The following is a 57671-nucleotide window of genomic DNA, read 5'->3' as shown; positions in this document are numbered from 1 at the left end:
AGACGCCGCAGGTCGCGGGTGGTCTTGGGCTTGTGGTCGACGGCCGTGAAGACGCTGCCGGCGGACACGGCGAACGTGATCGGCACGAGGTGCGGACGGCCTCCCGCCTCGGACGAGACGGTGGCGAGGCGGGCGACGGGCGCGGCGGCCAGGCGGGCGAGCGCGTCCTGGTGGCTGAGGCTCGGCACCCGTCCATCAGATCACAGCGCGTCCGGCGGTCAGTCGTCGAACCTGGGCGGACGGCCCTGCTTGCGCGCCGCCGTGGCCTCCTCGAAGTTGCGGGTGGTGAGCCGGACGAACAGCTGCCCGAGGCCCTCGTGGTCCATGTGCGCCTCCAGGCTTCCGGCGTCCAGGCCCGCCCACAGCATCCGCTTGGTGAGTTCGACGCCGGGACGGCTGAACCCGATAATCCGCTCGGCGAGCTCGTAGCAGGCGTCCAGCAGCTTGTCCGGTTCGACGGCCCGGGAGACCAGGCCGACGCGCTCGGCCTCGGCGGCGTCGACGTCCCGTCCGGACAGCATGATCTCGAACGCGCGGGACGACCCGATCGCGCGCGGCAGCAGGTAGGACAGGCCGAGCTCGCTCGCGGTGAGGCCGTTGTTGATGCCGGCGGCGCGGAAGTAGGCGTCCCCGGACGCGGCGAGCCTGATGTCGGCGGCGAGCGCCAGGCACAGCCCGCCGCCGATCGCCGGGCCGTTCACGGCCGCGATCACGGGCTGGTGCATGCGGCGCAGCGTCCGGATCACGTCGTCGAGCAGCTCCATCGAGCGGAGCGCGATCGTGGAGACGGTGAGGCCGTCGATGCCGGGGATGTGTCCGGGCGACTCCTGGTCGGCGCCCGAGCAGAACCCGCGCCCGGCGCCGGTGACGACGACCGCGCGCACGTCGTTGTCGCGGGACAGCGCGGCGAGCGTGTCGCGGAAGGGGACCATGACGTCGAACGCCATCGCGTTCATCCGCTCGGGCCGGTTCAGCGTGACGAGCGCGACGTGCGGACGGGGCCGCTCGACCAGGACGAAGTCGGACATGGGCATCCCCTCACTCCAGGGTCACCTAGCAAGCGCTAGGTTACACAGCCCGGAGCTCGGGCGGGAGTTCAGGCGGGAGTTCAGGCGGGAGGGGCATCGTCGGGCCCCACGAACCGCGCCACCGCCGGACCCCGGGGACGGACGTAGCCGGGCCCCGCGAACCGCTCCATCGCCTCGCCGAGCTGCGCGTCCGTCAGCACCCGCGGCTCGCCTATCGCCCGCGCCCTCAGGTACACCTCGCACAGCCACTCCAGGAGCAGCGCGTTCTGGATCGCCCCGTCCAGGTCGTCGCCGAGCGCGACCGCGCCGTGGTTCGCCATGAGCGCCGCGCGCCGTCCGCCCTCCAGCGCGGCGACGACGTTGCGGGCCAGCTCGGGCGTGCCGTACGTCGCGTACTCCGCGACCCGGATGATCCCGCCCAGCTTCAGCGTGTAGTAGTGGATCGGCGGCAGCTCGTCCAGGACGGCCGAGACGGCCACGCAGGCGGACGAGTGCGTGTGCACGATCGCGCCCGCGTCGGTCTCGCGGTAGATCGCCAGGTGCATCGGCGTCTCGGACGACGGTTCCCGCAGGCCCAGCACCACGCGCCCGTCCACCTCGAGGACGGGACAGTCGTTCTCGACCAGCCGGTCGAGCCTGGCGCCGCCCGGGGTGACGACCACCCCGTCCCGGACGCGCAGGCTGATGTTCCCCGCCGAACCGGCGACGAGGCCCTCCTCGACCACGCGGCGCCCCGCCCAGCACACGCTCGTCCGACCCGCCGATGTCAGCACGCGAACATCCCTCACACGCGAACACCCCTCATATCCGAGACATCCCGAATCGTAGGCTATGGCCCGGACACGCGGCGGGGACGGCCGCCACCACGGCCGTCCCCCGGGGCGCGGCTCCGCCCTCGCCCCCCTTCCAGCCGGTCAGGCACCGCTCCAGGCAGGGGCCCGTTCGGTGTGCAGGGCCTTCCCCGCGCGCAGAACCTCCGCGGTGCGGACGGCGAGGCCGCCGGTCAGGCCCGTCCCGAGGGACAGCGCGCGCAGCATGAGCACCTGCGCGGCCATGAGCGCGACGACCGGGTCGTCAGAGTCGGCGTACGGCGCGCACTCGAAGCAGCTCAGGTCACCGGGCTGCAGGACGCGCCCACCCTCCACCTCGGCGATGAGTTCCCCGATGCGCGCGCGGAGCGGCTCATCGGCCTCGTCCGCCGCCCACCGCAGGTAGGCCAGCTCGGCCGGGCCCATCGCAACGATGACCGTCTCCGCCATGCGCCGGACGACCGGATCGCCGTCCAAAAGCCGGTGCGCCTGGCAGACAGGGATGCAGGTGCAGACCTTGTTGCAGGTGCAGATCCGTCCGCCGCCCACACCGCCGCCTCCGTTGTCGGGCGGATTGGCAGGAGGCGTGTACTGCGGGGGCGAATACGGCGAATCCGGTGGCGAGTAGGGCGTGTCGGACGGCGAGTCACTCGGGCCGCCCGAATCACCGGGACTGTCGGTGTCGCCGGACGGCCCGTTCGAACGGTCACCGCACGCGCTGAGCAGCAGGGCCGCCGCGACCGACGACGCGATCCCCGCGCCGAGGAAACCACGCCGTCCCGCCTTCGCCTCCCAGGGCGGCCTGACGATCGGAAGCACCTCGACCGGGCCGGCCGAACCGTCGTCCAGCACCTGCCGCAGCTCGTAGTGCGGCGCCGCCTTCGGGGCGTCCTTCCGGACGCCCTCCTCCCCGTCCTTCCTGGGACGGCGCGGCTCGGGCCAGGGCAGCATGACGTCACTCATTCGCGCCTCCGTGAACGGCACAGGGAACGTCCTCGCGGCCGTCGCGCCAGACGAGGCCGCCCGATGCGGCGATGCGGGCGAGGAGCTGGTCCTTCACCAGTTCCCGGGTGATGTGGCAGCGCTGCGACCCGGCGAACTCGCCGCGTCCGTTCGCCGCCAAGGACTTGTGGTAGCAGTCGCCCGCACAGTTCCATTTCGCGAAGCAGCCGTCACAGAACGACCGGTGCTCGACGCCCAGGTCGCGCAGCCGGTCCAGCGCGTCCAGGTCGAAGGAGTATCCGCTCGTCCCGGACGGCGCGGACGACCCGTAGAAGAAGACGTCCGCGAACTCGTTGTCCTCGGAGAACGCCTCGAAGCACGCCGACACGTTGCCCGCGGGCGTGACGCAGAAGTTGTCCTGGGTGACGCCGCAGAAGTGGTTCGTGAGGGTGCCGACGCGCGCCGCGCTGTAGGACAGCTCGTGACCGTGGCGGGCGGCGCGGGCCTGCGCCTCCCGGTACGCCTCGATGAAGTCCCCGGTCTCGGCGTCGGGCTCGCCCTCGTGCCGTCCGAGCTGGTAGGCGGGCTCGACCTGGACGCGCGCGGGCGTGAAGTTCGCCAGGACGAACTCGACCGAGTCCGGCAGCAGCGGGATCTGCTCGGCGGTGACGGTCAGCCGCACCGCGTACGGGTAGCCCGCGTCGGAGAAGCGCCGCATGGTGTGCATGACGCGCCCGCTCGACCCGGTGCCCCGCACGGTCGGACGGTGCCGGTCGTGGACCTCGGGCAGACCGTCGAACGACAGGCTCATGCCGCCGTCCAGGTTGGCGATCATCCAGTCGATCTGCCGGTCGGTGAACACGCCGTTCCCCGCCGAGGACGAGATGACCCGCAGGTCCCCGGCGCGTTCGCGCGCGTACGCGAGGGACTCGGTCATCAGGTTCCAGTGGACGCTGGGCTCGCCGCCGCCGTGGAAGTGCACTCCGGCGAACGGCGCGTTCTCGCGTTCGGCGTTGGCGATGACGAAGTCGATGGCGCGTTTCGCCACGTCCAGGCTCATGTACGTGGCGGGAGCGTCACCGGCGGACGCATAGCAGTAGGTGCAGCGCAGATTGCACGCCGTCGTCAGGAACAGCGTGACCTCGGTCGGCGAGGGCGTGCCCCGGCGCCGCGTGACGGGGAGCGGCGGCGGCCCGCCCAGCAACCCGGTCTCGCGCGCGAAGGCGACCACACTCTCGTCTCCGCGCTCACCGTCCTCACCGTCCTCACGGGCCAGGACGTCGGACAGGGCCGCCACCAGCCCTTTCGTCGAGGCGAAGGCCACGCCGTGCAGGGGCGCGTACACGAGGTACGCCTCGTCCTCCAGAGGGATCGCGAAGACATCGGAGGCACCGTTCAAGGGGACCACATCCGCAAGGGGGTTCGTCGTCGGGCTCGCTCGGTCACCCGGAAGGGAATCACAAACAAACACCGATGTCTGCGGACTGTTACCCATTCGGCATGGCACGACGGGCACCGCCCGTGCGGCCCGTCCGGAACAAGGGACACGGCCCCGAGCGCGACCGCGCCGCCGCGGACGGGGACCGTGTCCGAGAAAGTAGACGCACGCCCACCGCGTCCGGTTTCGACTTCTTTGGACGTTTCTTCGCCGCCACGGTGCGACCGGTCGCCGAAACTGTGGCGGCCAGGACACCCGGCACGACGTTCTCCGACGTCAGGAGGTCGCGGGCACGCGTTTCCGTCGCCCGGAACCGCCGCCCGCAGGCGGAGAAGTCGGACGGCGGTCCAGGTTCCGTCGCGGAAATGTCAGGGCGCCGTCAAGCGCGCCCTATGCCTGCGAGGTTCGTCCCATTAAGGTGACTCAACGTGTCGAGCGATCGGAAGCGGGAAGTCAGCGCGGGGTCACGGGACCGACGGCCACCGACCGGGTCGGCGGAAGCCACCGCCGCCAACGGAGCCTCCGGGGCCGAGACCGAGGCCGACGAGACGGCGTCCGCGCCGTCCCCGGACGACGACACGACGACAGAACACACAGAGAACAACACGGACGCGGACGTTCCGGACGACGACACCGGCGCGACCGGGACCGGGGAGGCGGCAGCCGCCGCCCGCGAGGTCCGCGACGCGCTGCGCGACCTACTCGGACGCCTCGACCGCGAGGCCGACCGCGCCGCCCACCGCGAGTCGGTCATCGACCGGCTGCACGAGGAGAACCAGCGGCTGCGGCGCGGCGAGCTCGAGTCGATGCTTGAACCGGTCCGCGCGGCGCTGTACAAGGTCCACGACACACTGCGGCAGGCCGCCGCGTCCCCGCCGGAGCCCGAGCAGGCCGCCAAGCTGCTCGGCGACTGCGCGAACGAGGTCGCCGACGCCCTCGCCAGGACCGGATCCGTCCGGTTCGAGGTCGAGCCGGGCCAGCTCTACGACGCGTCCCGCCACCGCCCCGTGGAGCGGGTGGAGGTGGACGATCCGGACCGCGACGGGACCGTCCTCGCCGTCCTGACGGACGGGTTCGAGAAGGGCGACCGGGTCGTCCGGAAGGCCGAGGTCCGTGTCGGGAAGTCGGTCAAGAGCGATGCGCGGCGGCGGACGGAGCGAGACGATGGTCATCGACGGTCGGCGCGCTGACCGCCCGGACCGGACCGCCCGCACCCCGGTAGCGATAGGTGAAGAGGATATGGCTGTCTACGGGATCGACCTGGGAACCACCTACTCCTGCATTGCCTCCATCGACGACGTGGGACGCCCCGCGGTCCTGCGGAACCTGGAGGGCACCGACACCACACCCTCGGTGGTGTACTTCGAGAGCGAGGACAACGTGGTGGTCGGGCAGACCGCGAAGGACACCGCGGTCCTGGAGCCCGAGAACGTCGTCAGCCTGGTCAAGCGGGACATGGGCCGCGAGGTGGCCCGCGACATCCAGGGGATCGAGTACACCCCCGAGGAGCTGTCGGCGTTCATCCTGCTGAAGCTGGTCACCGACGCGCGCACCCAGTCCGGCGAGGACGCGCGGGACGTGGTCGTGACCGTCCCCGCCTACTTCGGCGCGGCCGAGCGCGACGCGACCCGCAAGGCGGGCCGGATCGCCGGGCTCAACGTCATCGACATCGTGTCCGAGCCGATCGCCGCAGCGATCACCTACGGCGTCCTCAACCCCGAGCAGGACCGCACGATCCTGGTGTACGACCTCGGCGGCGGCACCTTCGACACCACGGTCATCACACTGCGCGGCGGGCACATCGAGGTCATCTGCACCGACGGCGACCACGAGCTGGGCGGCGCCGACTGGGACGCCCGCCTGGTGGAGTACCTGGCCGAGCGGTTCCGCGCCGAGCACCCGGACGCGGGCGACCCGCTGGACGACCGGCAGTCCGAGCAGCAGCTCCGCCGGGACGCCGAGGACGCCAAGAAGTCGCTGACCAACCGCACCGCGCACACCGTCCGGGTGATGCACGACGGGCGCAGCGCGACCATCGAGATCACCCGCGAGCGCCTCGAGGAGCTGACCCGCGACCTGCTGGACCGCACCATCGAGATCACCGGCCGGACGCTGGAGACCGCCCGCGAGAAGGGCGTCGAGGACTTCGACGACCTGGTCCTGGTCGGCGGCTCCACCAAGATGCCGGTCGTCGCGGCGCGGCTGTCCACCGAGCTCGGCCTGAACCCGCGCCTGCAGGACCCCGACCTCGCGGTCGCCAAGGGCGCGGCGCTGTACGCGTTCGAGGAGACCTACCGGCGGCTGCTCGCGGCCGGTGAGGACGAGCAGGCCGAGGAGATGGCCGGACGCGCCGGGCTGTCGGCCGACCAGAAGGCGCAGATCGCCAACCGCCGGATCCTGACCGTCGCGTCGCACGCGTTCGGCATCGTCGTCGTCGACCGCGACAGCGGCGTCGAGCACGTCGCGCACCTGGTGCACGCCAACGACGAGCTGCCCGCCGCGCACACCGAGGACTTCTACACCGTCCACGACGAGCAGACCTCCGCCGACGTCCGGGTGATGGAGCAGGCCGGGTCGGTCGAGTCGGCCGAGCTGGTCGACAACTCCGAGATCGCGACCGGGCAGATCCGGATCCCGGACGGCAAGCAGGCCGGCTGGCCGATCGGGGTGACCTTCGAGCTCGACGCGTCCGGGCTGCTCAACGTCGCCGCCGTGGAGAAGGAGACCGGCGAGCGGCTGGAGCTGAAGGTCGACGTCGGCGGGATGTCCGAGGAGGACGTCGAGCGGTCCCGCACCGCGCTCTCCCGGGTGAAGGTGAGCTGAGCGCGCGATGACGACCGGTGGGCAGCAGTCCGGGCAGGGCTTCGACGCGGCCTACCAGCGTGAGGTGCTGGAGCCGGCGCGGGCGGCGGGCGACCAGCCGCCGGAGGACCTCCGGGTCCGGTACGCGCTGCCCGAGCAGCCCACCCCGGAGGCCGTCGCGGCGCGGGTCAAGCAGGTCCGGCAGTGCTGGCGGCGGGCGCGCGGGCAGCTGAAGTACCGCAAGCTCGTGGACCGGCTCGAGGCCGAGCACCGCGAGCTCGCCCCGGTCTTCACCGCGGCCGAGCGCGGCGACCTGAACCCGCTGCGGCAGCGGCTCGCGGGCGGGCAGGCGCGGTCCCGGCGCCGGATGGAGGTCGCGGCCGCGCGGCTCGCCGACGCCGGCGGCCTCATCCAGATGGTCACGCCCGGCGAGCTGGAGGACATCGCCCGGACGGCCGGGGTGACGGGCGCGGAGCTGTCCGCGCTCGCGTCCGGCCGGATCGAGGTCCGCGAGCCGGACGCCCTGCCCGCCGCGCCGCCGTACGCCGCCTACCCCAAGGTCCGCGAGTCGCTGGACGTCCTGGGCCGCCGCAACCTGGCCGACTTCCTGTTCGGCGGACGGCTCGGCGGCCCGATGCGGGTCCTGGACGGCTTCGCCGCCGCCGGACGGGACGGCGGGCCGCTGATCCCGTCGGCGGAGGCGGTCGCGGCCGTCGCCGCCGAATGGGCGCGGCGCAGCCGGGACACGAGCACCACGCACGCCCAGACCGTCCTGGCGGCGCTGCGCGCCGGGCAGGGCGAGGACACCCGTGCCCATCTGACCGACCTGATCCGCTTCGACGTCGTCGACCGGCTGCGCGAGCGGCTCCGGCAGCGCGCGTCCGAGCGCGCGCTGCTGCGGCACGCGACCGAGGAACTGGGCGTGGACGCGTCGGACGCGCGCCGCCTGGTCTTCGCCGTCCTGCGCGAGCAGGCCCCGGCCGCCGCCGGTCCCCCGCAGCCGGGCCCCGCCGACCGCCTCCGCGAGCTCCTCGACGCGGGCGAGATCTACGCCGCCGCCGAGTTCGCCCGAGCCCTCACCGACCCCGGCCCGTCCGCACCCTCAAGGAACCCGTCCGCCGCAGGCCCTGCGGACGGCTCGAGCGGCGCAGGCGGCGCGCACGCCGCAGGTGGCACTCGCGGGAGCGGGCGGCACGCGGCCGCCGGAAGCGACCTTCCCGAGGACGTCGCGGTCCTCGCGGCCGAGGCCCGGCACCGCGTGACGACGGCGACGCAGCTGCGGGAGGCCGCGGCGAACGAGCCGGACACCGACCGCGCGTGGCGACTCCTCGCGGACGCGTTGAAGCTGGTCCGGGACCTGCCGGGCGCGGCCGACCACCAGAAGCGGCTGCCGCCGAAGCCGGTGGAGTCCCTGATCGCGACGGTGCACGCCGACCCGGAACCCTCGGTGCGGCTGGTGTGGGAGGCGTCGCCGTCCACGGCGGGCGAGGTGCTGTACCACATGGTGCGCCGCCGGGACCGTCCGCCGCACGGTCCCGCCGACGGCGAGCCGGTGCCACTGACCAGGGACGACGACCCGCCGGTCAACGTCCACCTGTACTACGTGGTGATCGCGGTGCGGGGCGAGGCCGCCGCGCCGCCGACCGTCGCGGGACCGATCCTGGTGCGGCCGGAGCCGCGCGAGGTGGAGGTGGCGCCCGGGGACGGCACGGTGACCGGCCGCTGGCGATGCCCGCCGGAGGCCGCGCGGATCGCGGTGTTCCGCGCCGACCGGGGCGGCGAGCGGGCCGTCCCCGCGGGCCGCGAGGGGTTCTCCGAACGGGTCCCGAACGGCACGACGCACCACTACCGGATCTGCGCCGTCTACCTGGACGAACAAGGCCGCGAGGTGACCACGCCGGGCGTCCGGCTGTCGGTCACGCCGTCCGCGCCGCCGGAGCCGGTCTACGACATCACCGTGGACGCGTCGGCGGGCGAGGACGACGAGATCCTCGTCCGGTTCGAGCGTCCGGGGCACGGCAACCCCGAGATCGTCCTGCTGGAGGCGCAGCCCGAGTGGCCGCGCAGCGCGATCCTCCCGATCGAGGACGTGCGGAGGGCGTCCCGGCGGATCCCGAACGCGGTGACCTCCGACGGGATCCTGGTCAAGCCCGGACGCGGCGGCTGGCTGCTCGCGGTCACCGTCGCCGAGGGCACCGCCGCGGTCGGCGCGCAGCACCGCCACGTGAACCTGCCGCCGCCCCGCCGCCTGGTCGCCGAGCGGCGCGGCGACGTCGTGCACGTCGGGTTCGACTGGCCCGACGAGGTCGCCGAGGTCGAGCTGAGCTGGCGGATCGGCGTGGACGCGATCGCCACCGGACGGATCGAGGCGAACCTGGTGTCGGCCGGGCGCATCGAGGCCGGACGGCTCCCGACCGCCGCGCCCGAGCGGGTCGCGGTGACCCGCGCCGCCTACGAGGCGCAGGGCGGTCTGCGCGTGGAGGTGCCGGAGGCCGAGCCGGTCGAGCTGGCCGTCGCCTCCGTGAGCACCGCCGACGACCAGCGGGTCGTCGGCACGCCGGTCATCGCCGAGGTGCAGGCGCGCACGCTCGTCCAGTACGAGCTGGAGCGCACCGGGCCGCCGTGGAAGCGGGCGCTCACCGTGAAGCTGTCGGCGGAGCGTCCGATGCGGGTCGGTTCGCTGGAGCTCGTCCTGCGGCGCGGACGGGTCATGCCGCACCGCCCGACCGACGGCGAGACCCTCGGCTCGTGGACGCAGGTGCCGGTTCCGGGAGAACTCACCGTGCCGCTGCCTCGGCCCGCGGGCGAGTACTGGCTACGCTGCTTCACGGATGACACCGTGGTCGAATTGACCGACCCCCCGGTCCGTCATCTGCACAGCCCCCGGTAAACGCCCCCAGGAGGAGCCGGTGTCCCTAGCGTCCCGGGTGAGCCTGCCCGGCCTCGCCCGGCAGGAGATCACCTGCCCGTACTGCTTCGTGGAGATCAGTCCGCAGCGGATCCCGTTCCGCTGCCGCGGCCAGGTGGGCCGCCGGCAGGGCTGCGCTCCCGTGCTCGACCAGGAGCTCGCCGCCTACACCGGCTCCACGGCGGGCGCGTCCCTGCCGCCGGTGTTCGCCGCGCCGCCGCGCTCGGGCGGACGCGCCGACTGCCCGGACTGCGAGCAGCCGACGCACAACCGCGTCTGCCCCGAGTGCCACAACCCGCTGCCGACGGCGTACTGCGACTCCCCCGGGCGCATCGTCGCGCTCGTCGGCGCGAAGAACGCGGGCAAGTCGACCTACATCGCCGTCCTGCTGCACGAGCTGATGAACCGGGTCGGCACCGAACTCGACACCTCGCTCGTCGCGTGCGACGACCGGACGATCGAACGGTACAAGCGGGACTTCGCGCGTCCGCTGCTGGAGGAGCGGCGGCTGCTGCCGACCACGGCGAGCGCCGCGACCGCGCCGCGCGAGCCGCTGGTGTACCTGCTGACCCGCACCCGTCCGTCGAAGCTGGCGCGCACGCCGCTGGCCGGGATGGGGCGCGCCAAGCACGACGCGCTGGCCCTGGTCCTGTTCGACACCGCCGGTGAGGACCTGCGCAGCCGCGAGGTCCGCGACCTGCACCTGCGGTACCTGGAGGCGGCCGACGCGATCATCTTCCTCGTCGACCCGCTGGAGCTGCCCGGCGCGCACAACGCGCTGGCCGACGAGGCGCAGACCCGCGAGGGCACCCTCGGCGAGGACCCGGACAGCGAGCCGATCAACATCATCGCCCGCGTCACCGAGGCGCTGCGCCTGCGGCACGGCCTGCGTCCGGGCGAGCGCCTCCCGGTCCCGGTCGCGGTCGCGCTGACGAAGATCGACGCGCTCGGCCCGGCGGTGTCGCGGCAGTCCGCCCTGCACCGCTCCCGCTCCGGCTCCGGCGTCCTCGACCTGGACGACCGGTCCGCGGTGAACGAGCAGGTCAGGGCCCTGCTGCACGACTGGAACGCGGGCCAGCTCGACCTGTTCCTGTCGCAGCAGTACGCCGACTACGCCCTGTTCGGCCTGTCCGCCCTCGGCTCCATGCCCGAAGGCGACCGCGTCGGCGCGGGCGGCGTCCGCCCCTACCGCGCGGAAGACCCACTGCTCTGGCTGCTCCATCGCTTCGGCATGCTCGACGGGGATTGACGTCCTCCCCTCCCTAGCGGGAGGGGGTTCCGGCGGCTCGCGCCGCGGAGGGTTTCTGCTTCACAGCCGATCGCGGAAGGGAGGACCCTTGCCGTCTCACATCAGCTCCACAGACCTTGCCGGGGCCGTCCCCAGCCACGACCAGACCGGCCGCAAGAATGTTCTTGGCCGCGTTCAGGTCCCGGTCATGCCGGGCGCGGCAGTTGGGGCACGTCCAGTGCCGTGTGGACAGGCTCAGCTCACCGAGCACGTGCCCGCAGGACGAGCAGGTCTTGGAGGAGGGGTACCAGCGGTCGATCACCACGACCCGGCGGCCGTGGCGTTCGGCTTTGTACTCCAGTTGCCGCCGAAACTCCCCCCAGCCTGCATCGGATATCGAGCGGGCGAGGCGACGGTTCTTCACCATGTTGGTGACCGCGAGGTCTTCGATCACGATCGTGTCGGCTCCGCGAACCAGTCTGGTGCTGGCGCGATGCAGGTGGTCACGCCGGGCGTTGCGCACCTTGCGGTGGGCCCGGGCGACTTTGGCCTGGGCCTTCCGGCGATTGTTGCCACCTTTGCGACATCGGGCCAGGCGCCGCTGGTAGCGGGCCAGGTTGCGGGCTTTTCGTTCCAGCGTGCGCGGGTTGGGGATGCGGTCACCATCACTGGTCACCACAAGGTCCTTCAGACCGAGGTCCACGCCGATCGCATGCCCGGTCTCAGGAAGCGGTTCGGGCGCGTCCGTGTCCACGGCGAACGACACATACCACCGGCCGTCCGGATCGCGGGAGACCACGACCATGGTCGGGTTGAGAGCGCTCACCTCCACTTCGTCGAAGGACCACACGAACCGCAGCGGCGTATCGGTCTTCGCCAGCCTCAGCTCACCGCCGTGCATGCGGAACGCCGAACGCGTGAAGTGCGCGGACTGCCGCGCCGTTCGGCGCTTGAAACGCGGGTACCTGGCACGGCCTGCGAAGAAGTTGACGAACGCGGCATGTTGGTGCCGCAGCGTTTGCTGCAGCGGAACGCTGGAAACCTCGCCGAGGAACGCCAGCTCGCCGCTACGTTTCCAGGTCGTCAGAGCAGCGTCGGTCTCCCTGTAGGGCGTCCGTTTCCCTTCGGCATGGTAGGCACGGTTCCTCTCGGCGAGAGTCTTGTTCCACACAAGGCGCACGCACCCAAAGGTGCGGTTCAGCAGTGCCGCTTGCTCAGCATCCGGGTAGGCGCGGCACTTGTACGCCGTTCTCATGACTGCAACTTTACGAGAGCGAGCACCCTTTGTAAGGGAGATGCCAATTTGCGTGGCGAATGCGCGCCGAGCCTCCCGCCGCGCGGTACTGGTGGGTGGTCCCTGCAGTGCTGGGCCACTCCTGTGGATATCCCCTTTCCTCCCCGACGTGCTCCTGGGCTCGAAGGTTGGAGCAACATGCGGAAGTTCAGGTGAGAACGGCGATGGCTTGGCAGCTGCACTACACCTCGGCGCGGCGCGGGCCGACCGGCCGGTCGGGGTTCCAGTTCGTCGCGGAGACCCCGGGGCTGCCGGACGGGATGCGGGCGCGCATCACGCCGCACGTGTCGTACCGTCCGCCGCCGGAGGCGCCGCTGTCGCCCGCCGACGACGAGCTCGACCGGTTCCCGGTGTCGCTGCTGTACGACCGGGTGGACGGGCGTCCGCTGCTGCTGCGCTGCCGCTACCTGGGGCGTGACTACTCCGGGCGGTACGGCAACTTCTTCGCGCACGCGGTGGTCGCCGACCCGGACGAGCTGGAGGGCGTCCGTCCGGTCGAGCTGTGGCACGCGCCGTTGTGGAGCGACCTTCCCGCGTCCGAGACCGACCTGCCCGAGGTGGACGAACTCGTGCCCGACGAGGGGCTGGACCCGGACTCGCTGGCCGCCTGGCTCGCGTCCGAGGTCGACGCGGACGAGGCCTTCGAGCGGCTCGCGCGGATCGTGGACGCGGTGGTGGCCGTCCTCGGGCGGGGGCACGGGCGGGTGGTGCTGGTCTCGTCCGACATCGAGCTCGTCGCGCGGTGGATCGCGGTCGTGTCGTACTCGCTGCCGGTCGCGGCGGCGTCCGCGCTGTCGTTCGTGACCTACAGCGCCGACCCGGACGGCGCGCCGCAGCGGCTGGTCGGGACGACGCCGGACGTGTGGGCATCCGCGCAGCGCACCTCGCCCGCGGTTCCGCTCGACCGGCCCGTCCAGGGCGGCAGCGGGGCGGGACGGTTCGCACGGACCGTCGCCGCCTGCTGGCGTGACGCCGACTTCGCCGGGCTGGACGCGCTGGCCGAGCTCGCGCTGCTCGGTTCGGGCACGTCGCCCGACGCGCCGGATCCGGCCGTCCTGGACCGGGCGGCCGGGCTGCTCGCGCTGTGCCGGGGCGAGCACGGCGTCCCGGAGGACGAGGAGGCCGGGGCGGCGGATCTGCTCACCCGGCACGGCACCGCGATCCCCGACTGGGTGTGGGGCGACCTGGTGCGCGGCGTCCCGTCGATGGGGTACGACCTGGCGCTCGCCGTGCACCGCTGGGCGGACGCGGCGGGCGCGTCCGAGGTCGCGGGGCAGTGCGCGGCGCGCGCCCTTGCGCAGGCGCCCGATCTGATCTCGGTCGTCAGGCTCGCCGCCGAGGGCACGCCGCGCGGGGACATCGTCGCCGCCGCGGCCGGCCGGGTGCGGACGGGGGCGTCCGACCTGCCCGAGGCGTTCGCCGAGTGTCCCGCCGAGCATCGGGACGCGCTGCTCGAAGGCGTCCTGAACGGCCTGCACGCGGCGGACGAGCCGACTCGCAAGGCCGTCCTCACCGATGCCGCCTGCGACCTGCTCTACAAGGAGTTCGACGCCACCGGAAAGCCCCAGAGGAACACCGCTGCGCGCGCGCCGTTCACTCCCCCGAAAGCCTTCGGCAGAAGCGATGCGTTCGGGGGTGGGGTTCCGGCGGAGGTCGCGGCGGAGGTGCTGGCGTCGGTGGGACGGCGGGTGCCGGAGCGGCGGGTCGCGGTGACGGGACGGCTTCTGGGGCTCGGGCTCAGTGTGGTGGAGCTCGATCCTGTTCTGAGCACGGTCTGGGAGGAGCCGCCGGATCCCGTGATGTGCCTGGAGCTGGTCGCGGCGCATCCCGAGGCCTGTGCGGAGCATCCGGCGCTCGGGGTGCTGCCTTCGCGGACGTTCATGCGGGTCGCGGCAGGGTACGGCGGGCTGGCGGAGGCGTCGACGTTGCGGCTCGCGGAGCGGGTCCGGACGGTGCTTCCGGGAGGCGCGGCGGACGCGGACGCGGCGATCGTTCGGGCGCACGCGGAGGCGGTGACGGCGGAGAAGCCGGTGGACGCGGCGCGCGCGCTGGACGGTGTGCCGCGCGCGGGACGGCTCGCGGTGCGGGCGTTCGAGTCCGCGGCCGAGCGGCTGGAGCGGCGCGGGGCGGTGTTCCGGGCGGAGCTGCTGGCGGCGGCGTCGCCGACGGCGCGGGCGCGGCTCGGCGTGCACTGGACGGGTGGTCCGGGCGCGCGGCGCAGACGGGGCGGTGACGGCGAGCGCCGGGACGAGCTGGTGGAGGTGGCGTTGCGGCTGCGGACGCGTGGCGTGCGCGAACCGGCGCTGGAGGAGTGGGCGCGCGGCGCGGCGTCCGGATTCCTGGCGGCGCGGCATCTGGAGTCGCGGTTCGCGTCCGATCCCGAACTGCGCGCGGCGCTGAAGTCGCTGCTCGACGACGCGAAGCGGGGGTGACCGGATGCCCACCGCCATCATCTTCGGACTGCTGGCCCTGGTCTGGCTCGCCGTCATGTACGCCGGGTTCATCCTGGTGTTCCCCGTGTTGTTCCCGGCGGTGGTGGCCGCCGCGGGGATCTCCGCGTTCGGGTTGTACTACCTGCACGCCGTCCGGGCGCTGACGCCGCGTGAGCGCGGGGGGCCGTCGCCGGTCGCCGAGCCCGCGGTGTCGTACCGGACGTACCTGCTCGGGCAGGCGTGGCGCGACTGGTGGACGATCACCAGGACGGTCGTGCCGCGCGTGTACGGGACGGCGCGTGGAGCGATCACGCGGCTGACCCGGTTGCAGTTCGGCGGGTTGTGGGGCTTCTTCACGTTCCCGTTCTGGCTGGCGTTGTGCGCGGGGATCGCGGTCGCGGCCGTCCCGGCGGCGGTGCTGGGGCTGGCGCTGACCGTCCTGTACGGGGTGGTCGCGGCGGTCGGGCTCGCGGCGTGGTCGGTGTGCGTGCTGGCGCTGGCGGCGGTCGAGCGCGGGTTCATGGTGTACGGCCGGATCCTCCAGACGTGCCCGCATCCGTTCTGTTACGAGCGGATCGGGCTTCCGGTGTACGCGTGTCCCGGGTGCGGTGCCCGGCATCCGCGGCTGACTCCGAGCGCGGCGGGCGCGTTCCGGCACGTGTGCAAGTGCGGGACGCGGCTGCCCACGACCGTCCCGCTGGGCCGGTTCCGGCTGGCGGCGTACTGCCCGCATTGCGAGGGACGGCTGCCCGAGCGCATCGGCCGCGTCCGGATCGAGCCGCTGCCGTTCGTGGGCGGGCCCGCGGCCGGGAAGACCACGTTCATGGTGCTCGGCATCCGGGCGCTGCACACGCGTGCGCGCGCGGCGCACGGGCGGCTGGCGTTCGTCGAACGGCGGCACGCCGAGGCGTACGCGGCGATGGTCCAGGTGTTCAACTCGGGCGGACGGCCCGCCAAGACCGGCCCCGAGCTGCCGCTCGCGACGATGCTGGACATCGAGCTGCCCGGCCGCGTCCGCCGCATCCTGTACCTGTTCGACCCGGCGGGCGAGCACTACACGGGCGCGACCGAGGTGGAGTCGCTGCGCTACCTGGACCACGGCGAGGCGCTGCTGTTCGTGGTCGACCCGTTCGCGCTGCCGTTCGTCCGGCACTCGCTGGGCGAGTCCGAGCTGCACCTGATCGAGGAGTCGGCGGGGACGTCCGAGGAGGACCCGGCCGACACGCTGCAACGCGTCCTGAACGAGCTGCGCACCCGTCCGGACCGGGGCCGCCAGAAGCGGATCGGCGTGATCGTCACCAAGCTGGACCTGCTGGTCAAGACCGAGGTCGGCCGGGAGGTCACGGAGGCCGGGCTGCGCGACTGGCTGGCCGAGGTCGGGCTCGGCAACTCGGTGCGGTCGCTGGAGCAGGTCGCGGCCGAGGTCCGGTTCTTCGGGTCGGGGTTGTCGACCGCGCCGGGCGAGGTCGCGGACCTGCTGCTCTGGGCGTCGGGGCTGGCGTCGGCGACGCCGCCCGCGCCCGCCGGGGCCGCCGCGGCGCCCTCCCCGGACGTGATCGACGAGGTGCCCGGGACGTCGCCGATGCGCGCGCCGTGGCCGGTGCGCGGCCGGGACCCGGCGCTGGTCCCGCTGGGGTACCAGGTGGGCCGCTGGTCGGTCCTCGGCGGGCTGTCGGCGGCGGGCCTGGTGCTGCTCGCCGCGGTCGGCACGGGGGCGGTGCTGATGCTGGACTCGGTGAAGATCCACTTCCTGCTGCCGTTCTGACCGGCCCGCCCGAAGCGACAGGCGGCCCGGCCCGTTCATGCCGAGTCGGGCGTCCGGTGAACTCGATCTCGGGAAGCGGAGTCCCAACGGCCAGAGGGACGCGATCGGGGCGTCCCCCGGCGATGGGGGCGCGCGATGCCCGAGGGCCGTCCGCAGGGGAAGATCCCGGGGAGGACGATGCTGCTGCTCGGCGGCGGCGCGACGGCCGCGGCCGGGCTGGTGCTCGGCCTGACGCTGCTGATGGGCGGCGGGCCGGGCGGGGACGGTCCGGCCGCGACGGTCACCTCGACCCAGGTCGGACGGGCGGACGGCCTGGTCACGGTGCCGCCGGTGGCGGGGCTCGGCGCACGGGCGGCGACGGAGCGGCTGGCCGGGCTGCGCATCCCGGTCGGCGCGGTGATCAGGGTCCCGTCGTTCCGGCGTGCCGGGACGGTGGTGCGCAGCTACCCCGGGGACGGCACGGTGCTGACCGAGGGCGAGCGGGTCACCCTCTACGTGTCCGCCGGCATGGGCGGTTGAGCCGCCGGAGAGATCATCTCTGACCTGGCGATATCACGTGACGTGACGGTTCCCACACCCCGTCCGGCATAACACGGGACGAGACTGCGTTAGGTTGATTGAACTTTCAATAGTTAGTAGCGAGAAAGGCCTTCGCGATGACCGCCCTGTACCCCGACGCCCGCACCGCCGACACGCTCGCGCTCGACGCGAACGCCCAGGACCTGCTGTTCCGCGAGGCCCGCACCGCCAACACCTTCGCCGACGAGCCGGTGTCCGACGAGCAGCTCCAGGCGATCTACGACCTGGTCAAGTTCGGGCCGACGGCGATGAACAGCCAGCCGATGCGCCTGGTGGCCGTGCGCACCCCGGAGGCCCGCGAGCGGCTGGTCGGGCACATGTGGGAGGGCAACCGGCCGAAGACGGCCGCCGCGCCGCTCACGCTGATCGTCGCCGCCGACACCGGCTTCCACGAGCACCTGCCGACCGTCTTCCCGCACGCCGAGGGCGCGCGCGACGCCATGGAGGCCAACCCGGGCCGCGCGGGGATGGCGAAGTTCAACGCCGCCCTCCAGCTCGGCTACCTCATCGTCGGCATCCGCGCGGCGGGCCTCGCCGCGGGCCCGATGAGCGGGTTCGACGCCGAGGGCGTCCGCGCCGAGTTCCTCGAGGGCACCGGCCAGGAGGCGCTCGCCGTCGTCAACGTGGGCAAGCCCGGCCCGGACGCCTGGTTCCCGCGCAACCCCCGCCTCGCCTACGACCAGATCGTCACCGAGGCCTGACCTCCCGGGCACTCCCGCGCACTCCCGCGCGAACACCGTCCGGCGTCCCGTCACCCCCCGCCTCCTGAGTCCCCGGCGCACGCCGCGCCCCAAACGTGCGCGCGGGGAATGTCCGGATCCGGTGATCCGGGCCTCCTTGTCACACGATCCCGAACATTTCCGGTTCGCGGTGCGTTTCATGATGTAGAGCCGCCAAGGTGTAAATGCGACGCAGCGGGTATGCCGTCCGCGTCCGTGCGGCGCGGAGGAGGCGTGATGCACCCTGTCCCGGACCGCGACGTCCCCGAGCCCGGCGGGTCCCGCTCGGCCGCGGGCTGGCTGGTGCTGCTGGCGCTCGCGGGTCTCGCGACCTTCCTGCTGGTGAGGCCGATCCTGGCGGGTCCGGGGAGCGACCCGTCCGGGGCCACCCAGTCGTCCTCGCCGTACGCGGCGCACCGGCCGGCCGGGGGCGTGCGCGGCGGCGGCATCGTCAACGTCGACACCGAGCTCGGCTACCGTGGCACGCTCGCCGCGGGCACCGGCATCATCCTGAACCCCGACGGCCTGGTGCTCACCAACAACCACGTCATCCAGGGCGCGACCTCCATCAAGGCGACCGACACCCGCACCCACAAGACCTACACCGCGCACGTGGTCGGCTACGACAAGTCGAACGACGTCGCGGTGATCCGGCTGTCCGGCGCGAAGAACACCGGGCTCAAGCCCGCCGCGTTCGGCGACTCGGGCAAGGTCGGCGAGGGCGACCCGGTCACGGCGAAGGGCAACGCGGGCGGCAAGGGCGGCGCGCCCAAGGTCGCCAAGGGCAAGGTGACGGCGCTCGACCAGGCGGTCATCGCGCGGGACGACACCGACGGCTCGTCCGAGAAACTGTCCGGGCTGATCGAGACGGACGCGGCGATCAGGCCGGGCGACTCCGGCGGGCCGCTGTTCAGCGCCTCCGGCGAGGTGATCGGCATGGACACCGCCGCGTCCGCCGACTTCAAGATGACCAAGAAGGACAGCGGGCGCGGCTTCGCGATCCCGATCAACCGGGCGCTGGCGATCGCCGAGGACATCCGGCTGGGGAAGGGCGCCCCGAAGGTGCACCTCGGGCAGACCGCGATGCTCGGCGTCAACGTCCGGACGGCCGAGGGCGGGCAGGGCGCGGGCGGGACGGGGCAGGGCGGCGGCGCGCTGGTGGCGTCCACGCTGCCGGACTCCCCCGCCGAGCAGCTGAACCTCCCCACCGGCGCGGTGATCACCGCCCTGGACGGCACGCCGGTCGACTCCCCGAACACGCTCACCGACCTCCTGCTGCTCCACCACCCGGGCGACACGGTCTCGCTCACCTACCAGGCGCCGGGCGGGCAGGCCCTCACCCAGCAGGTCCAACTCGCCTCCGGCCCACCGCAATAGCCCCCTCAGATGGGACGTTCGGGCAGGTCGCGGGCCTGGGAGTGCCGCATCGGGGCGAAAAGGTGCGAGAGTGGGAGGGATTCGGTTCCAGGGCGAGAATGGGTGTGAACGATGGGCCGTGAGGCGCCGCGCGACGACTTCGACGACTCCGAGATGAAGATCGTGAAGCCGAAGCGGTGGGCGGCGGGCGTGCCGGGTGTGACGGCCGCGCTGCGCGACTCCTACGAGCAGATGGGCGTGAAGCGCACCGCGCTGACCCTGCTCAAGGTCAACCAGAAGGACGGGTTCGACTGTCCCGGCTGCGCGTGGCCGGAGCCCGGGCACCGGCACACCGCCGAGTTCTGCGAGAACGGCGCGAAGGCCGTCGCCGAGGAGGCCACGACCCGCCGGATCACCCGCGAGTTCTTCGCCGAGCACACCGTCGACGAGCTGGGCGGACGCACCGACCACTGGCTCGGCCGGCAGGGGCGGCTCACCGAGCCGATGGTGCGGAACCCGGGCTCGGAGCACTACGAGCCGATCTCCTGGGACGAGGCGTTCGGCCTGGTCGCGGGCGAGCTGAACGACCTCGGCTCCCCGGACGAGGCCGTCTTCTACACCTCCGGGCGCACCAGCAACGAGGCCGCGTTCGCCTACCAGCTGTTCGTCCGGGCCTTCGGCACCAACAACCTGCCGGACTGCTCGAACATGTGCCACGAGTCGTCCGGGTCGGCGCTGACCGAGACCATCGGCATCGGCAAGGGCTCGGTGCTGCTGGAGGACCTCTACCGGTCCGATCTGATCTTCGTCGTCGGGCAGAACCCCGGGACGAACCATCCGCGCATGCTGTCGGCTCTGGAGAAGGCGAAGAAGGCGGGCGCGCGGATCGTCGCGGTGAACCCGCTGCCGGAGGCCGGGCTCATCCGGTTCAAGAACCCGCAGGTGCCGTCCGGCGTGGTCGGGAAGGGCACCAGGCTCGCCGACCGGTTCCTGCAGATCCGGGTGAACGGCGACCTGGCCCTGTTCCAGGCGCTCAACCGGCTGCTGCTCGAGTCGGACGTCCCGGACGCCGTCGACCGTGCGTTCGTCGAGGAGCACACCCACGGGTTCGGCGCGTTCGCCGACCACGTCAAGGCCCTGGACTGGGACGACGTGCTCGCCGCGACCGGCCTGACCCGGGGCGAGATCGCCGCGACGCTCGGCGACGTCCTCGCGGCGAAGCGGATCGTGGTCTGCTGGGCGATGGGCCTGACGCAGCACCGCAACTCCGTGCCGACGATCCGGGAGGTCGTGAACTTCCTGCTGCTGCGCGGCAACATCGGCCGTCCGGGCGCGGGCGTGTGCCCGGTGCGCGGCCACTCCAACGTCCAGGGCGACCGGACGATGGGGATCTACGAGAAGCCGAAGCCCGAGTTCCTGGACGCGCTCGCCGCCGAGTTCGGGTTCGAGCCGCCGCGTGAGCACGGCCTGGACACCGTCGACGCGATCCGCGCGATGCGGGACGGCAAGGCGAAGGTGTTCTTCGCGATGGGCGGCAACTTCATCCGCGCCACCCCGGACTCGGACGTGACGGAGGCGGCGATGCGCCGCTGCCGGCTCACCGTCCAGGTGTCGACGAAGCTGAACCGGTCGCACGCGGTCACCGGAGAGCGCGCGCTGATCCTGCCGGCGCTGGGCCGCACCGAGCGGGACGTCCAGGCGGGCGGCGAGCAGTTCGTCTCGGTCGAGGACTCGATGGGCATGGTGCACGCCTCCCGCGGACGGCTCGCGCCCGCGTCCCCGCAGCTCAAGTCCGAGGTCGCGATCGTCACCGGGCTGGCCCGGCAGGTGCTCGGCGACCGGCACGGCATCGGCTGGGAGAAGATGGAACGCGACTACGACGTCATCCGCGACCATGTGGAGCGGGTCGTCCCCGGGTTCGACGACTACAACGCGCGCGTGCGCGAGCCGGACGGGTTCACGCTGCCGCACGCGCCGCGCGACGAGCGCCGCTTCCCGACCGCGACCGGCAAGGCGAACTTCACCGCGAACGCGCTGGAGGTGCTGCGCGTCCCGGAGGGGCGGCTGCTGCTCCAGACCGTCCGCAGCCACGACCAGTACAACACCACGATCTACGGACTGGACGACCGGTACCGGGGCGTCAAGGCCGGACGCCGCGTCGTGTTCGTCCACCCGGACGACCTCGCCGCGCTCGGCTTCGCCGACGGCGCGACCGTCGACCTGGTGTCGGAGTGGACGGACGGCACCGAGCGCCGCGCGCCCGCCTTCCGGACCATCGCCTACCCGACGGCGCGCGGCTGCGCGGCGGCCTACTTCCCCGAGACCAACGTGCTCGTGCCGCTGGACAGCACGGCGGAGGTCAGCAACACCCCGACCTCGAAGTCGGTCGTCGTCCGCCTGGAGTCCCCGCAACAGGAGTCCCCGCGGTCAGAGGGGGCCGAAGCGTAAAGGGCACGCCTGGAGCGCGTGCGCGCAGGGGCTGCAGGTGGTCGAGGACGCCCGAGGTCGGGGCGCGAGGGCGGCGGATGTGCGAGCGTGGAGCATGCCGACGGAGGTGGTGCGGACGGAGCGGGAAGGCCGTCCGTAACCGGCCGTATTGACCCGCGTTACGCCGGTGGCCGCACCGTCGACGGCGTACGATGCACCCATCCTGACGCTTCCATCCGACAGGCTTCAGAGCCACCCACGCATCCCCACGCTCCCTCCCCCAACGAGGTGACCGGTGACGGCACTGGCGGACGACCGGCACGGCGGCAACCTGCCCGCCGAGGTGACCCGGTTCATCGGCCGGCGGCGCGAGCTGGCCGAGGCCAGGCGCGTCCTGACCCGCTCGCGCCTGGTCACGCTGACCGGGGTGGGCGGGGTCGGCAAGACCCGGCTGGCGCTCCGGCTGGCCACCGAGGTCCGCGGCGGGTTCGAGGGCGGCGCGTGGCTGGTCGAGCTGTCCGCGCTGCGCGAGCCGGACCTGCTCGCCCGGCACGTCGCCGACAAGCTCGGGCTGCCCGGCCAGGCGGCGGGCGACCAGACCGACCGGCTCTGCGAGCACCTGTCCGACCGTGAGCTGCTGCTCGTCCTGGACACCTGCGAGCACCTGGTCGAGGGCACGGCCGCCCTGGTCGAGACGCTGCTGCGGGCCGCGCCCCGGCTGCGGGTGCTCGCCACCAGCCGCGAGCCGCTGGACGTGATGGGCGAGCACAACCTGGTGATCCCGCCGCTGGCCGTCGCCGCGGACCCCGGGACCTCGGCGGACGACACGACGGACGGCACGGGGAGCGGGAGCAGCCGGGCGGGCACGTCCGGGCGCGCGGACGACCCGGGCGCGGACGACGCGGTCGTGCTGTTCGCCGACCGCGCCGAGGCGATGGTCCCGGGCTTCACGCTGACCAAGGACAACCGTCCGCTGGTCGCGCGGCTGTGCGCGCAGCTGGACGGCATCCCGCTCGCGATCGAGCTGGCCGCCGTCCGGATGCGGACGATGTCGGTGGAGCAGCTCGCCGAGCGGATGGACGACCGGTTCCGGCTCCTCGGCACCGCGCGCGCGGGCGGCGACCGGCACCGGACGCTGCGCGCCGCGATCGAGTGGAGCCACGAGCTGTGCACCGGCGAGGAGCGGCTGCTGTGGGCGCGGCTGTCGGTGTTCCCCGGCGACTTCGACCTGACCGCCGCCGAACGCGTCTGCGGCGGCGACGGGCTGCCCGACGGGGAGCTGTTCGAGGTGCTCGGACGGCTGGTGGAGAAGTCGGTCGTCCAGGTCGAGCGGGACGGCCGCCGCTACCGGATGCTCGACACCCTGCGCGAGTACGGCGCGGAGCGGCTCGCCGAACTCGGCGAGGGCCCCAGCCTGCGGCAACGCCACCGCGACCACTATCTCGACCTGGCCGAACGCGCGCGCGACGCGGCGCTCGGCGCCGAGCAGCTCGGCTGGCTGACCCGGCTGGGCGAGGAGAACCCGAACCTGCGCGTCGCGCTGGAGTACTCGCTCACCACGGAGGAGGAGGTCGCGACCGGGCTGCACCTGACGGTCGTCCTCCAGCACTACTGGATCTGCCTGGGCATGTTCGGCGAGGCCCGGCGCTGGCACGACCGGGCCCTGAAGGCGCCGACCGGGTCCGCGGGGAACCCGGCGCGCGTCGCGCTCGACCGGGCGTGGATCGCCTACGGCGCCGGGATGGTCGCCGTCCAGCAGGGCGAGACGGACCGGGCGCGCCAGTTGTTCGCCACGGCCACCGTCGACTCGTCCGCGACCGCGGCGGTCCTGCCCGAGGCGGCCGAGGCGGCGTCGGCGCCCGATCTGCTGGCGCACGTCGTCCACGGGGAGGGCCTGATCGCGCTGTTCGAGGGCGAGCTGGACGAGGCGCGCGCCCGCATGGAGCAGTCCCGCGAGGCGTTCGGCCGGCTCGGCTACCGGGACCCGCTGGCGCTGCTGACCGGCCCGCACCTGTCGACCGTCCTGCTGCTGCAGCGCAAGGAGCGGGAGGCGCTCGCGCTCGCGGACGCCGCGGCCCGCGACGGCGAGGCGTCCGGCGAACGCTGGTGCCACTCGTTCGCGCTGTACGCGCGGGGCGCGGCGCTGTGGTGGCTCGGCGAGCACCGGGCCGCGACCGACGACCTGCTCGCCTGCCTGCGGATCAAGGAGCGGCTCGGCGACCAGCTCGGCATCACGCTCGCGCTCGACCTGCTCACGCCCGCGCCGGTCGTGCACGGCGAGTACGAGCAGGCGGCGATGCTGCTCGGCGCGACCGAGGCGATGTGGCGGCGGCTCGGCGCGACCCGGCTGTACGGGCCGGACTACGAGCGGCGGCGCGCCACGTCCGAGCACGCGCTGCGCAAGCGGCTGCCCCCGGAGCGGTTCCAGGCGGCCAAGGAGCGCGGCGCGCGGCTGTCGGTCGCCGAGGCGATCGCGCTGGCCCGCGGCGAGCCCGCGCCCCGGCCGGAGCGGCAGCCGCTCACCGCCCGCGAACGCGAGGTCGCGGTGCTGGTCGCGCGCGGGCTGTCGAACCGCGAGATCGCGGACCGCCTGTCGGTGGCGCGGCGCACGGTCGACACCGCCGTCGAGCACGTCCAGGCCAAGCTCGGCCTGTCCTCCCGCGACCAGATCGCCGCCTGGGTCCGCCGCGTCCGCCGGGGCTGAGAACGGCCTCGTCCCGCCTGCGGCGGGCGGCGGATCCGGGCCTAGGGTGGGCGGCATGACGAATCTGCCCGAGAAGCCAGACCCCGCGCGCCCTCCGGAGATGCGGGCCTCCGACGCCGACCGCGACCGGGTCGCGCAGATCCTCCGGGAGGCCGCGGGCGAGGGCCGGCTCACGCTGGACGAGGTGGACGAGCGGCTGGACGCGGTCTACAAGGCGAAGACCTACGCCGAGCTCGAGCCGCTGACCCGCGACCTCCCGGACGCCGGGTCCGCTCCGGCCGGGACGCCGGCGGCGCGTCCGGCCGGGACCGCGGGCGGGTTCGTCATCGCGCCGGGCGAGACGCCGACGTGGACGAACGGCGTCGCGATCATGGGCGGGTTCGAGCGCAAGGGCGCGTGGACCGTCCCGGAGTCGTTCACCGCGTTCGCGTTCTGGGGCGGCGGCGACCTCGACCTGCGCGAGGCGCGGTTCACCTCGGCGACGGTCCACATCACCGCGGTGGCGATCATGGGCGGGATCGACATCGTCGTGCCGGACGACGTGAACGTCCGGGTGACGGGCATAGGGATCATGGGCGGCTTCGAGCATCTGGCGAGCGGCCCCGGCATCCCCGGCGCGCCGGAGATCGTCATCTCCGGCCTGGCCTTCTGGGGCGGCGTGGACGTCAAGCGCCGCCCCAGGAGACGCGCGGTCCGCGACTAGCGCTCCGCCCGGCCGCCGTGGGTCGACTTGGCGTCACCGCACTGAATCCAACGTAGCACGGGTGTGCTATAAAGCAACCATGCCCAAGCTGGTGGACCCCGGGGAGCGCCGCCGCGAGGTGGCCGAGGCCATCTTCCGGGTGGCCCGGCGCGACGGACTGGAGCACGCGTCCCTGCGCGCGGTCGCGGCCGAGGCGGGCCTGGCGATCGGCTCGGTCCGGCACTACTTCGACGGCCAGGCCGATCTGATGATCTTCGCGATGCGGTACTTCGCCGAACGCGCCGGGGCACGGATCCTCGCGGCGGTGGGGCAGCTGAGGACGCCCGACACGGACGCGCCGCCCGCCGAGCACGTCGCGGCGCTGGAGCGGCTGCTCGCCGAGATCCTGCCGCTGGACGACCGCCGCCGCGAGGAGGCCGAGGTCTGGCTGGCGTTCACGACGTCCGCGCGCACCCGCCCCGACCTGCGCCGCCACGCGCTGGAGATGTTCGACGAGCTGGCCTGGATGATCGACACCCTGCTCGCCGCCGCCGACGGGCTCGGCGCGCTGCGTCCCGGCCTCGACCTGCACGCCGAGCGCATTCGGCTGAACGCGCTCCTGGACGGCCTCACCATGCACTCCGTCCTGCAGCCCGACCGCGTCGGCCCACCTGAGCTCGCCGAGGCCCTGCGCCACCACATCGCCGAACTCTCGGCCGTCCCACCCGAGGGACCGCTCCCCCTCTGACCTGCCACGGCATGCCGAAGGGCCGCCGTCCGGCCACGGACGACGGCCCCGGAAGGCGCTCGGACGGTCAGCTCTCGGCGACGGCCCCCGAGGCGATGAGGTCGTCGGCGTCGTCGATGCCCAGGTCGGCGAGGACGGCGCGGGTGTGCCCGCCGGGGAGGGCGGGCTTGCCCTCGGTGTCCGCCGGGGTGCGCGAGAAGCGGGGGGCCGGGGCGGGCTGGAGGTGGCCGTCGCGCTCGACGAAGACGGCCCGCTCGGCGTTGTAGGGGTGGCGGGCGGCCTCGGTCATCGACAGGACGGGCGCGACGCACGCGTCCGACGGCAGGAAGACCTCGGCCCACTCGTCGCGGGTGCGCTCCTTGAACTTGGCGGCGAAGCGTTCGCGGAGCTCGGGCCAGCCGTCGCGGTCGTGCTGGCTGGGGAGTTCCGCGTCGCCGAGGCCGAGCAGGCGCAGGAACTCGGCGTAGAACTGCGGCTCGAGCGCGCCGACCGCCATGTGCTCGCCGTCGGCGGTCTCGTAGACGTCGTACCAGGGCGCGCCGGTGTCGAGCATGTTGACGCCGCGCTCGTCCTTCCAGAGCCCGCCCGCCATGAACCCGTGGATGAAGGTGGACAGGTGGGACGCGCCGTCCACGATCGCGGCGTCCACGACCTGGCCGCGGCCGCTCGCGCGGGACTCCAGCAGCGCGGCGAGGATCCCGACGACCAGGTACATGCTGCCGCCCGCGAAGTCGCCGAGCAGGTTCATCGGGACCTGCGGCGGGCCGCCCGCCCGGCCGATGGCGTGCAGCGTCCCGGTGATCGCGATGTAGCCGATGTCGTGCCCGGCGCTCTGGGCGAGCGGGCCGTCCTGGCCCCAGCCGGTCATGCGGCCGTAGACGAGCCCGGGGTTGCGGGCGAGGCAGTCGTCCGGGCCGAGGCCGAGGCGCTCGGTGACGCCCGGACGGAACCCCTCCAGCAGGACGTCGGAGCGCTCCACCATCCGCAGGACGAGCTCGCGCCCCCGGTCGCTCTTGAGGTCCACGGCGATGGAGCGCTTGCCCCGGTTGGTGAAGTCGGTCCCGCCGGTCGCGCCGCCGCCCTTGCGCGCGGCGGCCGCCCTGTCGACGCGGATGACGTCGGCCCCCAGGTCGGCCAGCAGCATCGCGGCGAACGGGCCGGGCCCGATGCCCGCCAGTTCGACCACCCTGACCCCGGCCAGCGGCCCTCGTCCCATCACGCGCCCCTCTCGTCGATCGATGCCCCCATTGTGCCCGACGGAGTAAGCAAGCACTGACGGCAGGGTCCCCCGGTGATCGACTCGGACGGCCGCCCGGACGGTCAGCCGCCCGGACGGCGGTAGACCTGCACCGGGGCCTTGGTGAAGTCGCGCGCGGTCACCGCGATCCGCCCGGACGGCGGGACGGGCGCGACCGGACCGCGACCGGCGAGGAAGTCGCCGGTCGTCGTGGCCGGCTGGAACGGGCCCTCCGCGGAGAGCGCGGTCACGCGGCGGCTCGCGGCGGCGAGGTAGTACCAGCGCCCCTTCGGCGACCGCCACCATCCGGCGCTCGCCAGGTCGCCGCCCGCGGACGAGCAGTCGGGCGTGTCGAGGCGGCGGCCGGTGACGTGCACGCCCTTGTCGTCGGTCAGGACGGCGTAGGTCGCGCTGCGTCCGCCCGAGTAGGCGTAGCGCGCGCACATCCAGTGGCCGGGGCCCGCGCCGTCCGGGAGGGCGCCGGTCCAGAACTCGCGGGCGGTCGCGGACTCCACGTCGCCCCTTCCGCGCCGGTCGAGCGCGGCCGGTCCGGCGGCGCCGCACCCGAGCCGACGCCACAGCGCGAACCCGGCGGGCAGCGCGTCCGGCCCGCCGCCCACCGGGTGCGGCCAGGCGGGTCCGGGCGGCGCGGGCTGGTAGAGCAGGTCCGCCGAGACCAGGCCGCCGAGGTCGGCCACCGTGTACGGACGGCCGTCCGGGACCTGCGGCTGCGACAGCTCCAGCACCGGCCCGCGCCAGCAGCCGCCGCGCCCGGCGGCCTGCTGCGGGACATCCCCGGTCAGCCCGTCGAGGACGGGCACAGTCGTCCAGGCCGCGGCGCCCCTCGTCCCGCCGGACGCCAGGTCGGCGGCGCGGACGCCGGTCACCCACGGCGGCAGCAGGTACCGGCCCGGCGCGACCTTCAGCGGCGACGCGCCGTCCTGCTGCGACCGGCCGACAGGGAAGACCTCCAGGCGGTCGCCCGTGAACCGGGCGATGGTCGCGCCGTCGCGGAGCAGGACGACCCGGCGCGTCCCGGTCGTCCCGGCGAAGAGCAGCTGCGGACCTCCGGCCCCGGACGCCGCTCGAGGCGTCCGCGCCTCCCAGGCGCGGACGGCCTGGGACACGAAGGCGCGGTCGCGGACGAGGTCGCCGCGCGCAGGCCAGACCGTGAGGTCGAGCCGGGCGCTGCGCCGCCACAAATCCGCCGGGGCAGCGACGACGCGTCCGCCAGGCGGCTCGGCGGACGGGTCCCCCGCGAGCCGGACGCCCGCGATCGGGAACCGGCCGCCGGCCAGCGCGAACGCGGCGACGGTCGCCACAGGCACCGCCGCCAGCGTGACGCCGAGGACGACCCGGACACCGCGCCGCCGGCGCGACCGGCCGGCGCCGGCCAGCGGACGGAACATGCGGCGGCCGTGCAGCCGGACGACGGTCGGGTCGAGCGCCCGGATCTCCGCCTCGCCGAGCGGCGGGACGGCGGCGGCCTCGGCGAGCGCGCCGTCCGGGCCCGGGACGCCGAGGGCGGCGAGCTCCTCGCGCGCCTCGTCCTCGGGCAGCTCCTCCAGGCACAGCAGCGCGTACGCGGCACGGCCGCGCGGCGGCAGGCCGGCGACCAGGGCCAGCGGCTCAGGATCTCCGTCAGCGAACGGCTGGATGCGCAGCCAGGCGGCGGACCGGATCCGCTCGGCGCGCGGCCCGCGCTGCTCGACGCGCGCGGCGGAGCGGAGCGCGGCGCGCAGCACCCGGCGGCGCAGCCCGGCATAGATCACCTCGGCGTCGCCCCGGCGGTCACGGCGGCGCCGGGCGCGGCCGACGATCCAGTGCGCCAGCACCACCCGGTCGTGCTGTTCGAGCCTTTCCGGCAGGATGAGATAGGCGATCCGCGCAAGTCGCCGATAGCGCTTGTTCGCCACGGAATTGGCGCTGATTTCCTCCGTCACGGGAAACTCCTCGACCCGTTCCATTCCTGTTTTCAGAGAGAAGGCGGGCGGCCCGTCCTCTCCGCCCTCAGGCGTCCGGTCACGAGTCCCGGACGGTCAGCTCGACCGGCGCGTCCGGGCGGTGGCCGGCGTCGCCGTGCGGGATGGCGACCAGGAGGCGGCGGCTGACGTCCACGTTCCGCAGCGGGCCGTCCGCCTTCGGCATGAGCCCCCGGCCTGCGGCGGCGAGGTAGTACCAGTTGCCGCTGTCCGCGCGCCACCAGAGCCCGGACACCGGGCGCCGCTCGTCGCAGCCGCCCGCGCCCGCCGACAGCGTGGAGTCGTCGGCGTGGCCCACCAACGCCGCCTGACCGGCGCTGCCGCCGCCCGCGAAGTCGAGCCGCGCGCACACCCAGTCGGCGCTGCCGCCGCCGTGCGGCACGGACCCCGACCAGAAGTCCGCCGCGTCCGCCCGGTCCACCGGCCGGGCCGGTTGCGGGAGGACGCAGCCGAGCCGGTCCCATAGCTTCAGGCCGGTGCCGCCGAGCCGTCCTGGCATGCGGTGCGTCGACGCGCTCTTGTCTCCCCCGGCGGACGAGGCGTCGGTGCGGTAGCTCAGCACCACGGGCCGGGCCCCGCCGAGGTCGCCGATGGTGCGGCTACCGTCCGGGCCGGTGAGGTCGAGCACCGGGCCGCGTCCGCAGTGGGTGCGCGGCGCGAGTGGTTCGGTCACGCCGTTCCTGACCCGGACGGCGTCGCCGCCGGGGACGGCCGCCCCGGTCTCCCAGGGGGCGAGCAGGTAGCGGCCGCCGCCGAGCGCGACCGGGGCGGACGGGTCCGTCCCCGTCGCCGCGACCTCCAGCGGACGTCCCGGACCCGAATAGCGCGCGACGCGGTCACCGTCACGCAGCACCGCGACGGTACGTCCGTCCAGGTGACCGGCGTAGAGCAACTGCGCCGCGCCTCCTCTGACGGTTCCGGTCCCGCGCAGCCCGGCCCACGCCGACAGGGCGCCATGGGTGAGGGCGCGGTCGGCGGCGAGATCGCCCCGCGCGGGCCAGGTGGCGAGCGCGCGGTGGCCGTGCGCCCAGGCGTTCGGGGCGGCGGAGACGAGCCGCAGGCCGCGGGTGCCGTGCTCGCCCAGCGCCGAGCCGTTCTCGTTCACGGCCAGCGCGCCGAGCAGCCCCGCCGTGAGGACCGAGGCCCCGACGACCGGCGCCTTGGAACGGCGCCGCAGGGGACGCCGCGAAGCGGGCTCGAACGGCGCGGCGGGCATGGGCAGCCGGACCTCCTCGGCGGCCTCGATCGCCGTCCACGGGTCCTTCACGCCCAGCCCGACCAGCGCGTCCCGGACCTGGAAGCGGGACATCCCGGAGACCGTGCGCAGCACGCAGGCGACCCGCACGGGCATCTCCAGCCGCGCGAGCGCGCCGGTCAGCGCCGGGTCGGGCAATCGTCCGGGCAGCGCCTTCAGCCAGGGGTTCAGCCCGATGCGCAGCAGCCTGGACGGACGCGCCGCGCGCCGCAGGACCCGCGCGCGTAACGGCGCCCGCACGGCCTCGCCGTCCGCCGCGCCCACCGGAACGCCGAGGCCCATGCGTCCGGACAGCACGCCGTCCACGATGCGGCGGGCCAGCGCGAGCCGGTAGACGCGCCTCTCGGTTCCCGGAAGGACGAGATACGCCAGGCGGACGAGATCGCGGTACAGCGCCTCCGCCCGGGCCTTCGTCGTGACGTCTTCCGGCATCGCGGCGACTCCTTCTGCAGCTACTCCCGGGGATCGATGACGATCCGAGGCCGATGACGACCCAAAGTTAGGGAGCGCGAAGGTCCGCCGACCCGGAATTGAGAGAACGCTTAACGATGTCGCCGGATTTGCCTTTTATTTCCCGCCAAAAAGCATCTGCGACGGCTATGGCCTGCCGGTAGGTGTCCACGGTGACGTTGCGGCCGGTCAGGACGACCACGAGCCGTCCGGCCGGCTCGGCCTTGCCCGCGAGGACGGCCGCGACGCCCGCCGCGCCCGAGCCCTCGGCGACCAGGCCGTGCTCGGTGAACAGCCAGCGCATCGCCGCGCGGATCTCGGCGTCCGACACGTGCGTGAGGACGGGGTCCGCGGCGGCGACCAGGCCCGGGGTGACGCTGCCGGGCTCGAGGTTGCCGACCAGGCCGTCCGCGATGCTGTCGCCGACCTCGACCGGGACGATCCGCCCGGCGGCGACGGCGGCCGACAGCCCGCGCGACGCCGACGACTCGACACCGACCAGCCGCACGTCGTCCCGCGTGGACGCCCACAGCGCGAGGCCCGCGAGCAGCCCGCCGCCACCGACCGGAACGACGACGGTCAGCGGGCCCTCGGTCTGGGCGTCGAGCTCGACGCCGATCGTGCCCTGCCCCGCGATCACGTCCGGGTCGTTGTAGGGCGAGACGAACCGGCCGGGCAGCGACAGCGCGTGCGCCTCGGCGGCGTCGTAGTCCGCGCCATGCCGGACGAGGTCGACCGGGTAGGACGCGATCTTGGCGACCTTCGCCGGGGACGCGTGCTCGGACACCACGACGGTCGCGTCCACGCCCGTCCGGGCGGCGGCGTGCGCGAACCCGAGGCCGTGGTTCCCGGCGCTCGCGGTGACGGCGGGCGCCCCGGCCGGCAGCCCGGCCATCGCCGCCAGCGCGCCCCTGATCTTGAACGAGCCGGTCGGCTGCAACGTCTCGGCCTTGAGCAGGGCGCCGGGCGCGAGCGCGGTGGGCAGCACCGGCGTGGGCTCGAGCACCGCGGCGACACGTCCGGCCGCCGCGCGCAGGTCGGCCACCGTCGGAGTGCGGACGGGCCGCGGAGCCGTATTCGGCGAAGGGGACACCATGGGAGAAATATATTCACCGGCGGCACAAAGATCGTCCCAGGACGGGCCCCCGGGTTGTGCGGTCGTTCCAGGAAGGGTAGAAGGCGAGGCATGAGCACCGCATCGCCCGAAAGCGCCGCGCCGCCGGAACTCCCGCCCTTCGCCGACTGGGCCGACACCAAGGACACCCTGCACCTGTGGACGCAGATCGTGGGGAAGATCCAGCTCGCCTCGATCTCGCCCCGCAACCACTGGTGGCACGTGACGCTGCGGGTGGACGAGCACGGCTACTCGACGCAGCGGCTGCTGCACGACGGCGTCCACTTCCGGATCTCGTTCGACCTCGTCCAGCACCGGCTCGTCGTCCGGACCCGCGACCGTGAGGAGGCCGTCCCGCTGCGGGACGGCCTGTCGGTGTCGGGGTTCTACTACGAGCTCGAGGCGCTGCTGCGCGAGCTGGGCATCCGGGTGGACATCAAGGCGGAGCCGTTCGGCGTCCCGATGACCACGCCGTTCGCGGACGACACCGAGCACGCCTCCTACGACAGGGCGGCGATCGAGCGGTTCCGGGACGCGCTGGTCTGGGTGGACGACGCGTTCTGCGAGTTCCAGAGCTGGTTCGACGGGAAGGCGAGCCCGGTCCAGCTGTTCTGGCACAGCTTCGACCTGGCGACCGCGCGGTTCTCGGGCCGGTCCGCGCCGCCCATGGAGGGCGCGGACCCGGTGAGCGCCGAGGCCTACAGCCACGAGGTGATCAGCTGCGGCTGGTGGGCCGGCGACCGCGCCACCCCGTACTCGGCGTTCTACTCCTACACCCACCCCGAGCCGGACGGCCTGACCGGGCAGCCGCTCTCGCCCGCCGAGGCGTCCTGGGAACAGACCGGGATGACGCACCAGGCGCGGCTGCGCTACGACGCCGTCCGGACGTCGGACGACCCGCGCGGCGTCCTGCTGGACTTCCTGCAGAGCGCCTACGCGGCCGGGGCCCGCAAGGCCGACTGGCCCTACAGCGACTTCCACTCGTCCTGGTGCCCGCCCCGCGGCCGCGTCACCGCGCTCTGACGCGATCGCGCGGCGGACGGCTCAGGCGAAAGGATGGGGACAGCCCGCGCGCAGGCGGCGGAACGGGCGCGGCCCGCGCTCAGGCGGCGGGGCTGGGGCGGCTCGCGCGCAGGCGCGTGGCGCCGTACCCGGCCAGGCACAGGACGACGAGCGCGGTGAGCACCGTGAGCAGCGGGTTCACGAAGCCGGGCACGGTGTCGGCCCCGCAGGACGTGTCGCTCAGCGGCAGCAGTGACTGCCCGCCCTCATGGCCGACCGAAGCGGTTTCCGAAGTGATGCGGCACACACCGTCCTTGGCGTCGAGCATGTCGTCGTCGAAGTGGGCGAGGCCGAACCCGTAGGTCGCGGCGAGGGCCAGCAGCCAGGTCCACGCCATCCGCGCCCAGACGCGCGCGACGTTCCGGGCCCGTCCCGCCCGGACGGACGCGACCGCCATCAGGCAGGCCGCCGAGGCCGCCAGGGGCCACCCGATCATCAGGAGCAGGGCGCCCAGCAGGGCCAAGAGCAGCGTGTACTCGGGCGCGACCGCGACCAGGAGCAGCAGCCCGACCACCAGCAGGACGGCGGCCCCAGCGGCGACGCGTCCGAGCTCACCGGGTCGCCGGGAGGACAGTGCGGGGGCCGCGAACAGGGCGACGAGCAGCCCCGGAACGCCGATCAGGCTGACCATGCCGGTCGCACCCTCGCCGTACAGGGCGGCCGACAGCACCACTCCCCCGGCGAGCGTGAGCCCTGCGGCGATCCAGTACTTCATCCCCAGACCTCACCCTATGGATCAACTTTTGGCAAAGCGGCTGGTTGATCACGACGGAGGAGCGATCCAGATGTAACCGAACGCGGGGCTTACCCCCTACGTCCTACTCTTGGGCAGCGCGGACCGACAAGACCCGAGGTGGACGTGAACGACCAGGTGAGCATCGCCGACATGTTCGACAGGCTGACCGGCACCCAGCAGGCCCCGCCGTGGTGGCTGGTGGCGCTGGCCGCCGTCGTGGCCCTGGCCGCCGTGGCCCACGGCCCGACCTGGCGGCTCGCGCGCAACGTGGTGACCATCGCGCACGAGGGCGGGCACGCCCTGGTCGCGCTGCTGACCGGCCGGAAGCTGGACGGCATCAAACTGCACTCCGACACGTCCGGCGTGACCGTGTCGCGCGGCAAGCCGCACGGGCCGGGCATGGTGTTCACGGCGATGGCCGGGTACATCACGCCGCCGCTGCTCGGGCTGCTGTTCGCGGCGCTGCTGGCGGGCGGCCGGATCACGCTCATGCTGTGGTTCTCGCTGCTGCTGCTCGCCGGGACGCTGGTGATGATCAGGAACGCCTACGGCGCGCTGTCGGTGATCCTCACCGGCGCGGTGGTGTTCGCGGTCTCCTGGTTCGCCGGTGAGACCGTCCAGGCGGTGTTCGGCTACCTGGCCGCCTGGTTCCTGCTGCTCGCGGGCACCCGTCCGGTCGTCGAGCTGCAGCGGATGCGGACCCGCCGGATGGCCCCCAGCTCCGACGCCGACCAGCTCGCGCACCTGACGGGCGTGCCCGGCATGTTCTGGGTGACCGTGTTCGGGCTGGTCGCGCTGCTGTCGCTGGTGGCGGGCGGCGCGCTGCTGCTCCCGGGCGGCGCGTCCGCGCCGCACCTCTGACCGCCGCACCTCCGGGCTCGGACTCCCGAGCCCGTTCGAAGGCCCCCGCCGACGCGTGTCGGACGGGGGCCTTCTTCGCCTTTCGGCGGGGCCTTCGCCCTGCGCGCCTAGCGGCAGAGGGCGGCGTCGATCGCCTTGGTGATGTCGGCGCGGAAGGCGGGCTTGGCCTCCAGCGCCGGGTCGGACTGGTTGTAGGTGATCACGGCCTGCCGCCTGCCGTCCCGGCTGGTGTACGACCAGGTGCGGTAGCCCGGCCAGCCGCCGTCGTGGCCCCACGCGAACCCGCAGGACGTCTTGATGCGGGCGAGGCCGAGGCCGTAGTCCTCCTTGACCCAGTCGTCGGTGACCGGACGCGTCGTCATCAGCGCCTTCTGGACGCGCGCGGGCAGCAGCCTTCCGGTGACCAGGGCCCGCTGGAAGCGCGCCACGTCGTCCACGGTGGAGACGATGCCGCCGGACGTCCAGCCGCTGGACGGGCTGATCACGGTGCTCATGTCGCCGTACTGGCCGAAGTACCCGTGCACGTAGGAGCCGTGGAAGCCGGTGTCGGCGGTGGGCAGGAAGGTGTGGCGCAGCTTCAGGGGCTTGACGATCCGGCGCTGGAGCTCGACGCCGAACGGGTGGCCGGTGGCCTTCTCCACGATCATCCCGGCGAGGACGTAGTTGGTGTTCGCGTAGTTCCACTTCGCGCCCGGCCTGCTCAGCGGTGCCTTCTCCTGCGCGATGTCGACCAGCTCGCGCGGCTTCCAGACGCGAGCGGGGTCCTGCCAGAGCCGCGGGTCCGTCGCGTACTCGTTCAGGCCGGACGTCTGGGCGAGCAGCTGCCGGACGGTGATCTTCCGGCCGTCGTTGCCGTTGCGGATGAGGACGCCGGGCAGCCATCGGGCGACCGTGTCGTCCAGGGAGAGCCGGTGCTCGGCGACCAGTTGCAGGACGACCGCGGAGGTGAAGGTCTTGGTCACGCTGGCGATGCGGAACCGCAGGTCAGGGGTCATCTTCTGGCGCGTGGCGGTGTTCGCGAAACCGGCGGTGACGTGGGTGACCTCGTCACCGCGCCGCGAGAGCGCGATGACGCCCGGCTGGCCGTCCTTGACCAGCTGGTCCACGGCCTTCTGAAGCGCGGTCTGCTTCAACGCACCGGCCTGCGCGGACGCGCCGGACGGGGTGGACGCGGACGCGGCGACGGCGGTCACCGGGGCGACGGCGGCGGTCAAGGCCGCGGTGGCGAGGGAGGCGATGGCGATGCGTTGCATGGTGTTCTTCACGTGATTCAGCTTGCCGACCGGCGCATTCGTCCCCCATGGGCTTGAACACCGAGCACCGGGTGTACCTGAGTACACCTGTCCGCACGCGGCCACGCGCTCGCCATCGCGCGCGTGCGGACGGATCATGGGCCATGGCCGCGAAGCACCTGGACCGAGGGTCCTATCACCGCAAGCGCAAGGCCCGCCTACGCGCCCGCAGGCGCCGCAGCCGTCCGACCGCGGGCAAGGGCGGGGGCCGCTGAAGGGGTGAAGGCGGAGCCGCCGAAGAACCGACGCCGGGGCCGCCGAAGACCGACTTTTGCGCGCTGACCGGGCCTTCTGACGCGCTGTCGGGAACACCGGAGAATGTCGTACCCGGCGGATAGGTTCGACGGTGTGAGCGAGGCTTCGAACGCGGGTGGGCGGGGGCGCGATCCCAGGACCGCCGAGCGCCGTGAGCGGCGGGTGGGAGACGGTCTCGCCGAGCTCGACCAGTGGCTGCGCGACCAGGTCGCGCACGGGCTGGCGCGGGCCGAGCGGGCTCCCTACCGGCTGTGGGACGACGCGTCCCGGCGGCTGGTCGACGCGTCGGCCGGTTCGCTGGCCGCGCACGTGAAGGCGCTCGCCGGGGTGCCGCGCCGCACGGGCTGGCCCGAGCGGCTGCTCGCCGAGTACGCGCTGCTGCGCCTGCTCGTGCGCGCGTACCAGGGGCGCGACGCGCTGCCGCCGCGCCTGCGCGAGATCGTGCGCGCGCGTATCGGGTTCACCATGCCGCACGACGACGTCCTCGCCCACGGTGAGAGCGTCCACGACACGTGGTGTGTGATCGGCGCGCGTGACACGACCCTCGACCAGCTCACGACACGGCGCGTCTGGCTGCGCGGCGCGGAGAGCGGGCGTTCGGCCCTGGTGCTGTCGTTCGCGGCCCGGGGCCGTCCGCTGGACGCGTCGCTCAAGGTCGGGGCGCATGTCGATGCCGTCCTGGCGTTCTATCCGGACGGCCTGCGCGCCCTCGTGGCCGAGCGTTCCCGGCGATCCGGGCCACGGCGGCCAGGATCGCCACGAGCCGGGGCCGCGCAGGCCGGGGCCGCGCAGGCGGGCGCGACGCAGGCGGGCGCGACGCAGGCGGGCGCGACGCAGGCGGGGGCGCGGCGGGCGCCGGGTGGGACGTCCGTGCGCGGTCTGCTGGACGAGTACGCCGAGGCCCTTGCGGGCGATCCGTGGCTCGACCGCTGGCCCGCCGTGCTGGCGCAGGTCCGCCCGGCCCGGGATGAGCGCGGTGACCTGCATGTTCTCGACGCCGACGGAGACGCGCTGCCGGTCCGGACGGGCGATCCGTGGCCACTGCTGGCGGTGTCGGGGGGCGGGCCGGTGACGCTGTCCGGCGAGTGGACGCCGGACGGCCTGCATCCGCTCGCGCTCTGGCATCCCGAAGAGGGGGTCGTGCTGCTGTGAGCACCTGGTCCGAGCATGTGAGCGCGGCGCTGCTGGGCACCGACCGCCGCCAGGCGCCACCCGGCGAAACCCCTGGTCACGACCGGGACGCGGCGCGCCGCCTGCTCGACCAGGCGGCCGTTCTGGCCGTCCGGAGGCGGGCTGGCGCGCTCCCCCGCCGGGACGGTGTGGAGGCGGTCGCCGCCGCGCCCGACGAGGAGCTTCCCGTGGTCCCGAGGGCCGCGGCGCGGCGGCTGACCCGGATCCTCGCCGGTGAGCAGGTCACGGTCCTGCCCGAGTGGCTGGACGCGGCGGCGCGCGGCGGCTGGCGGGTTCCCGCGCGGCTGCTGCCCGAACTGCTGGAGAAGGGCCGCGGTGACCGGATGCTGCGTCCGGCGATCGCGCGCGCGGCCGGGCATCGCGGGGTGTGGCTGGCGCTGCGGAACACCGACTGGGCGTACCTGGTCGGGGCCGGGGACGATCCGGGCGGCGGCGACGAGGTGTGGGAGACCGGCACCCGGCAGCAGCGCGTCGCGTTCCTCACGCGCCTGCGCGGGAGCGACCCGGCAGGGGCGCGCGCAACGCTGGGCTCGGTGTGGGCGAAGGAGGCCGCGCCCGACCGGGCGGCGTTCCTGGGCACGTTCGCGCGCGGCCTGTCGATGGACGACGAGGATTTCCTCGAGGCCGCGCTCGAAGACCGGGGCAAGGACGTCCGGCAGCTCGCGTCCGACCTGCTCGCGCGGCTTCCCGACTCGGCCTATGGACGGCGGATGGCCTCGCGCGCCCGCGCGTGCCTGCACGCCGAGTTCCGCACCGTCCGGGAGCGGCGGCAGCTGTGGGTCGTGGTCGAGCCGCCCGAGACACATGACGAAGACCTGGAGCGCGACGGCGTCCCGTTCCACCCGAGCGGGTCGTTCGCGCCCGCGGGCGCGGGAGGCGGCCCGGTCGGCACGCGCGCGGCGTGGCTGCGCGAGATCCTCGCGCGCACCCCGCTCTCCACCTGGACCGATCTGTTCTCCCTGCCGCCGATGGAGGTCGTCTGCCTGCCGATCACCGACGCGGCGGGCGACTCCGGGCGGGCCGCGCGCGACGTCCACATCGGGTGGGCGCGGGCGGCGCTGCGGCAGCGCGACCCGGCGTGGGCGCGGGCGCTGCTGAAGGGCGGCGTCGTCGTGGACGAGCCGGACGCCCTGGCCGACCTGCTGACCGTCCTGCCGGGCACCGAACGCGAGGGCGCGGCGGCCGGGCTGATCCGCTGGGTCGCGGGCGGGCCCGAGCTGCCGCGTGTGCTGGAACGCGTCGCCGGCCCGTGGACGGGCGAGCTGGCCGACGCCGTGGTGGCGACCCTCTCGACCGCCGCCGACCGGCAGACGCACCGGCACGAGCACACCCTGGCCCAGCTGTGCCGCCTCGCCGACCAGCGCCTCTCCCCCGTGTTCGCGCCCCGCGTCCAGGGCCTGGCCGAACGCCACCTCACCGCCGATCCCGGCGGGGTGGCGGGCACCGTCCTCACCGACCTCACCGAGACCCTCCGCTTCCGTGCCGAGATGCTGAAGGAGCTCCACCCGTGACCGTGCCCGACAACGGGACCTCCCCCGAGACGGCCCCCGACGAGGTGCTCCGGCCGCACGCCGAGCAGCAGTACTCCCGCGAGCTGGCGCTGCTGGCCGAGCACGACGACCGGCCTCGTCCGCCCGGCTGGCGGCTGTCGCCGTGGGCGGTGACCACCTACCTGCTCGGCGGCGGCCTCCCGGACGGCACGGAGGTCTCGCCCAAGTACATCGGCCCGCGCCGCCTGGTGGAGGTCGCGGTCGCGACGCTCGCGACCGACCGGGCGCTGCTGCTCCTCGGCGTCCCCGGCACCGCGAAGACGTGGATGTCGGAGCACCTGGCGGCGGCGATCTCGGGCGACTCGACGCTGCTGGTGCAGGGCACGGCCGGGACGCCCGAGGAGGCCGTCCGGTACGGGTGGAACTACGCGCGGCTGCTCGCCGAGGGGCCGTCCGAGCGGGCGCTGGTGGAGAGCCCGCTCATGCGCGCGATGCGATGCGGCATGGTCGCGCGCGTCGAGGAGCTGACCCGCATGCCCGGCGACGTCCAGGACTCGCTGATCACCCTGCTGTCGGAGAAGACGCTGCCGGTGCCGGAGCTGAACACCGAGGTCCAGGCGCGGCGCGGGTTCACGGTGATCGCGACGGCGAACGACCGCGACCGGGGCGTCAACGAGCTGTCGTCCGCGCTGCGCCGCCGGTTCAACACCGTCGTGCTGCCGCTCCCCGCGTCCGAGGCGGACGAGGTGGAGATCGTCGCGCGCCGGGTGGCGCAGCTGGGCCGCGCGCTGGAGCTGCCCGAGGCCCCGGCCGGGCTGGAGGAGATCCGCCGGGTCGTCACGGTGTTCCGGGAGCTGCGCGCCGGGCTGACCGGCGACGGCCGGACGAAGCTGAAGTCGCCGTCCGGCACGCTCAGCACCGCCGAGGCGATCTCGGTCGTGACCAGCGGCCTGGCGCTCGCCGCGCACTTCGGCGACGGCGTCCTGCGCGCCCCGGACGTCGCGGGCGGCATCGTCGGCGCCGTCGTCCAGGACCCGGCGTCCGACCGGGTCGTCTGGCAGGAGTACCTGGAGACCGTCGTGCGCGAGCGCCCGGACTGGGCCGACTTCTACCGCGCCTGCCGGGAGGTCTCTTGACGGAGGTCGCGACGGGCGCCACCGACGCGTTGGCGGAGGCGGCCACAGGTGCGCGGGTCGAGGTGTTCGGGATCCGGCACCACGGGCCGGGGTCGGCGCGGGCCGTCCGGCGCGCCCTGGACGAGTTCAAGCCGGACGCGGTGCTGATCGAGGGCCCGCCGGAGGCCGACGCGATCGTCGACCTCGCCGCCGAGCCCGACATGGTGCCGCCGGTGGCGCTGCTGGCCTACGCGCCCGGCGAGCCGCCCGTTCCCGGGGACGACGCCGCGTCCTGGTCCGACCGGCGGGCCGCGTTCTGGCCGTTCGCCGAGTTCAGCCCGGAATGGCAGGCCGTCCGGTACGCGCTGGGCGAGGGCGCGGCCGTCCGCTTCTGCGACCTGCCCGCCGCCAACCAGCTCATCCCACCCACCGAACCCGAACCCGACGGCACTGCCACCAAGGACGACGCGTCCGACCGGAACAGGACGGCCGGCGAACCCGGCGGGGACGACGCGGGCATTCGGCTCGACCCGCTGGGGTGGCTCGCGCGCGCGGCCGGGTACGAGGACGCCGAACGCTGGTGGGACGACGTCGTCGAGCATCGGGACGGCGGCCCGTCCCCGTTCCCCGCGATCGCCGAAGCCATGTCCGAGCTGCGAGAACGCGTCGCCGAGCAGCCGTCCCTCGCGGGGCTCCCGCCGGGGCACCTCGTCCGCGAGGAGCAGCGTGAGGCGGCGATGCGCCGGACGCTGCGCCGCGCGCTCAAGGACGGTTTCGAACGCGTCGCCGTGGTGTGCGGGGCCTGGCACGTCCCGGCGATCCTGGCGCGGGTCCCGGTCGCGCGCGACGACCGCACACTGCGCGGCCTGCCCAAGGCCAAGGTGTCGATGACGTGGGTGCCGTGGACGCACGGACGGCTCGCCGAGCGGTCCGGCTACGGCGCGGGCGTGCGGTCGCCGGGCTGGTACGCGCACCTGTTCGCCGCTCCGGACCGTCCGGTGGAGCGATGGCTGACCACCGCCGCCGGGATCCTGCGCCAAGAAGACCTGCACGTCTCGTCCGCGCACGTCATCGAGGCCGTCCGGCTGGCGGAGGCGCTGGCCGCGCTGCGCGGCCGTCCGCTCGCCGGGCTGGACGAGGTGACCGAGGCGACGCGCGCGGTGCTGTGCGAGGGCGCCGACCTGCCGGTCGAGCTGATCCGGCGGCGGATGGTCGTCGGCGAGCGGCTCGGGTCCGTCCCCGACGACACGCCCATGGTGCCGCTCCAGCGCGACCTGGCCGACCGGCAGCGGCGGCTGCGGCTCGCGCCGTCCGCCGACGCCCGTGACCTGGAGCTCGACCTGCGCCGCGACGTCGACCTCGCGCGCAGCCACCTGCTGCACCGGCTGCGGCTGCTGGAGGTCGACTGGGGCGTCCCGGCGGAGAGCCGCGGCAAGGGCACGTTCCGCGAGACCTGGACGCTGTGCTGGCGGCCGGAGTTCGACGTCGAGCTGATCGAGGCGAGCGCGTGGGGAACGACGGTCGCGGGAGCGTCCGCCGCTCGCGCGGGCGCGATGGCGGGCGAGGCGGAGTCGCTCGCCGAGCTGACGTCCGTGGTCGAGCGCTGCCTGCTCGCCGGGCTGGGGACGGCGCTGCCGGGCGTGATGCGGACGCTCGCCGACCGCGCCGCGCTGGACGGCGACGTCGCGCACCTCATGGACGCCCTGCCCGCCCTCGTGCGCGCGCTCCGCTACGGCGACGTGCGCGGCACCGGCACCGGCACCGGCCCGCTCCGCACAGTCGTGGACGGCCTGGTCGTGCGCGTGTGCGTCGGGCTCGTCCCGGCGTCGCGCGGCCTGAACGACGACGCCGCACGCGACCTGCTCGGCCGTCTCGACCGCGCGCACTCGGCACTCGCGCTGCTCGACGACGACGCGCACACCGCCCGCTGGCACACCACGCTCGCCTTGCTCGTCGACCGCGACGGCCTGCACGGGCTCCTCGGAGGACGGCTCACCCGGCTGCTGCTCGACGCGGGCATCCTCACCGACGTGCCCGACCGGATGGCGCGCGCCGTGTCGTCCGGGGCCGAGCCCTCGCGCGCCGCCGCGTGGGTCGAGGGGTTCCTGTCGGAGGGCGGGCTGGTGCTCGTCCACGACGACGCGCTGCTCCGGCTCGTGGACGCGTGGATCGCGGGCCTGCCCGCCGACGCGTTCACAGGCGTCCTGCCGCTGCTGCGGCGCGCGTTCGGTGAGTTCGCGGCGGCCGAGCGGCGCGCGATCGGCGACCGCGTCCGGCACCTGTCGGACGCCTCGCCCGCCCGGCCGGGCGACGACCCGGTCGACCCCGTGCGGGCCGGGCCCGCGACGGCGACCGTCCTGCGCATCCTCGGAACAGACCCGCACACCCCCGGAACGGACCCGCGCGCCCCCGGGACGGACCCACACACCCCCGGAACGGACCCGCGCACCCTCGGAACGGAGGCCGGATCATGACCGACACCCCGGAGGCGGAGCGGCTGCGGCGGTGGCGGCTGGTGCTCGGCGGCGAGGCCGCCGACGGCACCGGCGTGACGCTGACCGGCGACGACGCGCGCATGGACGGCGCGCTCGCCAAGCTCTACGGGTCCGGTGACGGCGGCGGCCGGTCCCGGCCGGGACGGCGCGGCGCCGGGCTCGGCGACTCGGCGCCGTCGGTCGCGCGCTGGCTCGGCGACATCCGGGAGTACTTCCCGTCCCCGGTCGTCCAGGTCATGCAGAAGGACGCGATCGACCGGCTCGACCTCACCCGGCTGCTCCTCGAACCGGAGCTGCTGGACGCCGTCGAACCCGACATCCACCTGGTCGGCACGCTGCTGTCGCTGAACCGGGTGCTGCCCGACCGGGCCCGCGAGTCGGCGCGGAAGGTCGTCCGCGCGCTGGTCCGGGACCTGGAGGAACGGCTCGCCGAGCGCACCCGGTCGGCGGTCGGCGGCGCGCTCGACCGGGCCGCGCGGTCGGCCCGTCCGCGCCGTCCCTCCGAGGTCGACTGGGACCGGACGATCCGCGCGAACCTCCGCCACTACCAGCCGGACCGGGGCACGCTCGTGCCGCAGCGGCTGGTCGGGCACGGACGGCGCGGACGGGCCGTCCGGCGCGACGTGGTGCTCTGCGTCGACCAGTCCGGGTCGATGGCCGCGTCCGTGGTGTACGCGAGCGTGTTCGGGGCCGTCCTGGCGTCGACGCGGTCGCTGCGCACGTCGCTGGTCGCGTTCGACACCTCCGTCGTCGACCTCACCGGCCAGCTGCACGACCCGGTCGAGCTGCTGTTCGGCACGCAGCTCGGCGGCGGCACCGACATCAACCGGGCGCTCGCCTACTGCCAGACCCTCGTGACCCGGCCGAACGAGACCGTCCTGGTGCTGGTCACCGACCTGTACGAGGGCGGCGTCCGGGACGAGATGCTGCGCCGGGCCGCCGCCCTGGCGGGCGCGGGCGTCCAGGTGATCGTGCTGCTGGCGCTGTCGGACGAGGGCACGCCGTCCTACGACCACGACAACGCCGCCGCGCTGGCCGCGCTCGGCATCCCCGCGTTCGCCTGCACCCCGGACGCCTTCCCCGACCTGATGGCCGCCGCCCTGGAACGCCGCGACGTGTCGCCCTTCGGCGAACCCGCCGAATCCGCCGAGCCCGCCGCCCCGCCCGCGACGTGACCTCGATCAGTCGCGTTCGGGCAGGCCCCACAGCAGCAGGACGGCGGCCAGCGAGGACAGTGCCGCCTGCGCGAGCAGGGAGGGCAGCGGCACCGAGACGTGCACGCTCCACGCCGCCCACAGGACGACCCGCGCGAGCCGGACGGCCACGACCGTCCAGATCGCGTCGCGGCCGCCGCGCCAGGCCGGCAGGATCGCGACGAACGTGACGACCGCGAGCACCGCGAAGACCATGGCGACCGCGACCAGCAGCCGTCCGGCGGGCCCGGCGCTGAGGTCGGGCTGCGCGACGAAGGCCGCCAGGCCCATCACGTCCCCGGCCGCCTGGACGCTCGCGAGCGCGAGCCCCGCCACCAGGGCCCATGACCGCCGCCTCGTCCCACCGTCCGGCGGAGCCGGAGGGGCCGGGTCGGACGGCTGGACGGTCTCCACGGGCGTCCCGAGCAGCCCCAGCAGGACGGTCTCGGCGGTGGGACGGGACGCCGGATCCTTGGACAGGCAGGCCGCGGCGGGCTCGGCCAGGTGCGGCGGGAGCGCCGACAGGTCCGGGCTCTCACAGAGGATCTTGTAGATGACGGCCGTCGTGGGCCCGCTGCCGAACGGGTCCTCGCCGGTGGCGGCGAACAGCAGGGTCGCGGCCCAGCAGAACAGGTCGGCGGCGGGCCCGACCGTCCCGCCGGAGAACTGCTCGGGCGCCATGTAGGCGGGCGTCCCGACCAGGCCCCCGAGGACCGGCGGGCCGCCCCGGCGGGAGCTCGCCGGGATCGGCCCGGTGACGGCCTGGGCGGTGCCGTCCAGGGTGCGCGCGACCCCGAAGTCGATCACGCGCGGGCCGTCCGGGCCGACGAGGATGTTGCGCGGGTTCAGGTCGCGGTGGACGATCCCGGCGCGGTGGATCGCGGCGAGCGCGGTGATCGAGCTGACCGCCAGCCGGTCGAGGTCGGTGCCGCGCCGGGGCCCGCGCCGGGCGACCAGCTCGCGCAGGGACGGCCCGGGCACGTACTCGCTGACGAGGTAGGGCCGGTCGCCGTGCTCGCCCGTGCCGAGGAAGCGCGCCGTGCAGAACCCGGCGACGCGCGGCAGCAGCGCCAGCTCTCGGAGGAACCGCGCCCGCGCGGGCGTGCCGTCCGGCGGGCGCTCGTGCAGCAGCTTGATCGCGACCGGGCCGTCCGGGCCCTCGCCGAGGTAGACCACGCCCTGCCCGCCCACGCCGAGACGGCCGAGCAGCCGGTGCCCGCCGAGCCGCTCCGGATCCGCCGGAAGCAGGGGATCCAGGGGGAAGGCTGGGTTCGGAACGGCCATCGCGCGCACTCTCCGGTTACAAAATCACGACCAATTGAATGCGATCCGCCGGCCGCTCCGTCTCATCGAAGAGTATATGTGCGTTCGACGCTCAGTGAGGGAACGGTGATGACGGAGATCCATTTCCGACGGCACGGGCGGGCGTTCTCCGCGGCCGCGGCGGCGTCCGCGCTGGCCCTTTCCGGCGTGGCGGGATGCAGCGACCCGGGAACGACCATCGCGCGCATGACGGTCGGCGATCCGGGGCCCGACCCGTTCGCCCCGAGGGCCGGGACCGACCGGCGGCTCGCCTTGGCGGGGTCGGGCGCGCCCGACCCCGGCGGGGCGCGTCCGGGCGACGCCCCCGGCCTGTACGGCGGGACGCGCAGAACGTCCCACTGCGACGCGGAACGCCTGGTCGCGTACCTGAGCGGGCATCCCGACCGGGCCGCCGCATGGGCCTCGGTGCAGCACATCAAGCCGACCGCCATCGCCGGGTTCGTGGCCCGGCTGACCCCGGTGCACCTGCGCTCGGACACCCTGGTCACCAACCACGGGTTCCGGGCCGGGAAGGCCACCGGCTCGCCCGCCGTCCTGGAGGCCGGAATGGGCGTGCTGATCAATGAGTACGGCGTTCCCGTCATAAAGTGCAATTGTGGCAATCCGCTGACTCCTCCCGATCGGAAACTCTCACTCCACGCTTCGCGCTATACCGGTCCGTCCTGGCCGGATTTCCATGCCGGAAAGGTGACCAGAATCCAACCGGGCCGCACACCCGCGGAGGGATTCGTCCTTTCCGACCCGAACGGCCGGGGCTCGTTCATCCGCCCGCGCGGAACCCAGGGCAACGTGGACGGCCCGCGTGTCCCCGAGCCCCCGGTCGCCACGTTCACGCCGCAGCCCCGCTCCAGCCCGAAGTCCTCGTTCTCGACGGAGGAGCACTTCTCCGCGCCGCCCGCGCCCGCCCCGGTGGCACCGCCGACGACGCGCCACTCACCCGACTACCCGGTACCCGGCCCGCCGACGAACACCGTCCCGTTCTCCGGCACGCCTCCGGTTCAGGAGCGGCCCGTCCCGCCCAGGACCGGCGAGACCCCGTCCGGCCCGCCGCCCGGCGGCGACCCAACCGGCCCTGGGGGCCACCACCCAGCGGACGGCGAGACCACGCCGCCGAACACACCGCACGGCCCGGCGGGCACCGGGACCGGCGCAACCGGTCCCACGACGCCCACCGGTCCCACGACGCCCACAGGGCCGGCCAACCACCCCACGGCGGACGCCCGGCGCCCCACGTCCCCCTCGGGGACCACCGCTCCCGGCGGACGAGCATGACCCTGACCTGCGATGAGATATCTTTGCTCATATGAGCAGTGCTTCATATGACGATCCGGCCGCCTGTGCCGTCCGGGTCGTCCGGGTGCGGCGCGCGGGCCGGACGGCCCACTACCGGCTGGACGGCTCGCACGTCCGCATGCTGCTCGACCTCGCCCTGACCCACGTCGGCCACACGGAGGGACGCGCATGAGCGGCGAGGACGCCACCACCGGCGAGCCCGTCGGAGCCCCAGCGAGCCCCGCCCATGATCACGGCCATGGCCACGGCCAGGCCGAGCAGGCGGGCGGGCACGGCCACGGCCACGGGCACGGGCACGGGCACGGGCACGGGGTGTCGCCCGGGGCGGACCGCCGGTACCTCATGGGCGCCCTGGCGCTGATCCTGGCGTTCATGGCCGGCGAGGTCGTGGTCGGCCTGATCGCCGAGTCGCTGGCGCTGCTGTCGGACGCGGCGCACATGCTCACCGACGCGTTCGCGATCGTGCTGGCGCTGGTCGCGATGCGGATCGCGGCGCGCCCGCCGCGCGGCGGCTACACCTACGGGCTGCGCCGCGCCGAGATCCTGTCGGCGCAGCTCAACGGCCTGACGCTGATCCTGCTCGCCGCGTACTTCGTGTACGAGGGCGTCATGCGGCTGGCCAGCCCGCCCGAGGTCCACGGCGCGCTGGTCTTCTGGACGTCGCTCGCCGGGATCGCGGTCAACCTCGTGGCGACCTGGCTGCTCAGCAAGGCGAACCGGTCGAGCCTGAACGTCGAGGGCGCGTTCCAGCACATCCTGAACGACCTGTACGCGTTCATCTCCACCACGATCGCGGGCGCGGTCATCTGGCTGACCGGGTTCTCCCGTGCGGACGCGATCGCCTCGCTGATCGTCGCCGCGCTGATGCTGCAGGCGGGCTGGGGCCTGCTGAAGGAGGCCGGCCGGGTGCTCATGGAGGCGGCCCCGGCGGGCCTGGACCCGACCGAGATCGGGTCCAGGCTGGCCGACCGGCCGTCCGTCCGCGAGGTGCACGACCTGCACGTGTGGGAGCTCGGCTCGGGCTTCCCGGCCCTGTCGGCGCACGTGCTGGTGGCCCCGGAGGGCGACTGCCACGGCGTCCGGCGCGATCTCCAGGAGCTGCTGCGGGACGGCTACGGCATCACGCACACCACCCTCGAGGTCGACCACGCCGACGACGAGTTCCACTGCGAGGACCCGCACGGCCCCCGCCACGTCCCCGACAGCCACGCCGACGAGCCCGCGTCCGCGTCCGGCGGTCAGCGACCCTGCGGCCACTGACCCCTGCGTCCACTGCCCCCAGCCGCCGTGGAGGCGCGGCCGGTCAGACGCCGAGGAGCTTGGCGGCGCCGTCCCAGCAGACGGCCCGCAGCCACTCGTCCCCGAGATCGAGCCGGATGAGCCCTTCGAGCTGGTGGGCGTAGGCGTAGGGGATGTTCGGGAAGTCCGTCCCGAGCAGGATCCGCCCGGCCAGGCCGAGATCGCGCAGGCGCGGCACCTCGGCGGCCGGGAACCGCCCCAGCTCGCCGGTGAAGTCGACGAACATCATGGTCGTGTCCAGGTGCACGTCCGGGAAGCGCTCGGCGAGATCGAAGAAGCCGGTGAACTCGGGCCCGCCAAGGTGGGCGATGATCGTCCGCAGGCCGGGATGCCGCTCCAGGACGCCGCCGAACGGCCCGGGCCCGGTGAAGGCGTTCCCGACCGGTCCCGATCCCGCGTGGACGAGGGCGACCGCGCCGGACTCGGCGAGCATCCCCCACACCTCGTCCAGCTCGTCCGCGCGCGGGTCGAAGTCGCCGACCTGCAGATGCACCTTGAACACCCTCGTCCCGGCATCCAGGGCGCGCCGCACATAGGACGCGGCGGACGGCTCGGGATAGAGCGTCCCGGTGGGGACGCACTCCGGAACGCGGGCCGCGAACTCGGCCGCCCACGCGTTCAGCGACTCGGCCATGCCCGGCTTGTGCGGGTAGAGGAGTGACGTGAACGCCCGGACGCCCATGGACCGCAGGTGCTCGACCCGCTCGTCCTCCGGCCACTTGTAGCGGATCGGCCATTCCTGCCCGATCAGCGGCCCGGCCGCCTCGAAGTAGCGCCAGACGGCCTCGGTCAGGCGCGGCGGCATGAAGTGGACGTGGACGTCGATCAGGCCGGGCAGTCCGAGCTCCCGCCAGACCTCGGGGACCCATGAATCCGAACGTGGTTCTGTCACGCGGCGAGCCTAGCCCGTCGAGGCGGCCGCCCCACGGCCAGGTGATCTCGGGCGTTCAGGTGATCTCGGCGACGAGCAGCGGCAGGGCGGCGCGCAGCTCGCGCTGCCAGTAGGCCCACCCCTGGGCGCCCCGGTAGAAGTGGGTGGAGACCGGGATGCCGAGCTTCTTCAACTTCCCGGCGAAGGCGCCGCTGAGCTGCCGGGACAGGCCCTCCAGGACGTCCGGGCCGGGCGCGGGGAGCGGATCGAACGGGCCGGGCGTGCCGTCGCCGGACGCCACGTGCAGCCGGACGCCCGAGAGCCGGTCGGCCAGGTCGTAGGGGTTGTGCTGGCGCCATACGACGCGCTGCTCGTCCGGATCGCCCCATACGTCCGTCCAGTCCGCGCTCCGCGATCCGACCGCGACGGCGAGTTCGACGACATCGGACACGTCCAGGCCGCCCGGATCGTTGTGCAGGGTGTGGAGCGGGCCGCTGAAGGACGCCGCGGCGCGGAAGAGTCCGCGATGCCGCGCGGCGTAGGCGAGCGCGCCCAGTCCGCCTTGGCCGACGCCCGCGACCGCGCGGGCCGTCCCGGCGCCGTAGCCGCGTTCGAGGATCTGCCGCAGCTCGGTCAGGTGGAAGGTCTCCCAGCAGGGCGGGCCGCCCGCGCCCCGGTTCCACCAGTCGGTGTAGAGGCCGCAGGTCCCGCCGTCCGGCATCACGACGAGCACGTCGAGACCGGCGGTGAGCTGCTCGACGTCGGTGTGGTCGGTCCAGGATCCGTGGTCACCGCGCATGCCGTGCAGCAGCCACAGCACCGGCCAGGTGCGTTCCGAGCCGCGCCGCCAGCCGGGCGGCAGCAGCAGCCGGACGCGCGCGACGTCGGTGAGCACCGGCGACCGGACGGCCAGGTCGAGCACCCGGTCGCCGCGCCGCCGCTCGCCCACCACGGTCGCGCCGTCGTCGGCCGCGGGCGCGGACGCGGGAGCCGGGCCGCCAGGGGCGATGGAAAGGGGCAGGATCAGCGGCAGCAGCGATCCCGAGGTCGCCGCGAGCCCCGCGAGGGCCACGCCGGTGACCAGACCGGCCCCGAGCCAGCCGCGACGTCGCATTGTTCCGCCCCGCTCAAAACCTTCTACCCTGACGGACTTATTCCCCGTGCCAAGGCCCCTATAACGCAGGGTAATCACAGAAAGGGTTGTTTTGCCGCGTTCGAAGGCCCAGCTGGAGACCGCGATCCGCGACGGATCGGGGCGCGCCGTACTGATCGTCAACGCCAGGTCCCGGCGCGGCCGCCGCCTGCACGGCCGGGCGCGGACGCTGCTCTCGAACGCCGGCCTGGAGTTCGCCGAGGTCGTCCCGGTCACCGACCCGGCCGGGCTGCGGCCGCTGTTCCGCCGCGTCCTCGCGGACGCCCCCGACCTGGTCGTCGTCGGCGGCGGGGACGGCACGGTCGCCGAGGCCGTCCGGCACCTGGCCCACCGGGACGTCGCGCTCGGCGTCCTGCCGCTCGGCACCACCAACAACTTCGCGCGCAGCCTCGAACTCCCCATGGACCTCGGCGGCGCGGTCGGCGTCCTGGCCTCGGGCAAGGTCGCCGACGTGGACGTCGGCTGGTTCGAGGGCACCCGCGACACCGCAGCGCCATCCGGCGACACCGCGCCCCCGTCCGGCGACACCGCGGTCCCGGCGGACGGCCACGTGTTCGCGAACATGGTCAGCCTGGGCCTGTCGGTGGAGGTCGCCCGGCATGTCCCGCACGAGCTGAAGCGGGTGCTGGGCCGTCCGGCGTACGCGCTGACGGCGGCCCGGCTGCTCCCCCGCCACCGGGCGTTCCGCGCCACGATCGAGATCGACGGTGAGACCACCGAGGTCGAGACGCACCAGCTGAACATCGCCAACGGCGCGCACCACAGCGGGCAGCGCATCGCCCGGGACGCGAGCCCCGACGACCGGCTCCTCGCCGTCTACCGTCTGGGCGACGGACGGCGGCTGCGCCTCGCGTCCGCGACCGCGCGCCACGTCCTGACCGGGCCGTGGCGGACGCTGGAAGAGGACGCGTTCCTGACCACCCAGCACGTCCGGATCGCGACCGACCCGCCGCTGCCCGTGGACGTCGACGGCGAGATCCGCGCCCGGACGCCCGTCACGGTGACGCTGCTCGGCAACGCGCTGCGCGTGATCGTCCCGCAGTCCTTCGTCGACACCTGACAGGTCGTCAGAGCCGGATCCCCGATCCGCCGAGCAGGTACCAGGTTCCGTTCCGGGTGGGACGTCCCATCCGAGGAGGACGCTACGACTGGAGCGCCCGCAGATCGTCCTCGTCGAGCGTGAGCCCCCCGGCCGCCACGTTCTCCTCCAGGTGCTTGAGCGAGGACGTGCCCGGGATCGCGAGCGTCACCGGCGACAGCGCCAGCAGTCCGGCCAGCAGCACCTGCGCGGGCGTCGCGTCGTGTCGCTCGGCGACGGTCTTGAGGCGCGCGTCGTCCGGCACCCCGAACCCGCCGAGCGGGAAGTACGGCACGTAGGCGATGCCGTCGCGCTCGCACGTCCGGAGCATCTCGACGTCCGCGGCCTGGGTGATGTCGAAGCGGTTCTGCAGGGCCGCGACCGGCGCGATGGCGCTCGCCTCGGCGAGCTGCGCCGCGTCCACGTGGCTCACGCCGAGGTGGCGGATCAGGCCCTCCTCGCGAAGCCCGGCGAGCGCCTCGAACCGCTCGGCGATCGACTCGCCGCCGGGCGCCTCGATCCCGCCCGGCCGCAGGTACACCAGGTCGAGCCGGTCCAGGCCGAGGTCGCGCAGGTTGCGCTCGACCTCGCCGCGCAGCTCGCCCGCCGCCAGCTGCCCGGTCGGCATCGGGGCGCCGGGCTCGCGGCGCGGCCCGACCTTGGTCGCGATGAGCAGGTCATCCGCGTACGGGTGCAGCGCGTCCCGGATCATGCCGTTGGCGGTGAGGTCCTCGAAGAAGTAGAAGGCCGCGGTGTCGATGTGGTCCACACCGAGTTCGACCGCGCGGCGCAGCACGACGAGGCCGGTCTCGCGGTCGTTGGCGGGTCCGCCGCGCTCGCTCGCCGGAAGGCGCATCGCGCCGAGGCCCATGCGGTGAACCTGCAGGTCATTGCCGATTTCGAAGGTCGTCATGGGGAAGAGCCTCGCGGCTCGCGCCGGGTTCGGCGAGCCGCTGGCACCAAGCTGCCAAACCAGCGTGCGCGATTTGCCGGGACGACACCGCTGGTGACGTCCCGGACGGTGGCGGAGACTGGTGGCGATGAGTACCGATCTTGATCAGAACGTCGTCCTGCGCGGGGAGCGCGAGCTGGTGGAACGCGCCGCGCCGCTGTTCGCGGGCGCGCGCGAGGAGTTCGTGTGCGCGGCGGCGCATCCGCGCACGTGGGCGCTGCCGGGCGCGCGCGAGCAGATCATCGCCGCGCGGCGCGCGCATCCCGGCGTCCGCGCGTACAAGCTGTACGGAAGCGAGGTGCTGGCGGACGACACGGCCGTCCGCCTGCTGACCGACATCGCCGGGCACGGCCCGCAGGTGCGGATTCTGGACGGCCAGATCCCGCACGAGACGATCGTCGTCGACCGCCGCGTCGCGGTGATCGCCGGTGAGATGCGGGCCGGCGACCGCGAGTTCACGGTCGTCCGCACGCCCGCCGTCGTCGCCGGCATCCTCGCGCTGTACTGGGCGACCTGGCACAACGCGGTCGACCTCGCCGACCACACCGCCGAGGTCCCGGCGCTGGGCGAGCAGAGCCGCGACATCCTCGCCCTGCTCGCGGACGGCATGAAGGACGAGGCCGCATGCCGGCAGCTCGGCATCTCGCTACGCACGTACCGCCGCCGGGTCGCCGAGCTCATGGAGCTGCTGGACGCCGACTCCCGCTTCCAGGCGGGCCTGCGCGCACGCTCGCTCGGCCTCGTCCCGTAGCGGTCGGGCGCCGTCCCTGGCCGGGGCCCGGCTTGACATCGCCCGATCATCACCACTTAACTCTATAACTATGACTATAGATAAAGGGCCGTCGCCGATCGTGTTCCGGCTCGACCCCGGCTCGGGGGTGCCGACCTACCTCCAGCTCGTCCAGCAGGTGGAACAGGCGCTCCGGCTCGGCCACCTGCAGCTGGGCGACCAGCTGCCGCGCGTCCGGGACGTCGTCGCCGGACTCGCGATCAACCCGAACACCGTCCTGAAGGCCTACCGCGAGCTCGAGCACCGCGGCCTGGTCGCCGGACGCCGCGGCCAGGGCACCTTCGTCGAGCGCACCCTCGACCGCGCCGGGCTCCGCGAGCAGGCCGACCTGCGCCGCTCCCTGAACGAGTGGATGCGCGTCGCGGCCGCCGCCGGGCTGGACGACGCGGGCATGTCCGCACTGTTCACCGCCGCCCTCCAGGACCGCCACAAGGCCGCCGAGCCCGAATCCCGCGACGGGCGGACGGAGGGCATCGCGTGAACGACGTCGCGATCGAGGCGTCCGGCCTCGGCAAGCGCTACGGACGCTCCTGGGCGCTCCGCGACTGCTCCCTGAGCATCCCGAGCGGCCACGTGGTCGGGCTGGTCGGCCCGAACGGCGCGGGCAAGACGACCTTCCTCAGCATGGCCGTCGGCCTGTCCACGCCCACGACCGGCGAGGTCCGCCTGCTCGGCAGGCACCGTGCGGGCTCCCCCGACGCGCTCGACATGGTCGCGTTCGTCGCGCAGGACGCCGCGCTCTACCGGAACCTGTCGGTCACGGACATGCTCCGCGTCGGACGAAGCCTCAACCGCCGCTGGGACGAGCGGACCGCCCGCGACCGGCTTGCCGAACTGGGCATCCCGCTCGACCGCAAGGTCGGCGCCCTCTCCGGCGGCCAGCGCGCGCAGGTCGCGCTCTCCCTCGCCCTCGCCAAGCGCCCCGGCCTGCTCATCCTGGACGAGCCGCTCGCCGCGCTCGACCCACTCGCCCGGCACGAGTTCATGTCCTCGCTGATGGCGGCGGTCGCCGAGGACGGCGTCTCGGTCGTCTTCTCGTCCCACGTCGTCGCCGAGCTGGAACGCGTCTGCGACTACCTGATCGTCCTGCAGGACGGCCAGGTCCAGGTGTCCGGCGGCGTCGAGGACCTGACGGCCGAGCACCACGTGCTGGTCGGACCCGCCGACCAGGCCGACGAGGTCGCCTCGCTGCTCCCGGTCGTCCGCTCCCGGCGCGCGTCCGCGCAGGCCCACCTGCTCGTCCGCACCTCGCAGAGCGTCCCCGTCCCGCCGGGCTGGCAGCACCACCCGGTCACCCTCGAGGAGATCGTCTTGACCTACATGCGCGAACCGGCCGCGGCCGCGCTGCCCGGCCCCCAGGCGGTCGCCCGATGACCACCCTGCCGTCCTCCGCACTCCCCCGTTTCGGCCCGACCTGGGTCGCCTGGCGGCAGCACCGCTTCGCGCTCGGCGCCTCCGCCCTGATGCTCGCCGTGCTCGCCGCGGGCCTGATCCTCGGCGGCCTCGCGGTCCGCCACGACTACGACCAGCGCGGCCTGAACAAGTGCACGTCCTTCGCCCTGGGCTCGCGCTGCGACCAACTCGGCATGGACTTCAGCAACCACTACGGCACGCTCAACCTCCTGCTGATCTTCCTGCTGATGCTCCCGGCGGCGATCGGCGCGTTCGTGGGCGGTCCCCTCGTCGCCCGCGAACTCGAGACCGGAACGTTCCGCTTCGCCTGGACGCAGGGCGCGGGCCGCACCCGCTGGCTCGTCACGAAGCTGGCAGTGCTCGCCGTCGGCCTCGCCGTCGTGAGCGCCGCGTTCAGCCCGGCCTACAAGTTCTGGAACGTGCCCTTCGACCGTGTCCTCCCGGACAGTTTCGGCGCGTACCTGCCGTTCGAGTTCAGCGGCCTCGCGTTCCCCTCGCAGACCGTCCTGGGCTTCGCCGCCGGCGTCTTCATGGGCGTCCTGGCCCGCCGGGTCCTCATCGGGATCGCCGGATCCTTCATCATCACCTTCGGCCTGAGCATGCTCGCCGTGTTCGTCCTGCGCCCGCACTACATGCCCGCCCGAACGACCCTCGGCAGGATCGGCCACAGGGACTGGGGCGTCGACACGAGCTACGTGACCCCGTCCGGCGGAGCCGTCTCCTCGGCCGAGTCGCACCGGCTCTTCGTCCGGTTCCAGGCCGACACCCTCAACCGGCCCAACGCCCGCTTCCGCGACTGGATGACCGCCCACGACTACCGCATCGTCACGCACTACCAGCCGGCCGGACGCTTCTGGACCTTCCAGCTCATCGAGGCCGGCTGGATGCTGGCCCTCGCCGCCGTCCTCGTCGCCGCGACCGTCTGGATGGTGCGCAACCGCACCACCTGACCGGACGGCGGGCCCGCGCCCAGCCCCGCGGGCCCACTATGACGTCGCGATCCCGCCAGCCCGGACCGCCGCGCACCGGTTGGCTCGACACCATGACGTCCACGGCCACCCCATCCGCACCACCCGCTCCACCCCGCTCCGCGAGCCCCGGCTGGCCCGCGGTGCTCGCGGTCACGATGGGCATCTTCACCATCGTCACCACCGAGATCCTGCCCGTCGGCCTGCTCACGTCCATCGGCTCCGGCTTCACCGTCTCGGACGGGACGGCCGGACTGATGATGACCATGCCCGGCTACCTCGCCGCCGTCGCCGCCCCCGTCCTGACCGTCGCGACCGCCCGGCTCGACCGCCGCCTGATGCTGTGCGCGTGCCTGTTCCTGCTCGCGGCCGCGAACGTCCTCGCCGCGGCCGCCCCCGCGTTCTGGGCGATGCTGCTCTCCCGCGTCCTGGTCGGCGTCGTCATCGGCGGCTTCTGGTCGATCGCCGCCGGCCTCGCCGAACGCCTGGTCGAGCCGTCCCGGGTCCGCCGCGCGACCGCGGTGATCTTCTCGTCCGTCCCGCTGGGCTCGGTCTTCGGCGTCCCCCTGGGCACCCTCATCGGGAACGCGGCAGGCTGGCGCACCAGCTTCGCCGTCATGGCCGCGCTCTCCCTGGCCGTCCTGGCCGGACTGGCCGTCCTCCTGCCGCCCCTGCCCGCCGAGCAGACCACCCGCCTGTCGGTCCTGCAGTCGGCCCTCCGCATCCGCGGAACGTGGCGGGCCCTCGCCCTCACCGTCCTGATCGTCCTGGCCCACTTCGGCGCCTACACCTACGTGACCCCCTTCCTGAAGCAGGTCACGCACGTCCCCACGACGCCGTTCCTCCTGCTCTACGGCGTCGCCGGCCTGGCCGGCAACTTCCTGGGCGGCCTGATGATCGCCCGCCACCCGACGCTGACCTCGGCGATCGCGGCCACCCTGACCGCCACGGCCACGCTCGCACTCCCGGCCCTCGGCCACAGCCCCGCGGCCACGGCCGTCCTCCTCACCCTCTGGGGAATCGGCTACGGAGCCATCCCGGTCTGCTCGCAGACCTGGTTCGCCGCCGCGACACCCGGCACCCCCGAGGCCGCATCGGTCCTGTTCACCGCGTCCTTCCAGGCCACCCTCTCCACCGGAGCCCTGGCAGGCGGCCTGGTCGTGGACCGGACGTCCCCCTCCACCGTCATGCTCCTGGGCGGCGCCACCGCGACCCTCATGCTCGTGGTCCTGCTGGCACCCCATGGCCTTCGCGCCGCCGCCGGAGGACGATCACACCGTGACCTCTGAAAAACACCCCATGGACCACGCGGCCTACGAAGCCGCGGCGCTCAACGGCCCCTGCTTCATCTGCGCCCTCCTGGCGGACGACCCCGCCTACACCCACGAGATCGTCCACGAGGACGACGAGACCATCGCCTTCCTGGACCGCTGGCCCACCGTCCCCGCCAAGGTCCTGGTCGCCCCGAAGCCCCACATCGAACACGTCGTCCGCGACCTCGACGAGGCCGCCTACACCCGGCTGATGCTGACCGTCCGCCGCGTGGCCCTGGCCGTCGAGTCGGTCGTCCGCCCCGAACGCACCTACCTGCTCTCCCTCGGCAGCCAGCAGGGCAACGCCCACCTGCACTGGCACATCGCCGGACTACCCCGGAACGTCCCCTACCGCGAACAGCAGTTCCACGCCCTGATGTCGGAGAACGGCGTCCTCCGCCCGTCCCCCGCCGAATCCGGCGCCCTCGCCACCCGCCTCCGCGAGGCCCTCAGCCGCTAGTGCCCCTTCACCAGCTGCGGCCGGATCGCCATGTCCCCGCACTTGTTGAGGAACGAGCCCAGGATCTCGTAGCGATCGGTCACCGTCCCGTGCGGCTCGATCGTCCGCGTCGGCGGATCCCACGCGCTGACATCGGCGTCCGTCAGCACGTGCCCCGACCGATCCCGGACCACGAACGTCTCGGCCCGCCCCGTCCGGTTCCGGATCACCGCCGTCACGTCGAAGTTCTCGAGCGGCGGCGGGGCGTTCGGCGCCCTCTCCGCCTGACAGTGGATGATCTCCGCCACGACGGCGTCATCGCGAAACCACCCGCTCACATGCGGCCAGGCGATGAAGCCGGCGATCCCGAGCAGCACCACAACACCGAGCAGCGTCCCTGCCCGCGACCGGGGACGGCCGCCCCGCGCCGTCAGGTACCGCATCTCCGGCGGCAGGTTCGACATGCGCGGAAGCATAACCACACACCCTCACCAACCACCCTGCTTTCCCCAACCTCCAGGCCCGATCCCCTCAGAGGTAGACGCTGACCTCGATCAGGTTCCGGTCCGGGTCGCGGACGTACACGCTGCGAATCGGCCCCGTGGCGCCCGTGCGCTCGACCGGCCCCTCCTCGACCGCGACGCCGTGCGCGGCGAAGTCCGCGATCACCCGCTCCAGCGGGTCCCCGCTGATCAGGCACAGGTCCGCGCTCCCCGGCGTCGGACGATGCGCCTTCGGCTCGAACTCCCGCCCCGCCTCATGCAGGTTGATCTTGCTGCTGCCGAATGTGAGAGCGGTGCGTCCCGCGCCGAACGTCACCGCCTCCATCCCGAGGACCCGCGTGTAGAAGTCCACAGTGACGCCGATGTCGGCGACGGTCAGGACAAGGTGATCGAGCCGGTCGATGCGCATGCCCCAACCCTAGGCCGCGCGACGATCTTGTGGCCGGGGCCGCCGTCGCTGCTCGTCCGGTCGCAGGATGACGAAGAGGACCTCCAGGTGCGCCTCGTCCAGGTACATGCCGGCTGACCCCCGCCGCCTTTTCGCTCCCAAAAACAAAAAAGGGCCCCCGCCATGAATATGGCGGGGGCCCTTAAAAGTGGTGAGGCCCGCCACTTTCGTGGCGGGCCTCACTCAATATAAGTCCGGCGGCGTCCTACTCTCCCACACAGTCTCCCATGCAGTACCAT

General features: G+C 73.8%; 48 protein-coding genes (1 of these 48 running past the window's edge). 30 read left to right on the top strand and 18 right to left on the bottom strand.

Features of this window, described 5'->3' with window-relative positions:
* The 5 genes from AB0L06_RS39615 to AB0L06_RS39595 all read right to left on the bottom strand — a co-directional run.
* On the bottom strand, positions 1–188 hold the start of the coding sequence (locus tag AB0L06_RS39615; RefSeq protein ID WP_500236455.1) for a TIGR03668 family PPOX class F420-dependent oxidoreductase. It extends 241 nt beyond the left edge of the window; only the first 188 of its 429 coding nucleotides appear in the window; it begins with the start codon at positions 186–188; the stop codon falls past the left edge of the window.
* Positions 189–218: 30 nt separating this feature from the next.
* Positions 219–1028: an enoyl-CoA hydratase gene (locus AB0L06_RS39610; protein ID WP_500236453.1), complete on the bottom strand. Its 810-nt coding sequence runs from the start codon at positions 1026–1028 to the stop codon at positions 219–221.
* 80 nt (positions 1029–1108) lie between these two features.
* Positions 1109–1801: a class II aldolase/adducin family protein gene (locus AB0L06_RS39605; RefSeq protein WP_500236451.1), complete on the bottom strand. Its 693-nt coding sequence runs from the start codon at positions 1799–1801 to the stop codon at positions 1109–1111.
* Between the two features lie 141 nt (positions 1802–1942).
* Positions 1943–2800 carry a hypothetical protein gene (locus tag AB0L06_RS39600; RefSeq protein WP_500236449.1) on the bottom strand — a complete coding sequence of 286 codons (858 nt, stop codon included), beginning with the start codon at positions 2798–2800 and terminating at the stop codon, positions 1943–1945.
* Positions 2793–4178: a radical SAM protein gene (locus AB0L06_RS39595; protein WP_500236448.1), complete on the bottom strand. Its 1386-nt coding sequence runs from the start codon at positions 4176–4178 to the stop codon at positions 2793–2795. The genes AB0L06_RS39600 and AB0L06_RS39595 overlap by 8 nt, the downstream gene beginning before the upstream one ends.
* A gap of 467 nt (positions 4179–4645) precedes the next feature.
* On the opposite strand from AB0L06_RS39595, the gene AB0L06_RS39590 reads away from it, so the two are divergent.
* Genes AB0L06_RS39590 through AB0L06_RS39575 form a run of 4 tightly spaced genes read left to right on the top strand, consistent with a single transcriptional unit; the run spans position 4646 to position 11176 of the window.
* Positions 4646–5407, top strand: a complete 762-nt coding sequence (locus tag AB0L06_RS39590) for a nucleotide exchange factor GrpE (protein ID WP_500236446.1) — start codon at positions 4646–4648, stop codon at positions 5405–5407.
* 49 nt (positions 5408–5456) lie between these two features.
* Positions 5457–7040: an Hsp70 family protein gene (locus AB0L06_RS39585; protein ID WP_500236444.1), complete on the top strand. Its 1584-nt coding sequence runs from the start codon at positions 5457–5459 to the stop codon at positions 7038–7040.
* A 7-nt stretch (positions 7041–7047) separates the two neighbouring features.
* Positions 7048–9909, top strand: a complete 2862-nt coding sequence (locus AB0L06_RS39580; RefSeq protein ID WP_500236442.1) for a SaeA-related protein — start codon at positions 7048–7050, stop codon at positions 9907–9909.
* A gap of 19 nt (positions 9910–9928) precedes the next feature.
* Positions 9929–11176 (top strand): TRAFAC clade GTPase domain-containing protein, encoded by a 1248-nt coding sequence (locus AB0L06_RS39575; protein ID WP_500236441.1) that lies wholly within the window; start codon positions 9929–9931, stop codon positions 11174–11176.
* A gap of 13 nt (positions 11177–11189) precedes the next feature.
* Here the strand turns inward: AB0L06_RS39575 and AB0L06_RS39570 are convergent, their stop codons facing one another.
* The gene (locus AB0L06_RS39570) at positions 11190–12410 is read right to left on the bottom strand and encodes an RNA-guided endonuclease InsQ/TnpB family protein (RefSeq protein WP_500236439.1); all 1221 of its coding nucleotides are present in this window, start codon (positions 12408–12410) and stop codon (positions 11190–11192) included.
* A 203-nt stretch (positions 12411–12613) separates the two neighbouring features.
* On the opposite strand from AB0L06_RS39570, the gene AB0L06_RS39565 reads away from it, so the two are divergent.
* From AB0L06_RS39565 to AB0L06_RS39525, 9 genes are all read left to right on the top strand, one after another.
* On the top strand, positions 12614–14881 hold the full coding sequence (locus AB0L06_RS39565; RefSeq protein WP_500236437.1) for a GAP1-N2 domain-containing protein: 2268 nt from the start codon (positions 12614–12616) through the stop codon (positions 14879–14881).
* A gap of 4 nt (positions 14882–14885) precedes the next feature.
* Complete coding sequence (locus AB0L06_RS39560) at positions 14886–16646, top strand: TRAFAC clade GTPase domain-containing protein (protein WP_500236435.1); 1761 nt, start codon at positions 14886–14888, stop codon at positions 16644–16646.
* A 135-nt stretch (positions 16647–16781) separates the two neighbouring features.
* Positions 16782–17165 carry a PASTA domain-containing protein gene (locus AB0L06_RS39555; RefSeq protein WP_500236434.1) on the top strand — a complete coding sequence of 128 codons (384 nt, stop codon included), beginning with the start codon at positions 16782–16784 and terminating at the stop codon, positions 17163–17165.
* Positions 17166–17302: 137 nt separating this feature from the next.
* Complete coding sequence (locus tag AB0L06_RS39550) at positions 17303–17926, top strand: malonic semialdehyde reductase (protein ID WP_500236433.1); 624 nt, start codon at positions 17303–17305, stop codon at positions 17924–17926.
* A 255-nt stretch (positions 17927–18181) separates the two neighbouring features.
* Positions 18182–19321, top strand: a complete 1140-nt coding sequence (locus AB0L06_RS39545) for a S1C family serine protease (protein ID WP_500236431.1) — start codon at positions 18182–18184, stop codon at positions 19319–19321.
* Positions 19322–19432: 111 nt separating this feature from the next.
* Complete coding sequence (locus AB0L06_RS39540; RefSeq protein ID WP_500236429.1) at positions 19433–21748, top strand: FdhF/YdeP family oxidoreductase; 2316 nt, start codon at positions 19433–19435, stop codon at positions 21746–21748.
* Between the two features lie 274 nt (positions 21749–22022).
* Entirely contained in the window at positions 22023–24431 is a 2409-nt protein-coding gene (locus tag AB0L06_RS39535; RefSeq protein ID WP_500236428.1) for an ATP-binding protein, read from the top strand.
* 55 nt (positions 24432–24486) lie between these two features.
* Entirely contained in the window at positions 24487–25134 is a 648-nt protein-coding gene (locus tag AB0L06_RS39530; protein ID WP_500236427.1) for a DUF1707 SHOCT-like domain-containing protein, read from the top strand.
* Positions 25135–25213: 79 nt separating this feature from the next.
* Positions 25214–25861, top strand: coding sequence for a TetR/AcrR family transcriptional regulator (locus AB0L06_RS39525; RefSeq protein WP_500236425.1), 648 nt, complete (start codon positions 25214–25216; stop codon positions 25859–25861).
* 67 nt (positions 25862–25928) lie between these two features.
* Here AB0L06_RS39525 and AB0L06_RS39520 read toward each other — a convergent pair whose 3' ends face one another.
* From AB0L06_RS39520 to AB0L06_RS39505, 4 genes are all read right to left on the bottom strand, one after another.
* Positions 25929–27077 carry a CaiB/BaiF CoA transferase family protein gene (locus AB0L06_RS39520; protein WP_500236423.1) on the bottom strand — a complete coding sequence of 383 codons (1149 nt, stop codon included), beginning with the start codon at positions 27075–27077 and terminating at the stop codon, positions 25929–25931.
* 104 nt (positions 27078–27181) lie between these two features.
* A complete protein-coding gene (locus tag AB0L06_RS39515) occupies positions 27182–29041 on the bottom strand; it encodes a hypothetical protein (RefSeq protein ID WP_500236421.1) in 1860 nt (619 codons plus the stop codon).
* A gap of 79 nt (positions 29042–29120) precedes the next feature.
* The gene (locus tag AB0L06_RS39510) at positions 29121–30767 is read right to left on the bottom strand and encodes a hypothetical protein (protein WP_500236420.1); all 1647 of its coding nucleotides are present in this window, start codon (positions 30765–30767) and stop codon (positions 29121–29123) included.
* 67 nt (positions 30768–30834) lie between these two features.
* Entirely contained in the window at positions 30835–31881 is a 1047-nt protein-coding gene (locus AB0L06_RS39505; protein ID WP_500236419.1) for a threonine ammonia-lyase, read from the bottom strand.
* A gap of 90 nt (positions 31882–31971) precedes the next feature.
* Here AB0L06_RS39505 and AB0L06_RS39500 point away from each other — a divergent pair, with 90 nt between their 5' ends.
* Positions 31972–32922, top strand: coding sequence for a DUF5996 family protein (locus AB0L06_RS39500; protein WP_500236417.1), 951 nt, complete (start codon positions 31972–31974; stop codon positions 32920–32922).
* 79 nt (positions 32923–33001) lie between these two features.
* Here the strand turns inward: AB0L06_RS39500 and AB0L06_RS39495 are convergent, their stop codons facing one another.
* A complete protein-coding gene (locus AB0L06_RS39495) occupies positions 33002–33676 on the bottom strand; it encodes a hypothetical protein (RefSeq protein ID WP_500236416.1) in 675 nt (224 codons plus the stop codon).
* A gap of 171 nt (positions 33677–33847) precedes the next feature.
* Here AB0L06_RS39495 and AB0L06_RS39490 point away from each other — a divergent pair, with 171 nt between their 5' ends.
* On the top strand, positions 33848–34558 hold the full coding sequence (locus tag AB0L06_RS39490; protein WP_500236484.1) for a M50 family metallopeptidase: 711 nt from the start codon (positions 33848–33850) through the stop codon (positions 34556–34558).
* A gap of 107 nt (positions 34559–34665) precedes the next feature.
* On the opposite strand, the gene AB0L06_RS39485 is transcribed toward AB0L06_RS39490, so the two are convergent.
* Positions 34666–35823: a serine hydrolase domain-containing protein gene (locus tag AB0L06_RS39485; protein ID WP_500236414.1), complete on the bottom strand. Its 1158-nt coding sequence runs from the start codon at positions 35821–35823 to the stop codon at positions 34666–34668.
* Between the two features lie 375 nt (positions 35824–36198).
* Here AB0L06_RS39485 and AB0L06_RS39480 point away from each other — a divergent pair, with 375 nt between their 5' ends.
* The 5 genes from AB0L06_RS39480 to AB0L06_RS39460 are packed head-to-tail and all read left to right on the top strand — an operon-like array spanning position 36199 to position 43571.
* Positions 36199–37257 carry an SWIM zinc finger family protein gene (locus AB0L06_RS39480; RefSeq protein WP_500236413.1) on the top strand — a complete coding sequence of 353 codons (1059 nt, stop codon included), beginning with the start codon at positions 36199–36201 and terminating at the stop codon, positions 37255–37257.
* Complete coding sequence (locus AB0L06_RS39475; protein ID WP_500236412.1) at positions 37254–38807, top strand: DUF5691 domain-containing protein; 1554 nt, start codon at positions 37254–37256, stop codon at positions 38805–38807. The genes AB0L06_RS39480 and AB0L06_RS39475 overlap by 4 nt, the downstream gene beginning before the upstream one ends.
* On the top strand, positions 38804–39922 hold the full coding sequence (locus tag AB0L06_RS39470) for an ATP-binding protein (protein ID WP_500236410.1): 1119 nt from the start codon (positions 38804–38806) through the stop codon (positions 39920–39922). Before AB0L06_RS39475 ends, AB0L06_RS39470 begins: the two co-directional genes overlap by 4 nt.
* A complete protein-coding gene (locus AB0L06_RS39465; RefSeq protein WP_500236409.1) occupies positions 39919–42375 on the top strand; it encodes a DUF5682 family protein in 2457 nt (818 codons plus the stop codon). The genes AB0L06_RS39470 and AB0L06_RS39465 overlap by 4 nt, the downstream gene beginning before the upstream one ends.
* The gene (locus AB0L06_RS39460; protein WP_500236408.1) at positions 42372–43571 is read left to right on the top strand and encodes a VWA domain-containing protein; all 1200 of its coding nucleotides are present in this window, start codon (positions 42372–42374) and stop codon (positions 43569–43571) included. Before AB0L06_RS39465 ends, AB0L06_RS39460 begins: the two co-directional genes overlap by 4 nt.
* A gap of 6 nt (positions 43572–43577) precedes the next feature.
* Here the strand turns inward: AB0L06_RS39460 and AB0L06_RS39455 are convergent, their stop codons facing one another.
* On the bottom strand, positions 43578–44873 hold the full coding sequence (locus AB0L06_RS39455) for a serine/threonine-protein kinase (RefSeq protein WP_500236406.1): 1296 nt from the start codon (positions 44871–44873) through the stop codon (positions 43578–43580).
* A gap of 108 nt (positions 44874–44981) precedes the next feature.
* On the opposite strand from AB0L06_RS39455, the gene AB0L06_RS39450 reads away from it, so the two are divergent.
* From AB0L06_RS39450 to AB0L06_RS39440, 3 genes are read left to right on the top strand one after another with little or no spacing between them, the layout of a single operon-like run.
* Entirely contained in the window at positions 44982–46184 is a 1203-nt protein-coding gene (locus tag AB0L06_RS39450) for a DUF6777 domain-containing protein (RefSeq protein ID WP_500236404.1), read from the top strand.
* Between the two features lie 31 nt (positions 46185–46215).
* The gene (locus tag AB0L06_RS39445) at positions 46216–46377 is read left to right on the top strand and encodes a hypothetical protein (RefSeq protein WP_500236403.1); all 162 of its coding nucleotides are present in this window, start codon (positions 46216–46218) and stop codon (positions 46375–46377) included.
* Positions 46374–47465: a cation diffusion facilitator family transporter gene (locus tag AB0L06_RS39440; protein WP_500236402.1), complete on the top strand. Its 1092-nt coding sequence runs from the start codon at positions 46374–46376 to the stop codon at positions 47463–47465. The genes AB0L06_RS39445 and AB0L06_RS39440 overlap by 4 nt, the downstream gene beginning before the upstream one ends.
* Before the next feature lie 43 nt (positions 47466–47508).
* On the opposite strand, the gene AB0L06_RS39435 is transcribed toward AB0L06_RS39440, so the two are convergent.
* Complete coding sequence (locus tag AB0L06_RS39435) at positions 47509–48396, bottom strand: amidohydrolase family protein (protein ID WP_500236401.1); 888 nt, start codon at positions 48394–48396, stop codon at positions 47509–47511.
* Positions 48397–48451: 55 nt separating this feature from the next.
* Positions 48452–49489: an alpha/beta hydrolase gene (locus tag AB0L06_RS39430; protein ID WP_500236400.1), complete on the bottom strand. Its 1038-nt coding sequence runs from the start codon at positions 49487–49489 to the stop codon at positions 48452–48454.
* 91 nt (positions 49490–49580) lie between these two features.
* On the opposite strand from AB0L06_RS39430, the gene AB0L06_RS39425 reads away from it, so the two are divergent.
* A complete protein-coding gene (locus AB0L06_RS39425) occupies positions 49581–50588 on the top strand; it encodes a diacylglycerol/lipid kinase family protein (RefSeq protein WP_500236399.1) in 1008 nt (335 codons plus the stop codon).
* A gap of 82 nt (positions 50589–50670) precedes the next feature.
* On the opposite strand, the gene AB0L06_RS39420 is transcribed toward AB0L06_RS39425, so the two are convergent.
* Positions 50671–51519, bottom strand: a complete 849-nt coding sequence (locus AB0L06_RS39420) for an oxidoreductase (protein WP_500236398.1) — start codon at positions 51517–51519, stop codon at positions 50671–50673.
* A 127-nt stretch (positions 51520–51646) separates the two neighbouring features.
* Between AB0L06_RS39420 and AB0L06_RS39415 the strand changes: the two genes are divergently transcribed.
* The 6 genes from AB0L06_RS39415 (at position 51647) to AB0L06_RS39390 (ending at position 56502) form a co-directional block, all read left to right on the top strand.
* A complete protein-coding gene (locus AB0L06_RS39415) occupies positions 51647–52309 on the top strand; it encodes a helix-turn-helix transcriptional regulator (RefSeq protein WP_500236396.1) in 663 nt (220 codons plus the stop codon).
* 70 nt (positions 52310–52379) lie between these two features.
* Positions 52380–52829: a GntR family transcriptional regulator gene (locus tag AB0L06_RS39410; RefSeq protein ID WP_500236394.1), complete on the top strand. Its 450-nt coding sequence runs from the start codon at positions 52380–52382 to the stop codon at positions 52827–52829.
* Entirely contained in the window at positions 52826–53722 is an 897-nt protein-coding gene (locus AB0L06_RS39405) for an ABC transporter ATP-binding protein (protein WP_500236393.1), read from the top strand. Before AB0L06_RS39410 ends, AB0L06_RS39405 begins: the two co-directional genes overlap by 4 nt.
* Positions 53719–54711, top strand: coding sequence for an ABC-2 membrane transporter-related protein (locus AB0L06_RS39400; protein ID WP_500236392.1), 993 nt, complete (start codon positions 53719–53721; stop codon positions 54709–54711). Before AB0L06_RS39405 ends, AB0L06_RS39400 begins: the two co-directional genes overlap by 4 nt.
* 92 nt (positions 54712–54803) lie before the next feature.
* Complete coding sequence (locus AB0L06_RS39395) at positions 54804–56018, top strand: MFS transporter (RefSeq protein WP_500236390.1); 1215 nt, start codon at positions 54804–54806, stop codon at positions 56016–56018.
* Positions 56008–56502, top strand: a complete 495-nt coding sequence (locus tag AB0L06_RS39390) for an HIT family protein (protein ID WP_500236389.1) — start codon at positions 56008–56010, stop codon at positions 56500–56502. The genes AB0L06_RS39395 and AB0L06_RS39390 overlap by 11 nt, the downstream gene beginning before the upstream one ends.
* On the opposite strand, the gene AB0L06_RS39385 is transcribed toward AB0L06_RS39390, so the two are convergent.
* Entirely contained in the window at positions 56499–56945 is a 447-nt protein-coding gene (locus tag AB0L06_RS39385) for a hypothetical protein (protein WP_500236388.1), read from the bottom strand. The two genes, AB0L06_RS39390 and AB0L06_RS39385, sit on opposite strands and share 4 nt — an antisense overlap.
* A 67-nt stretch (positions 56946–57012) precedes the next feature.
* Positions 57013–57393: a VOC family protein gene (locus AB0L06_RS39380; RefSeq protein WP_500236386.1), complete on the bottom strand. Its 381-nt coding sequence runs from the start codon at positions 57391–57393 to the stop codon at positions 57013–57015.
* Positions 57394–57671 lie beyond the last annotated feature (278 nt).

Origin of the sequence: Spirillospora sp. NPDC052269, assembly GCF_040679435.1 — a bacterium.
GTDB lineage: Bacteria > Actinomycetota > Actinomycetes > Streptosporangiales > Streptosporangiaceae > Spirillospora.
Note: the sequence above shows the minus strand (reverse complement) of the source record. Positions and strands in the feature narration are given on the sequence as shown.

Bases quoted from the DNA above. Each gene is read 5' to 3' on its own strand.
- AB0L06_RS39410 (WP_500236394.1), top strand. From the start codon at position 52,380: ATGACTATAGATAAAGGGCCGTCGCCGATCGTGTTCCGGCTCGACCCC.
- AB0L06_RS39550 (WP_500236433.1), top strand. From the start codon at position 17,303: ATGACCGCCCTGTACCCCGACGCCCGCACCGCCGACACGCTCGCGCTC.
- AB0L06_RS39555 (WP_500236434.1), top strand. From the start codon at position 16,782: ATGCCCGAGGGCCGTCCGCAGGGGAAGATCCCGGGGAGGACGATGCTG.
- AB0L06_RS39395 (WP_500236390.1), top strand. From the start codon at position 54,804: ATGACGTCCACGGCCACCCCATCCGCACCACCCGCTCCACCCCGCTCC.
- AB0L06_RS39415 (WP_500236396.1), top strand. From the start codon at position 51,647: ATGAGTACCGATCTTGATCAGAACGTCGTCCTGCGCGGGGAGCGCGAG.
- AB0L06_RS39525 (WP_500236425.1), top strand. From the start codon at position 25,214: ATGCCCAAGCTGGTGGACCCCGGGGAGCGCCGCCGCGAGGTGGCCGAG.
- AB0L06_RS39580 (WP_500236442.1), top strand. From the start codon at position 7,048: ATGACGACCGGTGGGCAGCAGTCCGGGCAGGGCTTCGACGCGGCCTAC.
- AB0L06_RS39490 (WP_500236484.1), top strand. From the start codon at position 33,848: ATGTTCGACAGGCTGACCGGCACCCAGCAGGCCCCGCCGTGGTGGCTG.
- AB0L06_RS39400 (WP_500236392.1), top strand. From the start codon at position 53,719: ATGACCACCCTGCCGTCCTCCGCACTCCCCCGTTTCGGCCCGACCTGG.
- AB0L06_RS39540 (WP_500236429.1), top strand. From the start codon at position 19,433: ATGGGCCGTGAGGCGCCGCGCGACGACTTCGACGACTCCGAGATGAAG.
- AB0L06_RS39600 (WP_500236449.1), bottom strand. From the start codon at position 2,800: ATGAGTGACGTCATGCTGCCCTGGCCCGAGCCGCGCCGTCCCAGGAAG.
- AB0L06_RS39445 (WP_500236403.1), top strand. From the start codon at position 46,216: ATGAGCAGTGCTTCATATGACGATCCGGCCGCCTGTGCCGTCCGGGTC.
- AB0L06_RS39455 (WP_500236406.1), bottom strand. From the start codon at position 44,873: ATGGCCGTTCCGAACCCAGCCTTCCCCCTGGATCCCCTGCTTCCGGCG.
- AB0L06_RS39565 (WP_500236437.1), top strand. From the start codon at position 12,614: ATGGCTTGGCAGCTGCACTACACCTCGGCGCGGCGCGGGCCGACCGGC.
- AB0L06_RS39420 (WP_500236398.1), bottom strand. From the start codon at position 51,519: ATGACGACCTTCGAAATCGGCAATGACCTGCAGGTTCACCGCATGGGC.
- AB0L06_RS39430 (WP_500236400.1), bottom strand. From the start codon at position 49,489: ATGCGACGTCGCGGCTGGCTCGGGGCCGGTCTGGTCACCGGCGTGGCC.
- AB0L06_RS39460 (WP_500236408.1), top strand. From the start codon at position 42,372: ATGACCGACACCCCGGAGGCGGAGCGGCTGCGGCGGTGGCGGCTGGTG.
- AB0L06_RS39495 (WP_500236416.1), bottom strand. From the start codon at position 33,676: ATGAAGTACTGGATCGCCGCAGGGCTCACGCTCGCCGGGGGAGTGGTG.
- AB0L06_RS39570 (WP_500236439.1), bottom strand. From the start codon at position 12,410: ATGAGAACGGCGTACAAGTGCCGCGCCTACCCGGATGCTGAGCAAGCG.
- AB0L06_RS39385 (WP_500236388.1), bottom strand. From the start codon at position 56,945: ATGTCGAACCTGCCGCCGGAGATGCGGTACCTGACGGCGCGGGGCGGC.
- AB0L06_RS39450 (WP_500236404.1), top strand. From the start codon at position 44,982: ATGACGGAGATCCATTTCCGACGGCACGGGCGGGCGTTCTCCGCGGCC.
- AB0L06_RS39510 (WP_500236420.1), bottom strand. From the start codon at position 30,767: ATGCCGGAAGACGTCACGACGAAGGCCCGGGCGGAGGCGCTGTACCGC.
- AB0L06_RS39380 (WP_500236386.1), bottom strand. From the start codon at position 57,393: ATGCGCATCGACCGGCTCGATCACCTTGTCCTGACCGTCGCCGACATC.
- AB0L06_RS39610 (WP_500236453.1), bottom strand. From the start codon at position 1,028: ATGTCCGACTTCGTCCTGGTCGAGCGGCCCCGTCCGCACGTCGCGCTC.
- AB0L06_RS39440 (WP_500236402.1), top strand. From the start codon at position 46,374: ATGAGCGGCGAGGACGCCACCACCGGCGAGCCCGTCGGAGCCCCAGCG.
- AB0L06_RS39585 (WP_500236444.1), top strand. From the start codon at position 5,457: ATGGCTGTCTACGGGATCGACCTGGGAACCACCTACTCCTGCATTGCC.
- AB0L06_RS39560 (WP_500236435.1), top strand. From the start codon at position 14,886: ATGCCCACCGCCATCATCTTCGGACTGCTGGCCCTGGTCTGGCTCGCC.
- AB0L06_RS39500 (WP_500236417.1), top strand. From the start codon at position 31,972: ATGAGCACCGCATCGCCCGAAAGCGCCGCGCCGCCGGAACTCCCGCCC.
- AB0L06_RS39545 (WP_500236431.1), top strand. From the start codon at position 18,182: ATGCACCCTGTCCCGGACCGCGACGTCCCCGAGCCCGGCGGGTCCCGC.
- AB0L06_RS39520 (WP_500236423.1), bottom strand. From the start codon at position 27,077: ATGGGACGAGGGCCGCTGGCCGGGGTCAGGGTGGTCGAACTGGCGGGC.
- AB0L06_RS39505 (WP_500236419.1), bottom strand. From the start codon at position 31,881: ATGGTGTCCCCTTCGCCGAATACGGCTCCGCGGCCCGTCCGCACTCCG.
- AB0L06_RS39530 (WP_500236427.1), top strand. From the start codon at position 24,487: ATGACGAATCTGCCCGAGAAGCCAGACCCCGCGCGCCCTCCGGAGATG.